We start from the raw sequence: 57,671 nt of genomic DNA on the forward strand, positions 1-57,671 counted from the left end.
GTGCTCTCGACCTGGCGGTTCATCGCACCGCCGAGCGCGTTCTTCGGCTCGATCGCAGTGAATGCCGACGGGCAGCGCATGATCGACGAATCCCGTTACGGCGCGGCACTGGGCCACAAGATCGCGACTAGCCCCGGCAATCGGGCCTGGCTACTGATCGACGCCAAGCTCGCCGCCGAGGCCCGCCGCCAGCTCGGCGGGCAGTCGGTGTGGTTCCAGCGCATGCAGGCCGAACGGCTGATGCGCATGGGCAGCGTGACCGGCCGGACCGTTGAGGAAGTCGCGGCCCGCGCCGGCATCGAACCGGCGGCACTGCGCGAAACCGTGGACGCGCACAACCGTGCCATCGAACAGAACCTGCCCGACCCGATGGGCAAGCCGGACGACCTGCGCCGCGCCCTGCACACGGGTCCCTTTGCGCTGCTGGATATCTCGTTCAAGGCGCGACTCACCTACCCCATGCCCATGCTGACCCTCGGCGGCCTGCTGGTGGACGAGGAGACCGGGGCGGTGCGCACGGAATCCGGCACCACCATCCCCGGCCTGTTCGCCGCCGGTCGCGCGGCCGTCGGCATCTGCTCGAACGGATATGTCAGCGGCCTGTCCCTGGCCGACTGCGTCTACTCCGGCCGCCGCGCGGGCTCGCACGCCGTGGAGTTGGCCGCCACCCACTGACGCGCCGGCCGCCCGGCCGAAAGTTCGCCACGTCGTTCCGGCGCGTTCCCGGCCGGAATCCAACCCGCCCCGGGAGAATCCCGGCCACGAACACACCGGGATGACGAAGGCGGCCCCGGCCCGACAACCCGGCGCCGGGGCGGGTCCCGGGTTCGCGCGGGATACCGCTTACGCTGCGACTATGGCCGATGACCACGTCACGACCGCCGCGCTGGGACCCTCGCCGTGGGGGTCCCGGCTACTGGGCCCGGCCGAGGAACAGGCCTGGATGCAGCGACTGCGGGTACAGACCCTGCTGACCGTCGGGTTGACGGTGGCGAATCTGACCGGCATGGCCGTGGCCACCCTGCTGATCACCTTCGTGCTGCCGGGGCCGCCGCTGCTGACCCGCGCGATGGTGCCGCTCAATTTCATCGCCGCGCCGGTGTATTCGTTCACCGCGCTGGCGGTCGGCTTGTGGTGGGGCTCGGTGGTCGGATTGCGGACGCTGCGCTGGTCGCGGGAACCGGATCGGGTGCCGACCGTCCCCGAGCAGGCGGCGACCGCGGCGCTGCCCCGCAAGCTGGTCTTCTCGCAGGCGCTGCTGTGGCTGGGCGGCCTGCTGGTGCTGACGCCGCTGTATGCCCGGGTGGATGTGTCGTTCGTGCCGAAGCTGGTGCTGGGCATCGTGTTCAGCGCGATCGTGGTGTGCGCCAACAGCTATCTGATCGCGGAGTTCGCGCTGCGCCCCATCACCGCGCGGGTGCTCGAGGCCGCGCCGTCGCGCCCGCGGCGCGGGCTGGGCCTGTTCGGACGGACCGTGGTGGTGTGGGTGCTCGGGACGGGTGTGCCGGTGGCGCTGATCATGTCGGTGGCGGCGCTGGCACTGGCCGGATGGCAGGCCGATCGACAGCGGCTCGGCATCGCGGTGCTCGCGCTCGGTGGAGCGACGTTGGTATTCGGCTTGCTGCTCATGATGTTGACGTTGTCGGCGGCGGTCGCGCCGATCCAGGCCGTGCGCACGGCCATGCGCCGCGTCGAGGAGGGCGACCTGCGGGTGGCCGTGACGGTCTACGACGGAACCGAATTGGGTGAATTGCAAAGCGGTTTCAACCACATGCTGACCGGGCTGCGCGAACGCGACAAGATGCGCGACCTGTTCGGCCGCCACGTCGGCCACGATGTCGCCGAGGTGGCGCTGACCCGCGATCCCGAACTCGGCGGCACCGAAACCGAGGCGGCCGCGCTGTTCATCGACATCATCGGCTCCACCACCATGACCGCCACCCGCCCGGCCGCCGAGGTCGTGGCCATCCTCAATGACTTCTTCACCCTCGTGGTCGACGAGGTGGAACGCTGCGGCGGCTTGATCAACAAGTTCGAGGGCGATGCCGCGCTGGCCGTATTCGGCGCTCCCGCAACGCATTCCGATGCCGCGGGGGCCGCGCTGATGGCGGCCCGCAGCATCCGCCGCCGGCTCGCGTACGCGGCGACCGAGTTCGACGCCGGGATCGGGGTGGCCGCGGGCCGGGTGATCGCGGGCAATGTCGGATCGCATCGCCGGTACGAGTTCACCGTCATCGGCGACGCGGTCAATGAGGCGGCGCGGTTGTGCGAGCTGGCCAAGAACGACGAGATGCGGGTGCTGACCTCCGCGACCACCATCGCCGCCGCGGGCACCCGCGAGCAGATCCATTGGCGGCTGGGCGAATCGGTGACCCTGCGCGGACGGACCCGGCCGACCCGGCTGGCCCGCCCGCGCGTGCCCGACCGGGTCTCGGGCGTGCGCACGCCCCGGTAACTGGAGCGAAGCCAATATCAGCCGTCTGCCCGATTCTGGAGGAAAATACGAATAGGGCCGGGGGCCACGCCGATACGGCTGGACAATCGAACAATCTGCTGCGGGACAGGTATTTCCTGCGCCATTATTCGGGTCGTGGCGCCGACCTGCCCAGGGTCGGAGTCCACGTGTTCCAGGAGGCTTCTCATGCAAATGCGCTTCTCGCGCCCCTCCCGCAAACCCGAAACCGGTGACGCGAACCCACCCCCGCCACGGCATCCCGTCGACGAAATCCCGCCGCCGCCACGGCTGGCGCTGCTCGGACTGCAGCACCTGGCGATCATGTACGCCGGCGCGGTCGCGGTACCGCTGCTGGTCGGCGGGGCGCTGAAGCTCTCGTCCCACACCATCGGACTGCTCGTCAATGCCGACCTGCTGGTGTCCGGCATCATCACCGTCATCCAGGCCGTCGGCATCGGCCGGATCCTCGGTGTCCGGCTGCCCGTAGTCGCGGGCGCCACCTTCACCGTGGTCTCGCCCATGATCCTGATCGCGCAGGAGTTCGGCGGCGGCGAGGCCGGGCTGCCGACCGTATATGGCGCGATCCTGGTATCGGGTGTGTTCGGCCTGATCATCGCGCGGTTCTTCGCCAGTGTGGTGCGGTTCTTCCCGCCACTGGTGTCGGGCTGCGTGATCTGCGTGATCGGATTGTCGCTGATCGGCGCGGATGCCGGGCTGATCGCCGGGGACGATCCGAAAGCGGCCGACTACGGCCAGATTTCGCATATCGCGCTGGCCGGTCTGGTGATCGCGCTGATCGTTGTCATCCACCGCTTCGGGCGCGGACTGATCAGCCAGCTCGCGGTGCTGATCAGCATGGCGATCGGCACCCTGGTGGCGGTGCCCATGCACCTGGTCGACATGTCGAATGTCGGGACCGCCGCGTGGTTCGGCATCTCCAAGCCGTTCACCTTCGGCGCGCCCGAATTCCATGTCGGAGCGATCATCTCGATGTGCGTGGTCATGCTGGTGACCTTCACCGAGTCCACCGCCGATATGGTCGCCGTCGCCGAAATGGTCGACAAGGAACTGGAACCCGCCGATCTGTCCCGCGGCCTGGCCGCCGACGGCCTGTCCGCGGTGCTGGCCGGATTCATGAACTCCTTCCCCGACACCGCCTTTGCCGAGAACGTCGGTCTGGTGGGCTTGACGGGTGTGCGCAGCCGCTGGGTGGTCGCGGCCTGCGGCGGCATGCTGGTGGCGCTGGGTCTGGTGCCCAAGGTCGGCAGCGTGGTCGCGGCGCTGCCGGGTCCGGTGGTCGGCGGCGCGGCCACGGTCATGTTCGCCATGGTGACCGCGGTGGGTTTGCGGGTGCTGCACAAGGTGCAGTTCGACGGGACCAACAACATGCTGATCATCGCGGTCACGTTGTCGGTGGCGCTGCTGCCGGCGGTGGCGCCGAGCATCTACACGAAGTTCCCGACCAACTTCCAGATGATCGCGGCCAGTCCGATCACCTCGGCGGTGATCGTGGTATTCGTGCTGAACCTGGTGTTCAACCACTGGGGTGCGGGTAAGCGCAGCGAGGTCACGGCCGGGACGCACTGACGATTCGCGGCCCAATCGGTCATTGACTGGGGCATGCTGTCTCACTACTTTGAGTGGGACAGCATGTCTCATAGTCATGACGGCAAGGGGGCCGCGCGATGGCCGAATCTTCGACAACCCTGTATCCGCCCAAGTGGGCGCCGACCTTTCTGCGCTGGCACGACACCCGAATCGGGTGGTGGGAATCCTGGCGGCTGGCGCTCGGTGTGATCCCCCGGGTTCGCGACCACACGGTGCTCGACTACGCGGCGGCGCTGCCCGGCGCGGACGATGTGATCGTGGCGCGGGTGCCGTTCGCGCGGTTCGTGGTGGTGCGCAGCCCCGAGCTGGTGCGCCAGGTGCTGGTGACCAATCAGAACAACTACGCCAAGAGCCCCGAGTACGACATGCTCGCTGTGGCGTTCGGGCGCGGACTGGTCACCGACTTCAATGAGGAACAGTGGCAACGCAATCGGCGGCTGGTGCAGCCGATCTTCGCCAAGCGCAATGTGGATGGGTTCGCTCCGGTGATGGTGGCGGCCGCGCAGGACGCGGTGGAGCGCATCCGGACTCTCGCCGAGACCGACGGGGTCGTCGATGTCGGAGCCGAAATGAACCGGCTCACTTTGGATGTCACCTCACGGACCATGTTCGGCACCGATATCACCGGGCCCATGTCCGAGGTGGTGCTGGAACGGCTGCTGCGGTTCTTCGGACGCGGGTTCATGACCAATCTCAGCCATCCGCTGCACAACATCTCGGCCTGGATATTGCAGCGGCGCGGCGGTGTCGATGCCGCCAATTCCCGTGTGCCCCTGAAGATAATGCGTGCCGCCGGATGGCTGATCGAGCCGCGAGCCATGCGGGATCTACGGCACGCCGAGCACGTGGTGGACGGCCTCATCGCCGATCATCGCGCCGGCCGCATCGCTCGCAAGGACAATCTGCTGGCCCTGCTGATCGATGCCGAGGATCCCGAAACCGGCTACCGCTACAGCGATCAGGAGATCCACGACGAGCTCATGACGTTCATCGGAGCCGGAATGGAAACCACCGCAACGGCTCTGGGCTGGGTGTGGCAGCTGCTGGCCGAGCATCCCGAGGCGCGGGAGCGGCTGCGGCAGGAGGTGCGCACGGTACTCGGCGACCGCCCCGCGACGGCCGCCGATCTCGAACAGCTGCCCTGGACCCAGGCCGTGGTCGCCGAGACCATGCGCGTGCTGCCGCCGGTCATCGGATTGGCCAGGACCGCAAAGGATTACGACACGCTGGGCGGCTATCAGATCAAGCCCGGCACCACGGTCGCCGTCATCCTGCACGCCCTGCACCACCATCAGCGGGTCTGGGAACGGCCCGACGAGTTCGATCCGAGCCGGTTCCTGCCCGAGAACCTCGCCCGCGAACAGAAGCGCGCCGCCATCCCGTTCGGCGCCGGCAAACGCATGTGCGTGGCCTCCGGTTTCGCGAGCATGGAGGCCGCCCTGGTGGTGGCGACCTTCGCCCAGCACCTGGAATTCGACGCGGCTTCCCCCGAGCGGGTCCGCCGCCAGATCTCCTTCACCGGCGGCCCCGACGGACCGCTACCCATGCGCCCGCGGTTCCTCCCGCCGGTTCACCCCGTGGACACCGCCGTATAGTCGAATCCCGTGAAACCGCCGCCCCATCTGCGCCCGCACCGCAGACGTTCGGGCGGTCAACGCTGGGACGAGCACAATACGGCCCGCCGCACCGCGATTCTCGAGGCGCTCATCGCCTTGATCGAGGAGAACGACCCCGGCGCGGAAATCTCCACCCAGCAGATCGCCGACCGAGCGGGCCTGGCCCGCTCGGTCGTCTACCGCCAGTTCCAGAACCGCGAGGACCTCGACGCCCGCGCCCGCGAACTCATCTTCGACCACTACCTGGCCGAGCTGGAAGACATCATGGTCCTCGACCCGTCGAAGACGGTCGAGGACATCATCTTCGACATCATGAGCACCGTCGTGCACTGGACCGGCAACCATCCCCACCTCTACCGCTTCGCCCAACTCGGCCCCCTCCCCGGCCACCCCGCCCCCGACACCCTCACCACCTTCCGCCAGCGCGTGGCCGACACCCTCTGGCACCGATTCTTCTCCTGGACAGCGGTTCTCGGCATAGACGTGACCGAATTCCACCCCCTCATCTACGGCCTGGTCGGCATGGTCGAGGGCGTAGTAACCCAATTCGTCACCGCCCCACCCGATTCCACCCGCCCCGACGAATCGACCCTGGCCCGCCTCCTCACCTCCTCCACCTGGCACCTCTTCGACGGCCACGCCCGAGACCTCGGCTACACCTTCGACCGCACCGCCCCCGTGGCCGCCACCCTCGCAACCCTCTTCGCCGCCGCCACCGACCACCCCGACCCCGCCTGATCCGTGAGAATGCACTGATGCACAACTCTTCTCGCGATTTGTGTCCAGGATTGCATTCTCACCGCCGGGGGCTGGTCGAAATGAGGTCGGCGGGTACGTAATAGAGGTCACCGGAGATGGGTGGTGGGGTTGTGATCGCGGCTACTGAGGGTGTGGGTGTTCCTCGTTAGCTTGGGGGCATGGGTACTCGACGTGATATTGGCGGTCGGGGGGATTTGGATGAGCTGTTGCGGCGGTTCTACGGGGAGGCGTTCGCGGATCCGCTGATCGGGCCTTTCTTTACCGAGATCGCGGGGACCGACCTCGAGGTGCACCTGCCCCGGATCGGGGACTTCTGGGAGCGGTCGCTGTTCCGGACCGCGGAGTACAAGCGCAATGCGATGGTCCCGCACAGCAAGTTGCATGCGGCGCGGCCACTCACGGCCGCCGACTTCGGGCGGTGGGTGCAGCTCTGGCATGCGGCGGTGGATGGCCGCTACGCGGGACCGAACGCGGAACGTGCCAAAGCTCAGGGTGAGCGGATTGCGGTGTCGATGTTGAAGCGGATGACCGGGGCCGACGGTTCGGCTGTCTCCGTCGGTCCCGGTTTCGTCCCGCTGGCGGCCGTGCGATTGCGTGCGGCCTGATAAGTCACATCGATTCGGTTGCGGCAGTGAGTATCTCGTCGAGCAGGGTGTCGATGTGTTCGGGTCCGGTGCGGTGGTTGCAGATACATGCGCGCAGTACGGTGTCGCCCTCGTAGTCGACGGTGGCGAGGTAGGCGCGGCCGCGGGACTGCACGACCTCGGCGAGTTCGGCGTGGGACGCCACGCCGAGGACCCGGAAGCAGACGACCGGGAGCGGCCCGCACGCAAGCAACTCCAGGCGCGGATGCGCGGTGATGCGCTGCCGCAGTTCGTCGGCCATCCGGTCGTAGTGCTGGAGGAGTGCGGCGACTCCGTTGCGGCCGAGTTGGTGCAGGGTGGCCCACAGGGCCAGGGCGCGGGTGCCGGGGCGGGTCAGCTCGAAGGTGTATTCCGACATCCACGGCAGGTTTTCGTCGCTGTCGAGGTAGGAGGCGCGGAAACCGAATGCGGAACGCAGCCGCTGTGGGTCGGTGACGAGTGCCGCGCCGCAACCTACGGGGACCGACAGGGTTTTGTGCGGATCGACTGTGAGCGAATCGATCTCGGCGATGCCGCGATAGGCCGGGGCCCAGCGCGGCACCTGGGTGCCGAGTCCGCCCCACGCGCCGTCGGCGTGATGCCACATCCCGTGGGCGCGGCAGACGGCCGTGATCGGCTCGGGAGTGTCGATGGCTCCGGTCGGGGTGCTGCCCAGATTCGACACCACGCAGAACGGCAGCAGCCCCGCGTCGAGGTCGGTGCGTACCGCCTCGTCCAGCGCGGTTACGTCCATGCAGCGGTCGGGGGTGGTGGCGATGACCCGCACCCGCGAGCGGGGAATGCCGATGACCGCGCACGCCTTGGCGACCGACATGTGCGCCTGCGCGCCGCAGTAGGCGACCAGATTGCCGTGTGCCGCATCGTATTCCGGGCCGTCGAGGGCGCCGCGCCGCTCGAGGAACCAGTGCCGGGCCGCCGCCAGGCACAGCAGATTCGCCATGGAGCCGCCGCTGGTCAGCACCCCGCCGGTGGTTTCGGCCATGCCCGCCAGCCCGGCCAGGTCGGCGATCACCCCGCGTTCGAGGTCCATCAACGCGTGCTCACCCATGCCGCAGGTCGCATTGATGGCGGTGGCCAGCAATTCGGCGATCACTCCCGCCGGCGACGGGGGCGAGTTGATCCAGGCGAAGAACGCCGGGTGACCATTGCCGGTCGGATACGGCGCCAACGACTGTTCGGCGAAATCCAGCACCTCGAAAAGATCGCCGCCCTGCTCGGCCAGCCCGCCGGAGCTCAAACGCTGACGTAATGCCGCCGGTAATGGCCTGACCACCGGCCCCTGCTCGAGTCGCTCGAGATACTCCGCCACCCACTGCGCACTCGACACCAGCTCATCCCGGAACGCCCGCGGATGCACCCCCAGCACCGAATCGCGACCCGCCCTAGCCGAAACCTGCCCCTCAATCCCCACCGAAGCCCCTGACACCATCGTCGCGCCACACCCTTGTTCGGAGTTGCCTGCTCAGGACCCCGGAATCGTAATTTCCCCCGCCCGCTTCCACCCCGCACGGCACGAACTTCTCGCGCATCAATTTGATCTTGTCCGCTCGCGGACGGCCCGACCGGTCACACCAATTCGGATGCGATGGTGGGCGATTCGAGAGGTGACGGTTCCGACTGCCGGGCGTAGCGCTGGGCCAACACCGCACAGGTGAAGAGCTGGATCTGGTGGAAGAGCATGAGGGGCAGGACGATCAGGCCGACGGGGTGGCCGGCGAAGAGGACCGAAGCCATCGGGAGGCCCGTGGCCAGGCTCTTCTTCGAGCCGCAGAAGGTGACCACGATTCGGTCCTCGCGGGAGAAGCCCAGTAGGCGGCTGGTTGTCGAGGTGATGGCCAGGACGACTGCCAGGAGGGCGGCGCAGATCAAGGCGGTGGAGATGAGGACTCGGGCGGAGAGGCCGTGCCAGATGCCTTCGGTCACACCGGCACTGAAGGCGGAGTAGACGACCAGGTAGACCGAGCCTCGGTCGACGGTTTTGGTGGCGGCGGGGTGGCCGAGGAGCCAGCCCAGGCGGGGGCGTAGGAGTTGGCCCGCCAGGAACGGGAGGAGGAGTTGGATCACGATGGCGCCGATCGCCGAGGGCGAAACCCGCACGCCCGCAGTGGTACTCATGCAGGCCATCACCAGCAGCGGGGTGGCGAAGACGCCGATCAGGTTGGACAGCGAGGCGCTGACCACGGCGCCGGCGACATTGCCGCGGGCCATGGAGGTGAAGGCGATGGAGGACTGGACGGTCGACGGGACCAGGCAGAGGAACAGGACGCCGGTGTAGAGGTCGGGGGTGAGGACCGAGGGGACCAGCAGCCGCAGGGCCAGGCCGAGCAGCGGGAAGACGATGAAGGTGGCGGACAGAACGGTGACGTGCAGTCGCCAGTGCTTCAGCCCGGCCAGGGCCTCGCGGGGTTCCAGGCGGGCGCCGTAGAGCAGGAACAGTACGGCTATGGCGATCTTGGTGGCCCAATCGAGTACATCAGCCGCCGTGCCGCGCGCGGGGACGACGGCGGCCAGCGCCACGGTGGCGAGGATGCCGAGCATGAACGAGTCGATGCGGAGTTTGGCCAGTAGCTGCACTCATTCGACGGTAGGGTGCTGGACATAGATCGCGATAGGCGTTGGATCCGATATCTCTCATCGCGATGCGTGATAATTAGCTCGTGTTCGAACCCGAGCTGCTACAAACCTTCCTCGCCGTCGAGCGGGCCGGTGGCTTCACCGCCGCGGGCCGCCAGCTGGGCCTGCGCCAGTCCACCGTGAGCGGTCATATCGCCCGCCTCGAACAGGCCGCCGGGCGTGAGCTGTTCCGCCGCGACACCCGCAATCTGGCGCTCACCGCCGACGGCGCGGCCATGATCGGCTTCGCCCGCACCATCCTCGACGCGCAGGCCCAGGCCGAGGCGTACTTCTCCGGCTCCACCCTCACCGGCCTCGTCCGCCTCGGCGCGTCCGACGATGTGATGGCCAGCGAGCTGCCCGACATCCTGGTGGAGTTCCAGCGCTCGCATCCCGGCGTCGATCTCGAGCTCACCGTGGGCCTGAGCGAGAACCTCAAAACCCGCATGACCGCGGGCGAACTGGACCTGGTCTTCGGCAAGCGGCTGCCCGGCGAGCGGCACGGCACGCTGCTGTGGCGGGATCGGCTGGTGTGGGCGGGTCGCAGCGCCACAACGGAATTCGACGACCCTGTGCCCTTGATCACCTACCCGAAGCCGAGCCTGACCCGGCAACTGGCCCTGAGAGCACTCAAGCACGCGGGCCGCACCTGCCGCGTCACCTGCGTCAGCGACAGCCTGCTGGGTCTGCGCGCGGCCGCCCTGGCGGGACTCGGCGTCATCGTCCACGCCGAGGGTGTTCTGCCCGACGGACTGGTATCACTGAACGACCCTCGACTGCCGGAATTGGGCGATCTGGATTTCGTCCTCATGCAGCGCCGCACCCGCCTGTCCGAGCCGGAACAGGCCCTCGCCGATGCCATCACCGCCAATACCCGCCGCCTATCACTCCAGACCACACGGTCGGGCATGTGACGGGAGCGCCGCCGCAGCGTTGTAGGGTGCTGGGCGGGCAGGCTGGAGCCTTACGTGTTCAGCGGTTTGGAGAGCTCGACAGGGTGGTATCGCACAGCTGAGGTGGGTTGCTCTTGATCGGTGCAAGAACGAAAGACCGTGCGGTGGTTGCCGACTCCCGCGTGTCACCGCCGACCACCAGCCGGACGACGTGGTTGGTGCTGGGCTTCGGCGCGGTGATGTCGATGGTCCTGATCTTCCTGACGGTGGATCCGTGGCTGGACGAGGTGGGTTTTCTCGCGGGCGGTTTCGACGTCCACGTCTACCGCGACGGCGCGTGGAAGATCTACAACGGTCATCCGCTCTACACCGAGACCACCCATCGCGGCCTGTCCTACACCTACACGCCGTTCTCCACCCTCATCTTCCTGCCGATCCTCGCGATCCCGTGGGCCGCGGTCACGAATACCTGGCTGGCACTGAACATCTGCGTGCTCTTCGCGTGTGTCCTGTTGTGCTGGCGCGTACTCGGCTACCGGCTCACCTGGCGGCTGGCGGCGATCAGCGTGCTGCTGACCGCCACCTGCATGTTCCTGGAGCCGGTGCGCACCACGCTGTACTACGGCCAGATCAATCTGGTCCTGATGGCCTTGATCCTCTGGGATTTCACGCGCTCGGAGCGCAGCCGGTTACGCGGTATCGGCGTCGGATTGGCCGCCGGTATCAAACTGGTGCCGCTGTATTTCGTGGCGCAGTTCCTGGTGCTGCGGCAGTGGCGGGCGGCGGTGACCGCGTCGGCCACCTTCGTGCTGACCATCCTGATCGCCTGGGCCGCACTGCCGTCGGACTCCAAGCAGTACTGGACCAAGACGTTCTTCCAATCCGACCGGATCGCCCCGGATACCCAGCCCGCCAATCAATCCCTGCGCGGCGCCATCGCCCATCTCTCGGGTCATCAAGTGCCGCAGTGGCTGTGGCTGCTGGTCGCGGTGCCGGTGGCGATCGGCGGCCTGCTGCTGGCCGCCACGCTCTACAACCGCGGCGAGAAACTGCTCACCGTGACGCTCGCGGGCCTGACCTCGTGCATGGTGTCGCCGTTCTCCTGGAACCACCATTGGGTCTGGTTCCTGCCGCTGTTCGTCTATCTGGTGCATCGCGCCGAAACCGAAACGCGCTGGTGGTCGGCCGTGGGACTGCTGTATCTGGCCACCGGGGCCTGGTCCTACCACTGGAACGACACCTGGGTGGTGGTCGGCTGGTTCCTGTTCCCGCCGTCGTGGCCCATTTCGCAGATTCTGTTGAACTGCTACGTGATTGTTTACCTGATCATCATCGGATGCGTGGTGGTACGGCTGCGACGGCAACCGGTTCACGGTACCTTGTAAACCAGGCTCGATTCTCACCCAACCGACCGGTCGGCTATCCGACCGCATCCGTTATGGAAGAGTTCCAGAACCTATATCCGATTCGAGCCTTCAATGGGAATCCCTCTCTCGCATACCTTTCGCGAGCGATAAACCGAGGAGGACGCCATGGCTGAGCCGGTGTGCATCGATTGCTGGCGGCGTGAGAACCTCACGTTCGCGCAGCGCCTGGATCCCGCCTTCATCAAACCGGGGCCGAAGTACCGGTGCGCGACCCATCGCGCCATGTACGAAGCCGATGTCCCGGGTTGGGATCGCACGGATCGGGGCGAGGCCGAAGCCGCCTGATGTCACTGGGTCTCGATGGCGAGACCCATTCGGGCACCGCGCTTCTCACCCCATTCGTAGAGCGCGGTCAGCACCGGTACGAGGCTCCAGCCCTCGTCGGTGAGGTCGTATTCGACCTGGGGCGGGACGGTCGGAAAAGCCGTGCGCCGCACCAGGCCATCGGATTCCAGTTCCCGCAACTGCTGGACGAGCATCTTCTCGCTGGTATCCGGCATGAGCCTGCGCAATTCGCCGTAGCGGCGCACGCCCTCCTTGAGGTGCGCCAGGATCACCGGCTTCCATTTGCCGCCGATCAGTTCCACGGTCACCTCGACCGGGCAGTTGTAGCGCTTCGCGGCCACATTCCCTCCGGGTACTTACCGAAAAGTGCGTTCTTGTAACACTGTAATCATGGGGCTTTCATGAATTCCCATGAAGGTCATTACATTCGATCGTTTCAAGCCCGGCGTCACCCTCGAGACCATCACCCCGTTCCTGCCCGAAGAGGTCGCCAATGTGTGGCGGCTGTGGAAGGCCGGGATCGTGCGGGAGAACTACGCCCGCGCCGACGAGCCCGGGGTGGTCATCGTCTTCGAGGTCGAGAGCGTCGAGGAGGCCAAGCGCTACATCGACGATTTCCCGCTCACCAAGAAGGGATTCCTGGAATGGACCTACGTCCCGGTCACCGCGCCGCTGCCGCTCGAGGCGCTGATGGACGCGTCGGTGGATGTCGCCGAACCCTACGACCGCACCCGCTGAGGACGCCATGCGACAAGCCTACGGCCTGACCATTCCCCAAACCGTCGAGGACGCTTGCGATCCCGGGCGCATGGCGCTGCTGATCTATGACATGCAGGCGGGCATCGTGGGACAGATCCCCGACGGGGACCGGATTGTGAAGTCGTGCCTGCGGCTGCGGGATGCCGCGCGCGCGAACGGCTTCCGGGTGTTCTATACCCGGCACATGTCGATTCCCACGGCCGCCGCGGGGATTTCGCAGCTGCGCACGGCCATGGAGTGGCAGCACGTGGACGATCCGGCGCAGGTGCGGGCTTCGTTTCCACAGGGCTCGCCGCAGTATCAACTGGTTCCCGAGCTGTCCCCCGACCCTGACGAGGTCGTCTTCGACAAGATCACCATGTCGGCCTTCGCAGGCACACCGCTCGATATCGCGCTGCGCGACTTGGGCATCAGCGCCTTCGCGATTGCCGGTATCGCCATGGAGGTGGGCATCGAACCCACCGTTCGCCACGCCACCGATCTCGGCTACCTGCCGATCACGGTGACCGACGCCTGCGGTGCCGGACACTCCGAGGCGGCGGCACGCGCGCACGCCACGCTGGCGTTCGCTGGGGGTTCGCGGACCGTCGATACGGAGACGCTGGTCGAGCTCATGCATCGAAAATAGCGATTGCCCAGCGCCTATCCGGGGATTCTCGGGGTAGTTCCCGATGGCCCTCGGGGCGAATCTTCGACACACTGGTAGCCGTGAATCGGGTATCGCACGAACAGGTCCGCCGCGACCTGCAGGGGGCACGGTGACGACGCTCGCCCGCGGGGAGAATCGCCCCGCACCCGCCGACCGGATGACCGTTACCGTGCGATGCTCGGCCGCCGTCGACGTATCGGCGCTGCTGCTCAATGCCGATGGGCGGGTGCGGTCCGACGGCGACTTCGTGTTCTTCAATCAGCCGGTCGCGCCCGGCGTCGTGTACCGGCACGGGCGCGGGGCCGGGGACATGGTCGATGTTCAGACCTCCGCGCTACCCGCCGATGTGGACAAGGTCGCCATCACCGCGAGCCTGGACGGCAGCGGGCCCGCCACCTTCGCCGGGGTGGGCTCGCTGACCGCCACCATCGGATCCGACGCGGGCACACTGGAGTTCGCCATGGATCGGCTCAGCACCGAGGCGGCGGTGGTGTGCGTCGAGATCTACCGGCGCGGCGACGCCTGGAAGGTGCGCGCGGTCGGGCAGGGCTACGACAACGGACTGGCCGGTCTGGCCTCGGCCTTCGGCGTCAATATCGACGACGACCCGGAGCCCGCCGCCGCACCGCAATCCACGCCGCCGCAGTCCGTCCCGCCGCTCCCACCGTCGCAGTTCGCCCCACCGCCCCCGCCTCCCGGGTCATCGAGAACGGCTGATACCCAGGCTTACTCGCCGCCCCCGCCCGCACCGGGCCACCCAGCGCCGGGTCAGCCCCAACCGTACGGCTCGGGCCAGCCGCAGCCGTTCGGCTCGGGCCAGCCCTACAACCCGGCTCAGTCCGGACAGCCCTATGCGCCGGGCCAGCCTCCGATGCCGGGCCAGCCTTACGCCCCTGGTCAGCCTCAGCCCTACGGCTCGGGCCAGCCGCAACCGCCCGGCCAGCCCTATAACCCGGCTCAGCCCGGCCAGCCTTATGCGCCGGGCCAACCTCCGACGCCGGGTCAGCCGCCCGCGCCCGGGCAGTCCTATCCGCCCGCGGCCCCGATGCCGAATTTCCCCGCACCACAAGGAGTCCCGTCCGTGCAGAGCGAGCTGTTCAACCCGAGCCACGCCGAGGTCAGCGGCGCCGGCATTCAGAAGCAGGGCGGCAAGATGATCCGGGTCTCGGTGAACGGGGAGACCCTGGCGCGGGCCGGATCGATGGTGGCCTATCAGGGCGATCTGCATTTCAAGGCGCTCGGTTCCGGCGGTATCGGCCGCGCGATCCAGCAGCGGCTCACCGGTGAGGGCGTGCCGCTCATGCAGGTGTCCGGGCGCGGTGATCTGTTCCTGGCCAATGCCGCGGCCGATGTGCACACCGTGGATCTGGACGGGACAGATGGTCTGACCATCAATGGAGCAAACGTGCTCGCCTTCGATTCCTCGCTGTCCTACAACATCCAGCGGGTGCAGGGCGCGGCCGGTGTCGCGAGCAATGCGGGCTTCTTCAACTGCGTCTTCACCGGCCGCGGTCGCATCGCCATCACGACGCACGGTCAGCCGGTGGTCCTCAATGTCGACCAGCCGACCTACGCCGATCCGCAGGCCGCGGTCGCATGGTCGTCGAGCCTGCGGACCGGGATCAAGCGCAATGACTCGTTCGGTTTCAGCCGATTGATCGGCCGCAGCACGGGCGAGGGTCTGACGCTGTCGTTCTCGGGTCAGGGTTTCGTCATCGTGCAGCCCTCCGAGCTGCCGCCGGGCGGTTTCATCGGCGGCACCGGCGGCGGCCAGGAGGCCGGGCAGTCCGGCGGCCTGCTGGGCGGCCTGCTCGGCTAGCGCTTGACCGCAGTCACGAATTGCACGGCGCCGGAGGACTTCCGGCCGGTGATCTCGCAGCCCGCCGCGGTCAACAGCTCCGGCACCACGTGATAGCCGAGGCTGCGCGCGCCGCCGATCGCGTAGACCCGGCGGAAGAGCGGGAAGTCGACCACGTCCGGGTGGGCCAGCGCGGTCACCGCGATCCGCCCGCCCGGCGCGGCCACCCGCGCGATCTCGGCCAGCGCACCCTCGGCGTCGGGGAAGAAGTGCAGCGCGAAGAAGCAGGCCACGGCATCGAAGGCCTTGTCCCGGAACGGCAGCCGCCCGGCATCCCCACGCACGAATCCGACCGGTCCGACCGCATTGGTGCGCGCCGCTTCGGCCAGCATCGACGGCGACGCGTCCAGCCCGATGGCCAGCCCCGACTCCCCCGCCGCCCGGCCGAACGCCCGCGTGAACAACCCCGGCCCACACCCGACATCGAGCACCCGAGAGCCCTCGGTGATCCCCAGCGAGTCCACGGCCCGCTGCTTCTCCCGCCGCACCCCGACGGCATTGCTGCCCATGGCGAGCCGGAAGAAATTCCGCCAGATGGGCTCATAGATTCGGGACACGAACGGCACCCGCATGGCCGCCTGCCCGATCCCCTTGGCGGGCGGCGTGTCCGCCCCGAGCACATCGAGATACCCGTCGACAACGGTAGATTCGGGAACGAGCAGCTCCACGATGCGCTGCCGCGTCACCTCGTTCGCGATCATGATGCGCAGCCTACGCACAGTTCCAACCCAGCGAAAGGATTGTCTGGGACAGAAAAACGGTGTTAGGTTCGATCTGCACGTCTCGTTCTGATGGAGGGGTTTTGCGCACTGTCACCCGCGTCCTGCTCATGCTGGTCACGCTCGTTTTCGGCCTGGCCCTCATGCCCGCCCAGGCGATCGCCACCCCCGCCGAACCGAATCTGGACGGCTCCACCTCCCAGCAGCTGGATGACCTCCTGGCCCTGCGGAACTCCCTGTCCGGCCCGCGCACCGACGCCATCGCACAGCTCTCCGCCCGCTTCCTCGGCACCCCGTACGGCGCGAACATGCTCATCGGCTCGGCCTCCCAGCCCGAACAGCTGGTGATCGACTTCCGCCGCGTCGACTGCTTCACCTACCTCGACTACGTGGAGGCGTTGAGCCGCTCCACCAACCGCGGCGAATTCGTGCAGAACCTCATCACGACCCGATACGCCGACGGCCAGGTCGAATTCCCGCGCCGCAAGCACTTCTTCACCGACTGGGCCTACGTCAACCGCGCGGCCGCGAACGACATCACCGCGACCCTCACCCCCGGCGCGGTCACCGTCACCAAGCACCTGAACGCGAAAGCCGATGGCGGCAACTATCTTCCGGGCCTGCCCGTGGTGGACCGCGACATCACCTTCATCCCCAGCGCGGCCGTGGACAACGCGGTCATCTCCCAGCTCCACACCGGCGACTTCCTCGGCGCGTACACCGATCAGGCCGGTCTGGACGTCTCCCACGTGGGCATCTTCATCAACACCCCCAACGGACCCATGTTCCGCAACGCGTCGTCCCTGGCGGCCAACAACCAGGTCGTCGACAGCCCCCTCACCCAGTACCTGAACACGGTGCCGGGCCTGGTGGTGTTGCGCCCCAACTAGTCTCCAAACAGGCTGAACATGGTGTCAGCGGGCGTGTCAGTGCGGTGTCAGTCCGGTATCAGCCGGACCGGTGAAAGTAGTTCTCACACCGACCGAAACACTCACACAGGAGACACACCATGAACGCCTTCCAGACCCCCGCCGCCATCACCGTCGCCCTCGACCTGGCCGTCGCCAACGTCACCGTCATCGCCTCCAACCGCACGGACACCACCGTCGAGGTCAAGCCGACCGATGCGAACAAGAAGGCCGACGTGCAGGCCGTCGAGCAGACCCAGGTTTCCTTCGCCGACAACACGCTGTCGGTGCAGACCCCGAAGGGCTGGCGCACCTCGCTCAAGGGCAAGTCCTCGATCGAGGTCACCGTGCAGGTGCCGTCCGGCTCCCAGGTGAACGGCACCGTAGCCGCCGGCGCGCTGCTGGGCAGCGGCCCGCTCGGCTACTCGAATGTCGAACTCTCGCTGGGCGATATCACCATCGCGCAGCCGCAGGGATCGGTGACCGCGAAGGTCGCCCAGGGCAACATCACCATCGGCGAGGCCGTGCGCGGCCTGCTCGAGCTCGAGACCGCCGTCGGCGCGATCGAGGTCGGCATCCACCCCGGCAGCGCCGCGGTCCTGAAGACCAACACCCCCAACGGCGCGGTCAGCAACCAGCTCGGCCCGGTCGCCCAGACCGGCGACACCGTCGAGGTCCACGCCAAGACCTCGACCGGCAACATCACCCTCCACAACACCACCGCGGTGTAGCGGTTGCGGGAGTCAGCGCGAGCTGGCCGTGGAGGCGATGGATACGACCATGGAGGTCAGCCACGCGAAGGCTTGTCCCAGCGTGGTCATCCAGTCGCCGACATTGAAGGAGCCCATGAGATTCGGCCTTTCGAAGAGGAGAGGTCAGTGCCCAGCGTCGGGACGAATCTCGTCGCCGGTGGCGGTCAGGTCGCAGGACGTGTCGCTGCCGAGATTGGCTCCGGTGGAAATGATCTGGGCGAACACCTTCTTGCAGTTCTGTTCGCCCAGGCCCGAAGTGTTCGCCGCGACGGTGGTGCCGCGCAGGATCAAGGTGCCCAGCGCCGGATCGAAGACATCCGTGAGCTGATACGGCAGGGTGTCGAGGTAGGCGGGGGCGATATTGATGCCCCCGCCGCCATCGGTGGAGGAGTTGCCCGTGACGATCGAATCGATCAGCACGACCTGCCCGATGCCGCGAATGTCGAGCCCACCGCCGCGACCCGCGAATCCGCCTGGGCGGTACCACCTTCCGGGGTTGACCACATGGTTGTCCGTGATCGCGGTGCGGGTGAAGGCACACGTGTTGTCACAGCGGATGCCACCCGCTTCCCCGGAGTAATTCCCGGTGATGATGCTGTCGGTCATCACGAGATCGGCAATGGGGATATTGAAGATGCCGCCGCCGTAGTCCGCGGCATTACCGGTGACGGTCACGTGATCCAGGCGCAGCTTCCCGGAATTGGCGATGCCACCGCCTCCGGTGTCGTAGAAGGGGATTTCGTGCTCGGCGGCATTGCCACCGGTGACCGTCAGCCCGCTGATAGACACATGCGCGGTGGTGACCAGCACTCGGTCTCGATGCCCTGCGTCGACGACCGTCTCCCCCTGTCCCGCACCGACAATCGTGGTGTCGGCGGTGACATCCAGATCACCGGTCGTCGGATCCACCAGCGGCCCTTCGCTATTCAGCAGATTGGGTGGAATGGTCAGCACGTAGCGCCCCGGCGGCACGACGACGGTGCTCCCCGGCCGCACATCGGCCGCCTGGATAGCGGCCCGCAGCGTGCATTCACCGGCGCGAGTCCGACATTCACCCGCGACCGGATCCGCGGCCGGCGCGTCCGCGGTGGTCGTCACTACGAAGGTCGCCGCCGCGACCGGATCGGGTTGTGCCGCAGCGGGACCGGCGAACAGCCCACCGCTCACCGCGGCGGTTCCGAGAATTGCGAGACGCGATATCCACATCGGTGTGCCCCCACGAGAACCGGGAGTAGGTAACTACACCGATCGTTCTAGCAAGGGCGGACGGGCGGCCGGAAGAGAATCGCCGTCCCCTTGTGAACTGCACAAACAGCTTGGCCGGCCGCACAATTCATTACCTCGGCTCAGACCAGATGAACTTCCACCCCCGCGTCGCGGATGGCGGCCAATGCGGCCGGATCGGCATCGCGGTCGATGACCAGGATGCGCAGGGAGTCGATCGGGCAGATGCGGGCCAGCGCGGTGCGATTCAGCTTGTCGGCCGTGGCCACGCCGATGACACGGCGGGCGCGACGGACCATTTCGGCATTGATGCCCGCCTCGTCGAGGTGGCGACATTGGGCTCCGCCCTCGGCGGAGAATGCCTCGGCACCGAGAATCAGGGTGTCCAAACGCAATTCGTTCAGAGACGAGGCTGCCAGCGGGCCGTGGAGTTCATAGGACTCGCGGCGGGCCATGCCGCCCAGGCAGATCGTGCGCAGATGCGGGCGCAGCACGAGTTCGGCCGCGATATTGAGCGCGTTGGTGACGATGGTGAGCTCGTGATCGGCGGACGTGGGCAGATCCGTGCGTCCCGCGATGGCGCGGGCCACGGCCGTGGTGGTCGTCCCGCCGTTCATGGCCACCACCTCGGCCGGATCCACCAGGGCCGCAGCGTGTTCCGCCACCCGCTGCTTGGCCTCGTCACCGCTGCCGCGGTAGCGCGCGGGCAGGTCGTAGGCGACCGCGGTGGCGACGATGCCGCCGTGTGTGCGGGTGGCCAGCCCCTGGTCGGCGAGTGCGGTGAAGTCGCGGCGGATGGTGGCGGGTGACGCGCCCAGCCGCTCCGACGCCTCCTCGACGGTGAGCCGCCCCGTGCCGGCGAGCAGTTCCAGCAGGCGATTCCACCGCTGGGACCGGTCGGTGGGAGCGGTCATTTCACGCTGCCGGCGGTGAGGCCGGCGACCAGGCGCTTCTCGATGAGCGCGAACAGGATGACTACGGGCACGATGCCGACCGTAGAGATGGCGAAGACATATTGCCAAGCCACGTCGTACTGCCCGACGAACTTGGTCAGCGCCACCGACAGCGGCTGGTTCTCCGGCGTGGTGAGAATGACCAGGCTGGCGGCGAATTCGTTCCAGCAGGACACGAAAGCGAACACTGTCGCGGTGACGATGCCCGGCCACACCAGCGGCAGGCTCACCCGGGTCAGGATCTGCCAGCGGTTGAGCCCGTCCAGCTGCGCGGCCTCCTCCACCTCGATCGGCACCCCGGCGAAGAAACTGTGCAGGATCCACACCGCGAACGAGAGATTGAACGCGCCGTTCACCAGGATCATGGCCAGCCAGGTGTCATTGATGCCGAGCGTGAAGAACTCCCGCAGCAGGCCGGTGACCAGCACGGTCGGCTGCAGCATCTGGGTGACCAGCACCAGGCCCAGGAACAGCGCCTTGCCCGGGAAGCGCCGCCGCGCGGTGTAGTACGCGGCCGGGATGGCCACGATCAGCACCAGCAGGGTGCCGAACACCGAGATCACCACGGTACTCACCAGATTGAACGGCAGCGGCGTCTCGGGCGTGTGCCACATGGTCGAGTAGTTGTCCGGACGCCACTGCTCGGGAATGTAGGTCGGCGGGATCCGCAGGATCTCCGAGCGCGGCTTGAGCGAGCCCAGCAGCATCACCAGATACGGCAGCAGGAACAGCGCCGCGAGCACGGCACCGACGGCCGTCAGGCCCCACCGTCGCCGCGAGGTCATCGCGCCTCCTCACCGGCGGGCCGGATGAGCTTCACATAGATCGCGATGATCACCAGGATCAGCACGAAGTTCAGGACGCTCATGGCCGCGGCCGTGGCGACCTGCTGATTCTGCCGAATCAGCTTGAAGGTCAGGGTCGTTGTGGTGTCGGCCGAGAAGCCCGCGATGCTGCCGGTCAGCACCTGCAGGATCGGCAGCGAGTTGAACGAGTTGATGATGTTGATGACCGTCGCCACCGCCATGGCCGGACGCAGTTGCGGCAGCGTCAGATACAGGTACCGCTGCCAGGAGCTGGCGCCGTCCACTTTCCCGGCCTCGTCCATATCCGCCGGAATCGATTGCAGCCCGGCCAGAATCGTGTAGGTCGTGAACGGGATGGACACGAACACCGCCACCCCGATGGCCACCAGGAACGCCGGTCCCGGCTGCTTGGTGAACCCGAATCCCCGGTCCAGCACCCCGATATCGACCAGGAACCGATTGGCGATGCCCACGTCCGGGTCCAGCATGTAGTCGAAGATGGTGGTCGTCATGACCACCGACGCCGCCCACGGCACCAGGATCGCCAGCCGCACGGCCGTCCGTCCCGGGAAGTCCTTGTTCAGGAACTGTGCCAGTCCGGCCGAGAGCACCAGCGTGATCACCACGACCGCGGCCACCCACACCAGCGTGTGCAGCAGGATCGAGGGCAGCTCCTCGATCCGGAAAAGCCTTCGGAAATTGGCGAATCCGGCCGGCCCGCGATCCTGGCCATAGGCGCTCAGATCACGGGTCGAGGTCCAGAACATGTACGCGGCGGGGAAGGCCACCACCGCCGCGATGAGGATGAGCACAGGGCCGATCCACGGCAACGCGCGCAACGTGGCCGTGGATCGATGGGAGGCGACGCCCCTCAACTCGCCGCCTGCTGAATCTTCTGCAGCACCGAGGCGGGATCACTGCCCTGTGCGATGGTCCCCATCTGCTGCCGGATGGCGCCCTGCGCCGCACCCCACTTGGGGTTGTTGCTGGGGTAGAACTTGGCCACCGGCAGGGTCGCCGCGAACGCCTTGGTCACCGGATCGTCGGCCAGCGCGGCCGCGGCGCTATTGGTGATCGGAATGAAGTGCTCGCTGCTCACGAACTTCGAATACACCGTGGCGGAATAGAAGTAGGTGAGGAACTTCTTGATGGCCGGGGCCTTGTTGCCGTCCTTCTTGAACGCCATCAGGTGATCGGCCACGCCGAGGGTGACCGGGTCGCCGGTCTTGGTCGGCGAGGGCGCGGTGGCGTACTTCAGGCCCGGGTTCTTGGTCGCGATCTGGCTGATGGTCGGCGGCAGGCCCTCGATCATGCCGATCTTGCCCTGGATGAAGGCGTTGATGACGTCGAGCCGGTTGGTCGCGCCCGGATTCGGTTCGGTCACACCGGCTTCCGCGATGGCCTTCATGGCCTTCACGCCCTCCAGGTTGGCGGGGGTATCGACGGTGACCTTGTCGCCGTCGGACCAGCCGCCGCCCGCGCCGAAGGTCCAGATGGAGGTCTCGCCCTGGGCTTCCTCGCTGCCGAGCGGCAGCCCGTACCCGGAGACGCCGCCGAGCGCCTGGATCTTCTTGGCGTCCTCGGTGAGGTCGGCCCAGGTCTTGGGCGGTGCGGCGATACCGGCCTTGGCGAACAGGTCGGTGTTGTAGAACAGCGTGCGGGTGGAGGCGAAAAGCGGTAGCGCCCACTGGGTTCCGTTGATGGAGGCGTTCTTGGCGAAGCCCGGCTGGATATCGGTGATGACCGAGGGCTCCACGATGTCGGTCGCGGGGTACAGCTGCCCGTCGGTGGCGAAGGTCGAGTAGGCGTCGATGTTCAGGATGTCGGGCGTGGTGCCCTTGGACTGCAGCTTGGTGCGGACCACATCATTGATCGAGTCCCACGACTCCATCGAGAGTTTGACCTTGATATCCGGATTGGCCTTCTGGAAGTCGGCGATGATGCCGTCCCATTCGGCCTTGGTGCCGTCGCTGTAGGTGGGGGCCAGGAAGGTGAGCGTGTTGGGGTCCGAGTCGTCAGACTTGCTGCCGCCGAAACCGCAGGCGGACACCGTCAGAACCAGGCCGGTCAGCAGCGCGACGGAGGAAAGCGCTCCGGGCAGTGGACGTTTCACGACAAGGGCCTCTCAATCTGCACACCCCGCGACACGAATCGCGGATGATGTAGCGAACGATTCGTATTGTCTGAATCTAACGTGAATGCTGCTCGAATGTGATCGTTTGGACTGTAAAATTGACATGAACGATCACTGGGTTGATCCTGGGTAGGTGCCGCCCGATGCGAATCGAATCTCTGCCCCCGCAACCCATCTGGCTGCCGAAGTGGCCACCCAACCCGAGGATTGGACGCGCGCCGCCGATACCGCCGCCGCCCATCGGAATCTGCTGCCGGTCTCGGGCGAACGGGTGGCGGTGCTCGGTTGTGGCACCTCATTGTTCATGGCCCGGGCCTTCGCGTCTCTTCGAGAGTCGGCGGGGCAGGGGTTGACCGACGCCTGGCCCGCGAGCGCGATGCCGTCCGGGCGCGAGTACGACCGGTACCTGGTGATCTGCCGGTCCGGCACCACGACCGAGGTACTGGACGCCATCTCCGCACTGCCCGAGGCGGTTCCGCGGACGGTGATCAGCTCCAGTCCGGGAACGCCGGCGCTGTCCCTGGCCGATCCGATTCTCATCCCCGAGGTGGATGAGCGGTCGGTGGTTCAAACACGGTTTGCCACAACGACGCTGGCGATCCTCCGCTGGCACCTGGGCGAGGACCTGTCTCCGGCGATCGTGCAGGCCCGCACCGTGCTGGCCGAGACCGACACCGAGGCGCTGGGAAATGTCCGGCAGGCCGAGCAGATCGGTTTCGTGGGAATGGGTTTCGCCGCCGCGCTCGCCGACGAGGCGGCCCTGAAACTGCGTGAGTCCTGCCGCTCCTGGACCGACTCCTATCTGGCCACCGAGTACCGGCACGGCCCGATCAGCCTCGCCGGACCGGGTCGTGCGGTGTGGGCGTTCGGTCCGCTGATCCCGGGCCTCGCCGACGAGATTCGGTCCACCGGAGCACATTTCGAGCATCGCGATATCGACCCCCTGGCCGAGCTGGTCCGAGTGCACCGGCTGTGTCTGTTGCGGGCCGCTGACCTGGGATTGGATCCCGATCGCCCACGCAACCTGAGCCGATCGGTCATATTGGGCTGATGGTGTGCCGTGATAGCTGACGCAGCAACGGATCTGGTGCTCGCCGTGGACGTCGGGGGCGGCACCACGAAGGGCGAGATCACCGACGTCGACGGAGTCGTGCTGTGTGCGGCGACCGTCGAGACGCCCCACGGTGAGGCCGCGTTCGAGGCGATCGAGGCGTTGGGCACGGGGCTGTTGGAGCAGCTGGCGGTGGATCAGCGTGATCGGGTCGTGCGGGCCGCGGTGATCCTGCCCGGGCTGGTCGATCCGGAGCGATCCATCGCCGTGTTCAGCAGCAACCTCGGCTGGCGGAATGTGAAGGTGGGCAGCCGGTTCGCGGATCGGTGGGGCATGCCGGTGCTGATCGATCACGATGTGACCGTCGCCGGGTGGGCGGAGTGGCGCTACGGTGCGGGGCGCGGCGTCGACGACGTGTGCGTTCTCGTCCTGGGGACCGGGATCAGCGGAATCCTTTCCGTGGGTGGGCGATTGGTGCGGGCGCCCGCCGGGGCGGCCGGTGGCGCGCAGGCCGGGGAGTACGGGCATATCCCGGTGCGGTATCGCGATGGGCTGCCTTGCCCGTGCGGCAATACCGGCTGCGTCGAGACCGTCGCCTCGGGTCCGGCCATCGCCCGCGCCTACGCAGCCCGTACCGGACGTGAAATCACCGGTGCCGATGTGGTTTTCGCGGCCATCGCTACCGACCCCGAGGCTCGCACGGTCATCGATGATGCGGTCGACGCCCTGGCCGCGGGACTGCTCGGCGTCATTCACGCCAGCTGCCCGGAACTGATCGTCATCGGCGGCGGGCTGGCCCGTGCGGGCACCGTTCTCACCGAGGCCCTGCATGCCCGCCTCGCCGAGTTGCTGCGAGTGGCTCCCGTCCCCCGGATAGTGCTGGGCGAGTTCGGCATTCGAGCGGGCCTGATCGGCGCGGCCCATCTGGCCAGATCGGGGTCGCTGCGGTGAAGCGCGGGCTCGAGCTACGCGGCCGGGTGGTGACTCGCTCCGGGGTGCTGGAGGACGCCGTGGTCACCGTGCAGGGCGAGCGCGTCGCCTCGGTGCGACTGGCGACCGAATGGGCCACGGCCTACCGGGAATTGCCTCCCGAGTACGCGGGAACGGTGATTCCGGGACTCGTCGACATCCACACGCACGGCGGATTCGGTCATCGGTTCGACACGGAGGATCCGGCGGAGGCTCGCGCCGCCGCGGCCTTCCATCACCGGAACGGCTCGACCAGCGTGCTCGCCAGCATCGTGACGGCCGCGCCCGACGCTATGGTGGCCCAGGTCGGCACCCTACGAAACCTGGTCGCCGACGGCGTGCTCGCCGGAATACACGTCGAAGGCCCGTTTCTCTCCCACATACGTTGTGGCGCACACAATCTCGACTATCTGACAGACCCGGATACCGCCCTCATCGATCGCCTCCTGCGCGCCGCCGGCGGACGGCTGCGGGTGATGACCCTCGCTCCCGAGCGTTCCGGTTTCGACACCGCCGCCAAACAACTCGCCGATGGCGGCGTGGTGGTCGCCGTCGGCCACAGCGATTCGACCTTCGCCCGCTTCCGGTCGGCGCTGAGCCCCGAGGGCTGCGGCACCCTGGTCACGCATCTGGCCAATGGCATGCCGCCGCTGCATCATCGCGAGCCCGGTCCGGTGGCGGCGGCCCTGGTCGCGGCGGCGCACCGGCACGCGTTCGTGGAACTCATCGGTGACGGCGTGCACGTCGATTCCGGTTTCGGCGCATTGGTTTTCGCGGCCGCCCCGGGGCGCGTCGCACTGGTCACCGATGCCATGCAGGCCGCGGGCATGCCGGACGGCGAGTATCGCCTGGGCCCGCAGACGGTCACCGTCACCGAGGGCGTGGCGCGAGCGCCCGGCGGCTCGCTCGCGGGCGGCACCTCGACTCTGCTGCAGGGTCTGCGCTGGGCGATCCGGGAGTGCGGCGTACCCCTGGCGGAGGCCGTCGCCGCGGTCACCGCGACACCCGCCGACGCGGCCGGACTCGACGAGGTCGGCGACCTGCGCCCCGGCATGTACGCCGACGCCGTGGTCCTCGACGACGAACTCACCCTGCGACGCGTACTGAGACGAGGACGGTGGCTGGCGTGATCCTCACCGTGACCATGAATCCCGCCTACGACATGACCTACCGCCTGGAACGCCTCGAACGCGGGCGCGCGCAACGGGTGCTGTCGGTCGAACAACGGCTGGGCGGCAAGGGCATCAATGTCACGCGCATCCTGGGCCAGCTCGGCAGCTCGACCTGCGCCACCGGATTCGCCGACCATCAGTTCGCGGCCGCGGCCGCCGCGGAGTTTCCCGCCGACTTCGTGCCTGCGCTGCCGTGGGTGCGGCGCACGGTGGTGATCAGCGAATCCCGCGACGGCACCGCGACCGGACTGTGGGAGCCCGGCGCGTACGTGCACGAATTGCACGCCGTCGACCGGCTGCGGGATCGCATCGAATTCCTGCTGCCCGACCTGCGTGGCCTGGTCGTCTCCGGTTCGCTGCCCGGCGGAGTCGACGAGACTGTCCCCGCCGAATTGGCGCGCGCCGCCGTCGCGGCGGGTGTCCCGACCGTGTGCGATGTCGACGGTCCCGCGCTGAAGGCCGCGGCCACGGTTCCGGGCATTGTTCTCATGCCCAATCAGGATGAGCTGGAACGCCTCACCGGCATTGTCGCCGAACGCCCCGACGCCGTCGTTGCCGCCGCCATCCCGTTGCTCGAAGCGGGGGTCCGCGCCGTGATCGCCACCCGCGGCGCGGACGGCATGGTGGCCGTGACCGAGTCGGGTGCCTGGTCGGCCACCCTGCCGGAACCCTTGGCGGGCAATCCGACCGGCGCGGGTGACGCGGCCACGGCGGCGGTGATCCGCGCCCTGGCCACCGACCGCGCCCCGGACTGGCCGATGGTGCTGACCGAGGCGGTCGCGACCTCCGCCGCGGCCGTCGTCATCCCCGTCGCGGGCGAGATCGACCTGACCCTGCGCGAACGCCTCACCCCGAGCGTCCGCGTCACCGCGCTCGACGCGCCGGCCCTGGAGTATCGCGAGTGACGCTGTTCCCCATGCCCGAACTCCTCGCCGCCGCCCGTCCCGGCGGGCTGGGGGCGTTCAATGTCATCACGCTGGAGCATGCCGAAGCCATCGCCGCGGCTGCCACGTCCGCGAATCGACCTGCGGTGCTCCAGATTTCGGAGAACACCGTCCACTACCACGGCGGCCTGAAGCCCCTCGCCCGCGCCTGCCTGCAACTGGCCGCCGACAGCCCCACCGCCCTGGCCGTCCATCTGGACCACGCCACCTCCCGCGAATTGATCACGGAGGCAGTGGAACTCGGCATCACCTCGGTCATGTACGACGGCTCGACTCTCGACTACGCGCGCAATGTCGAATCCACCGCGGCCATCACGCGTTGGTGCCATGACCGGGGTGTCCACGTCGAAGCCGAACTCGGCGCGATCGGCGGCAAGGACGGCGCGCACGCGCCGGGCGTCCGCACCGATCCCGACGAGGCGGCCGCGTTCGTCTCCGCGACCGCCGTCGACGCCCTCGCCGTGGCCGTGGGCTCCTCCCACGCCATGCACACCCGCGACGCCCGCCTCGACAACGAGTTGATCGCGCGACTATCGGCGAAACTGCCTGTCCCCCTGGTTCTTCACGGCTCCTCGGGCGTCTCCGACGACGGCCTGCGCTCGGCCGTCCACCACGGCATGGCGAAGATCAATATCGCGACCAGGCTGAATATCGGCCTCACCGAGGCGATCCGAACCGCCCTCGCGAGCCAGCCCGAGCTGTCCGACCCGCGCAAGTATCTCGGCCCGGGACGAGCCGCCATACAACGCGAGGTCGAGCATTTCCTGGAAGTCCTCCGCGGCCATTGAATGGCAAGATCAACTCCGTGAGCGATATCGCGCTGGTGACCGGCGGCAACCGCGGAATCGGCAGGGAGGTCTGCCGACAACTGGCCGAGCGCGGCTTCACCGTGCTCCTGACCGCCCGATCCGAGGATGCCGCGAAGACCGCCGCGGCGGAGATCGGCGCGCTGCCCTTGCAACTGGATGTCACCGACAACGCGAGCGTGCAGGCGGCCGCCGAAGCCGTCCAGCGCCAACACGGCCGCCTGGACGTGCTGATCAACAATGCCGCAATCACTTACGACACCTGGCAGCGCGCCGCGACCGCCGACCTGGCTGTCGTCCACGAGGCCGCCGAAACCAACCTCTACGGCCCCTGGCGCATGGTCCAGGCCTTCCTCCCGCTACTCCGCAAGAGCGCCCACCCCCGCATAGTGAATGTCTCCAGCGAGGCGGCCTCTCTCACCAGCATGGGCGCGGGCACCCCCGCCTACAACACCACCAAGGTCGCCCTCAACGCCCTGACCCGCATGCTCGCCGCCGAACTACGCCCGGACCGCATCCTGGTCAACTCCATCTGCCCCGGCTGGGTGGCCACCGACATGGGCGGCCCCGGCGGACGACCGGTCGCCGAGGGCGCGGCCGGAATCGTCTGGGCCGCAACCCTCCCCGACTCCGGCCCCACCGGCGGCTTCTTCCGCGACGGCCAGCCCCTCCCCTGGTAACGAATTCCCGAGCACCACAGGAGTTTCCATGAAGTACCTCGTTATCGGCGGCACCGGTCGAACCGGCCGACTGGCCGTCGAACTACTACGCGCAGAGGGCCATGAGGCGGTGGTGGGCACCCGTCGTCCGCGAGACGGCCACAGCATCGCGGTCGACCTCGCGAATCAACCGGACCCCCACTTGCTGGATGGGTTCGACGGCGTCATGGTCTCGGTCGAACCACCCGTCGATGACGCGGGAGCCGATGCGGTCATGAACAAAGGCGTTGCCGGGCTGGCCGAATTGGCTGCCGCACAAAAGATCCCGGTCGTTCTCGTCTCTCAGATCTACATCACCCGCGCCTCGGAGCACCCCGACATGGCCGGCATCATCAACGCGCGCGGGGCTGGCGAGAGGGCTCTCCGACACAGCGGAGCGCCGTACGCGATCGTCCGGCCCAGCTGGCTGACCAATTCGGCCGCCAGCGGGGCTCGACTCGAACAAGGAGATCGGGGTGACGGCCAAGTCAGTCGCGAAACCGTGGCCCGGGCCGCGGTGGCGGCGCTTCTTCATTCCGAATCCCATGGCAAGACATTCGAGCTCTACGATGCGCCGAAGGCCGTCGACTGGGGGTCCGCATTCTCCGCATTGATGCCCGACTGAATTCTCGAATTACGTTGTAATACAGGACATTTCGGGTTCCCAGGGGATCTGCGTGGGCGTAGAATTAGCACATGGGTTCGAAAGGAGTGACATTCGAGGGCTGCGGCCTCACCGACATGGTGACCGCGGTACAGGCCTTCGCCGACCGCATCCTGGGCGGCGAGCTGACAGCGTTCTCCGACGAGGAGATCGTGGAGATGATGCAGCAGGTCGAGACCAGCAAACGGCGATTGTCGTCGCTGGATTCGAAACTGATCATCGAGGCGACCGATCGCTCGCTGCCCGAAACCTCCGGTGCCGGAAGCCCGGTGGCGTTCCTGCGTCACACCCTGCACTTGACCCGCCACGACGCCTCCACCCGCATCAAGATCGCTGCGCAGGTCGGGGAATTCCACCAGGCGAACGGACGCCTCGCGCCGCCGGTGCTGGAAGTGACCGCGGAAGCCTATGAGGCAGGCGATATCTCGCGTGATCATGTCCGCAACATCGTCGACGTGATGAACCATCTGCCCGCCGATGTGCCGGTCGAAACCCGTGCGGAGACCGAGCAGATCCTGGTCAACTACTGCTGCGAGGGCTGGCCTGATGACCTGCCCCGCATGGGCCGGGAAATCCTGGCTCGGTTGGATCCGGAAGGGACGGTGGTCAGTGACGCTGATCGTCACCGTCGTCGCGGAATCAAGGTGGGCCGCCCGGGTATTGACGGGATGTCTTGGATCGAGGGGTGGATCACCCCGCAGTTGCGGGCGTTGTTGGATGCGTTCTTCGCCAAGTACGCCCGCCCCGGCATGTGCAACAGCGACGACGCCGACAGCCCGCACGTGTCGGATGCTTTGATCGACTCGAAGGTGTTGGACGCGGCCGCGCGCCGCGACCGCCGTGATGCCGGGCAGCGGGTGCATGATGCGTTCATCGCCCTGTTGCAGCCCGATTTGGATCTGCGCAAGCTCGGCTCCCATCGCGGCATGCCGGTGCAGGTGACGTTGCAGATGAATCTGGCGGATTTGGAGCGGGGTTCGGGTCTGGCGACCACCGCCTCCGGTGTGCAGCTGTCGATCAACGAAGCGTTGAAGATGGCGGGCGGTACTCGTCCGGTGTTGATCGTGAACGATGACAAGGGGATTCCGCTGTACCTGGGTTACGGGCAGCGCATCGCGTCCTGCGGGCAGCGGTGGGGATTGCTGGCGCGTGATCGTGGCTGCACCTTCCCGGGCTGCGATGCTCCGGCGGATATGTGCGCCGCGCACCACGTCACCGACTGGGTCAAGGGCGGGCCGACCGATCTGGACAACCTCGCCTTGGTCTGCGATCACCACCACGCGTTGGTGAACGACAGCGTGAACGGCTGGAAGACGGTGATGTTGGGTAAGGGGTCCGAGCATCGCGGGCGGATCGGGTGGATCGCGCCGAAGGCGTTGGATCCGAGCGGTGTTGCTCGAGTCAACGAGAAACATCACGCGGGGCAGGTGGTCGCCGGTGCGGTGGAGTCCAGTTGCCGGGAGTGGGGTTCAACGGCTGCGTGAGGCCCGGCTGCTCGTCTACGTCTGGTGTGCGCAGGGACGGGGAAGTGTGGTCACCTCGCCTGCCCTACCGGACTTGGGCTGACGCCGGGTTGGGAGCCGCCCCCGCCGATCCCGGCCCACGGACTGCACGGATCACCTTCACGAGACAACAGAACAAGAACCAAAACCCCAAGCACCAGTGATCATTGACAACTCCACAGGGTTTCTCACCCCGTCTTTTCGTCGAGCGGCACATCCTGGAGGGCCTTTGTCCGGTTCCTCCCTAATCCGGCCTCCAAAATGTGCCGCTCGATGACAGCAACCGGGCGAATCGGACACGCTGTGGGCGTCTTTGAGTGTTCTTCCCCGGGCCGCTGCGCGCCCGAGCCTCGAGGAGGCTGGTCCCGCCACCGAGGCGCCCAACCCAGCCCCCTCCCCACCCCTCCTCCTGGCGTCTTTTGTCTTTGTTTCTCTTCTCTCTTTATCTTTTCTTCTTTTATCTCTTGTCTTTCGTCTTCAACCGGACCGGCAGTCGCTTCATCGCATGGATGACCGCATTGGGGTACCAGCGCAACTCGGAGTCATCCACTGCCAGCTCGATCTCCGGGAATCGTTGCAGCAGTTGAGCGAAGGCAATGCGGGCTTCCAGGCGAGCCAACGGGGCACCGACGCAGTAGTGGATACCGTGTCCGAAGCCCAGATGGCCGACACGGTCCGCGGTGAAGTCGAGCCGGTGCGGTTCGGTGAACTGGCGCGGATCACGGTTGCCCGCCGCCAAAGCGACCAACACCAGTTCGCCTTCGGGAATGACGGTGTCGCCCACAGTGATCGGCTCGCTGGTGAATCGCATCGTGGCCATGTCGACCGGGCCGTCGAAGCGGAGGAATTCCTCCACGGCGGCGGGGATCAGGTCGGGGTTCGCGCACAGTTGTTCCAGGCGCGGCCGGTCTCGCAGCAGCGCCAGCATGCCGTTGCCGATCAGATTCACCGTGGTCTCGTGCCCGGCGACCAGCAACAGCAACGCCATCCCGATGAGCTCGCCCTCGTCCAGCCGCGCATCCACGTCGTTGACCAGCGCCGACAGCATGTCCTCGCCTGGCTCGTCACGCTTGTGGCGCAACATCTTCCGCAGGAAGGCCACCATCTCGCCGTGCGCCTTGACCCGGTCCACGTCCGGCTCGAGCGTCCCGACCAGCGCCTTGGTCCACTCCCGGAACGTCCCGCGATCCGCGATGTCGACATCCAGTAGATGGCAGATCACCGTGACCGGCAGCGGCACTGCGAAGGCCTGGAGCAGATCCACCTCGTCCTGCTCGGCCATCGCGTCGAGGAGTTCCCCGGCGGTCCGCTCGATCACCCCGCGCAATGCCGCCACTCGCCGCGCGGTGAAGGCCTGCGACACCGCCTTGCGCAATCGGGTGTGATCCGGCGGATCGGCATTGAGCATGTGCCGCAAGCCATCGTGGGTTCGCGGTCCGTCCCAATTCCCGCCGTACTTGCGCTCGATCACCGCTTCGAGGCGGTCGATGTCCTTGCACAGTCGGGGATCCGCGAGGGCTGCCCGCGCTTCCTCGTAGCCGATGATGACCCACCGGTCCACGCCGTCGCCGAAGTGCACCCGGTGCACCGGTCCCTCGTCGTGCCAAAGCCGGTAGTACGCATGCGGATTGGCGAAGAAATGATCGCCGAGCAGCTCGGTCACCCTTCCGACGGTACGGGAATTCAGCGCTTGGCGGCGGCGCGATCCCGTATGCGGTTGAGGGTCAGGCGCCACATCGCGGTGGCGATGTCGACGGGGAGGCGCGGCGTGGCCGCACGCTTGGTCATGTCCAGGCGGGCCTTGCGCATCACGGTGGCGGAGGCCTTGTCGGGGTGGCCCATATCGAAGGGCGGGTGCGGGTCGTATTCGATACCGAGCTGGGTGATCTGGGCGAACTCCTCGCCCGCGATCTCGCCGACCAGCCACAGCCCGAGATCGATGCCCGCGGAAACGCCCGCGGCGGTGACGGTCTTGCCGCTGCGCACGATGCGGTCGTGCGGACGCGATTCGGCGCCGAAGGCGGCGAGGGCGGGCTGGGCGGCCCAGTGGGTGGTGGCGGGGTGGCCGCGCAGGATGTCGGCGGCGGCCAGGATGAGGGCGCCGCTGCACACCGAGGTCGTCCACTGGGTGTTCGGGTGCACGGCCCGCAGCCATTCGATGAGTTCCTTGTTCGCCATCGCCTCGGCGGTCGAGGCCTCGGAGCCGCCGACCAGCACCAGGTCGGGCGACGGCGTCTCGGCGAAGGTGTGGGTCGCGCCCAGTGCCAGCACGCCGCTGTCGGAGATGATCGGGCCGACTTCATTGGAGACGAATCGCAATTCACTGTCGGGCAGTGTGCGTAGGACCTCGTAGGGGCCGATCGCGTCCAGCACGGTCATGCCGTTGTAGAGGACGATGGCGATCTGGAATGTCATGGGACACTCTCCCTTTCAGAACTTCGTGAACCGTGCGCGATATTCGCCCGGCGGTATTCCCAAGTGACGGTGGAAGATTCGATAGAGAGTCTCGGGGCTGCCGAGGCCGACGGCGGCGGCGACCCGATCCATCGGCTGGTCACCGGTCTCCAGCAGCCGCCGCGCCGCCGCGACCCGGACCTGCTCGACATAGCGGGCGGGCGTGGTGCCGGTCTCGCTCGCGAAGACCCGGGAGAAGTGCCGGGTGCTCATGCCCACCTGGGTCGCCAGTGCGGGCAGGGACAGATCGGATTCCAGGTTTTCCTCCATCCAGACCTGCAGCGCCCGAAGCGAACTGCGCTTCGGCGGGTTGGCGGCCAGCGGAGCGCTGAACTGACTCTGTCCCCCGGGGCGGTGCAGATACACCACCATCCAGCGCGCCACCTCGCGGGCCAGCTCGGGACCGTGATCGGCGGCCACGATGGCCAGCGCCAGATCGATGCCCGCGGTGACGCCGGCCGAGGTCCACATGTGGCCGTCGCGCACGTAGATGCGATCGGGTTCGGTGGTGATGGCCGGGAACTGGCGGGCCAGCAGTTCGCCCCCGGCCCAGTGCGTGGTGGCGCGGCGGCCGTCGAGCAGTCCGGCCTGCGCGAGCAGGAAGGTACCCGAGCAGACCGAGCCCACCCGTGTCGCGTCCACGGCCAGCCGCTGGATGCCGGTCACGAGGCCGTTCTGCTCGGCAGCTGTCCAGACGGTCAGACCACCGACCACCAGCAGCGTGTCGACCGGACCCTCCCAGGAGTCGAGCCCGTGGGTGGCCGTCACCTCGATTCCGCACGCGGACCGCACCGGCCCGGCCGTGGCCGCGGCCACCTCGACCCGGTACCCCGGATCCGCGCCCAAGGCGGCGGCACCGGCGAAGACGTCGGCCGGACCGGCCAGATCCGTCAACTGGAAGCCGTCGAACACGACGATCAGCACCACCCGCATGTCTCCAGCCTGCGGCCCGAGCCGGATGGCGTCAATGACACGACTCTTGCAGATTCGGCCATCGGAGAGGTGGCCGGACGGTAGCGGTAAGCGCGCGCTTGATAGAAAGACCCCGTGGCCCGACATCTTTTCCTCTGCCCCCTGCGCTGGTCCGATATGGACGCCGACGGGCATGTGCACAATGCCGCGCACCTGCGCTACCTGGAGGAATCCCGGATCGACCTGTTCTGGACGCGCGGCTTCGGCGGCTCGAACGTGGTCGCGCAGATGGATATCGACTACCTGACGCCGCTGCGCTATCGGGCCGAGCCGGTGCGGGTGGAGACCTGGGTGACGAAGGTCGGCAACTCCTCGTTCGCGCTGCGGCAGGAGATCCGCGACGAGGACGTGGTCTACTCGCAGGCCGTGTGCACCATGGTCGCCTTCGACCAGGAGACCCAGAAGTCGCGCCCGCTACCCGAGGACCAGCGTGTCCTGCTGAAGGATCTGGAAGCCTGATGCACACCTACGAGATCCAGCTGCGCCGCACCGATATCGACGCGCAGAACCATTTGAACAATGTGGTTTTCGCCCAGTTCCTGGACGAGGCCCGCGCGGATCTGCTCGACGGGCACGAATCCGGCGGAGTGCGTTGGCGAGTGGTGGTCGCGGGTCAGCGGCTGAGCTACCGGGTGCCGCTGATCTACCGCACCGCGCCGGTCACCGTGACCTCCGCGGTGGAGCGCATCGGCACCACCTCGTTCACCCTCGCACACGAGGTGCGTGATCATGAAAACCTGTATCTGTCGGCCACTTCCACCCTGGTCGCCATCGAGGATGGCGCGCCACGCCCGCTCACAGATAGCGAACGGATATATCTGATGACCTTGGCGGCCCCGCGCACGTAGAATTGCTGGCATCGCCTGGTCAGCGTTGCAAGGGGTACATCATGGCCAAGATGACCATTGTCGAGTTGCTCGACGTGTTCAAAGAGATGACGCTGCTGGAGCTTTCGGAGTTCCTCAAGGCGTTCGAGGAAGAGTTCGGTGTCACCGCCGCGGCGCCGGTCGCCGTCCAGACGGTGACCGATGCCGCCCCGGTCGAGACGGCCGACGAGCAGAGCGAGTTCGATCTGATACTGGAATCCTTCGGAGACAAGAAGATTCAGGTCATCAAGGCCATGCGGGAGATCATCCCCGGCCTCGGCCTGAAGGAAGCCAAGGACCTCGTCGAGGCCGCCCCGAAGGCAGTCCTGGAAAAGGTCGACAAGGACGCCGCCGAAGCCGCCCGCATCAAACTCGAGGCCGCCGGAGCCAAAGCAGCTCTACGCTGACCCTCCCGCGCCGCGGCCCTGACCGTTCGACGCCTGCTGCTGCCGGGCCAGCGATTCGCCCGGCAGCAGTGCGGCGTAGATGGTGTCGTGCACCGGTGTCGGCACTCCCGCCGCCCGCCCGAACCGCACCACCGCGCCGTTCTGGTACTCCAGTTCGGAGGGCCGACCGGCGGCGAGGTCACGTTGCATGGAAGACGTTGTGTCGGAACTGAATCCGAGATACACGCCAATTATCTGATCGATGTCGGACTCACCGAGCGCGATGCCGTGCGCCTGCGCCACGGCCACCACCTCACGCATGCCCGCGCGGATCAGTTCGACCGTTTCCGGTTGGGCGCGGGTGACGCCGACCGGCTGTCGTGCCAGCGCGCCCACGCCGCCGTACGAGGCGATGAGCATCAGCTTGCGCCACAGCGTGGCTTGGATATCCGCCGATCGCATGACTCCGATCCCGGCCTCCGACAGCATCGCGGCGACGCTGTCGACCAGATCCGGCGCGAGGGCGGCGGCGGACCGTGGCCGCGTCCCGGGCACAGAGCGATGACCGTCCGCCTCCGAATCCCGCACCAACGCTCCGATTTCCACGGTGGCGTGCGCGCCCAGGCACCGCACGTGCCACGGGCCGACGCGCTGTGCGATCACCACACAGGTGCAGCCGAGAACGTGTCGCGCACCCAGCACCTCGGCCAGGTCGGCACCGGCCTCGACCCCGTTCTGCACCGGCAGCACCGCGGTGCGCGGCCCGACGATGGACCGCAGCATCGGCGCCACCTCGACCACCTGCCATGCCTTCACCGTCACCACGATCAGATCGGCCGGCTCGGCATCGGCCGGGATCGCTGTCACCGCGCGCACCCCGGGCACCGAAATCTCCACTCCCCCATGGTCGAGAATCAGGGGATCGGCCGCGGCCGCGACCGTATCCGCGCGCCCGACTACGGTGACCCCGTGCCCCGCCCGCCTCAACATGGCGGCGAAATACAGACCCATCGCGCCCCCGCCGATAACCGTGACATTCATCGAATGACCCCCTCGCACATCGACTTCCGCACTCCGAAACCGGCCATCCGATCAACGGAATGTTGAAATCGATCATAGAACCGGCCTTGGCAGGGGTCCACCGCTCACGGCCTGAGCACCTCGGCGGACCCTACGCCGTCTTCCCGGCGTGCTTTGGTCTACCCAGTCATCCCGGAATGACGAGGGGAAGTTTCGACCAGGCGGGCAGCCGGTGTGCGGTCACGCTCGGTGCCCGCGCGCCGGCGCTCAGTCCTGGGCTCGTTGGCGCGCGGCGGTTTCCAGGTAAGCGCTCAGTTCGGCTCGGAGGACCTTGTCGAGGGCTTGGTCGAGGCTGTCGCGGACCGAGCGGAGGCCGAGATCGCGCATGTGGTTGAGCATTTCGGTGGTGGCGGCGATCTCAGGGTCGGTGTCGGGGAGCCAGCCGGGGCCGTGGTCGTCGACTATGCGGTCCTTGGCCGCTACCACCATGAGGCGGGCTATGTCCTCGAGGCGGGTGACGACGCCGGAGTAGAGGTCGATCAGTTCCGGGAGGCGGAAGCCGTAATTGTTGAGGGCGGCGAAGGTTTCGACCAGGTCGGGGCGCGTGAGTTCGGCGGTGTCGCCGTGCAGGCGGACCAAGCCGAGTTCCTCGAGGCGGGCCAGTTGGGTGCTGTCGACCTGGTGGTCCTCGCCCTCGCCGAAGAAGGTGTCGATGAGTTCGCGTGGAATCTCCACCGGCTCTTCGGGTTTGCCCCAGGTGGCGGTGACGGCGCTCTGCAGGCCGAGGATTTCGGTGAGGTCCTTGCCGGTTTCCCAGCTGGTGATGAAGTCGGCGATGTGCGCGATGGTGAAGCCGCGCTGCAGCAGCGCGTCGATGATCCGCAGGCGCGCCAGGTGCGTCTCGTCGTAGATGAGGGCCCGCCCGCTGCGCCGGGTCGGCGTGGGGAGCAGGCCCTTCTCCTGGTACGCCCGCACATTGCGGGTGGTGGTGCCGGCGGCCTGGGCGAGATCGTCGATGCGGTACTCCGCCATCCGTGTCGCACCCACCCTTTCCGCCGGCCACCCGAGCATGGAATCAATCACCGCCGGTCACGACATTAGCGCAGGTGGAAGTCGTCCAAGCGCACCGTGGCCAGCTGCCGGGCGTACTGGGTGCCGAAACCGGGGTACATGGTGGCGTTGAAGCCGTCCTCGGTCAGGTACCAGCTGCGGCAGCCGGAGTTCCAGGTGGTGGAGGTCAACCGGCGCTGCAGGCGGCGGTTGTAGCGGTCCTGGCGATCCTGCCGGGGCTCCAGCGCGACGCCACGATCCAGGGCGATCTTGATGGCATCGGTGAGGTACTCGATCTGGGCCTCCATGTACACCAGCGCCGAATTGTGGCCCGGTCCGGAGTTCGGGCCGAAGGTGAGGAACAGGTTGGGATACCCGGCCACCGTCACGCTCTTGAACGCGTAAGCGCCACCGCGCCATTCGTCGGCGAGCACCCGCCCGTCCCGGCCGGTCACCGGAATCGGCGTGCCCTGCTTGGACACCTCGAACCCGGTGGCGAAGACGATGCAGTCGACCTGATGCTCGATCCCCTCCGCGGTGCGGATCCCCCGCGGCGAGATCCCCGCGATGGGCCAGGTGATGAGCTTGCAGTTCTCGCGCTGCAGCGCCGGGTAGTACTCGCTGCTCATCAGCAGCCGCTTGCAGCCCGCCCGGAAATCCGGGGTGAGCTGCCGCCGCAGCCACGGATCGCGCACCTGGGACCGCAAGTGCAGCAGCGCCACCGATTCCACCACTCGCGTCAGCGGCGTATTCCACACCACACCCAGCGCCACCGACTCATGACCCCAGAACCAGGCTTCCCGCGCCAGCGACTGCGTCACCGGCAGCTGCCGGTACACCTGCTTGGTGAGCCCGTTGGTGCGCCGGTTCACCCGCGGCAGCACCCAGCCCGGCGTCCGCTGGAAGACCTTCACCGACGCGGCCTGCTTCACCAGCTCCGGAATGATCTGCACCGCACTGGCTCCGGTGCCGACCACCGCCACCTTCTTGCCGGTGAAGTCGTAGTCGTGATCCCAGCGGGCACTGTGGATCTTGTGCCCCTCGTAGTCGTCGATCCCGTCGATATTCGGGAACCCGGCATTGGCCAGCGGCCCGGAGGCCAGAACGACGTTGCGCGCCCGAACCTTTCGCCGTCCATCGGTGAACGACAGAACCCAGAGCGCGGCCTCTTCGTCGTACACGATCCCGGTGACGTTGTGCCCGAACCGGATATACGGCCGGATCCCGAACTCCTCCACCATGGAGTCGATGTAGCCGAGGATTTCCCCACTGCCGGAATAGGTCTGGGACCAGTTCGGATTCGGCGCGAAACTGTAGGAGTACAGCCGCGACGGAATATCGCATGCCGCACCGGGATAGGTGTTGTCCCGCCAGGTGCCGCCCACCCGATCCCCGCGCTCGAAGATCGCGAAGTCGCCGATCCCCTTCTGCCGCAGTCGAATGGCCGCGCCGATTCCCGCGAATCCGGCTCCGATGATCGCCACGTCCAGTGGCTTGCTCCCGGCGCTCATGCGACCGGCTCGTAGGTGAGTTCCTTGGACCAGCTCGGCTGCGACGGCAGCAGCCGGTCCGGAATCGCCCCGGTCAGCTTGACCATGGCGTCCGCGAACAGGTGATACGGATGCTCGCGGTTGATGACCCACCCCGCGTGCATCTTCACGATCCGGTACATGGGCACCCGGTTGGCGATCGGCGCGCGCTCCCCGACCTGCTTGAACCTCGCCATGGCCGAGTAGAGCTTCTCCTCGTTCACGCCCATCTCGACAATGTTGTCGCGCATCTTGTTCAGCAGCGGCACATAGCTGAGCACCCCGATCATGAGCGACGGCTTGACCCACCCGCCGACCAGATCGATGGCGAGCTTGCGCACGCTCGAATGCCCGAGCAGCTCCATGACCGCGTAATCGGTGGCCAGATGCCGGGATTCGTCATTGTTGATCTTCTTGAAGACCTCCTGCGCGACCGGATCGGGCACCTCGTCGGTGATGAACTTGATCAGCGCGCCGTCCAGCGCCACCTCGAGCATGGGGATGACCGTGCCCAGGAACGACAGCGACATGCCGTCGGAGTACTTGTCCAGGAAGTCGATCACCAGCTTGACATTGATATTGGGCTCGGGGATCTCGTCCCCGTCGAGCATGCCCCAGCGGCGCATGAGCGCCAGTTCGGCATTGGCGTGCCGCTGCTCCTCGGCGTGGAAGTAGCGGTAGATCTCGGCCAGCGTCTGGGTCGGGGCCTTCTTGGCCATGGCCGCGAACCCGCGCGCGCCGACGTTCTCGATCCACATGAGATCGGCCATGAACGGCTTCAGCTTGGCGTGCAATTCCGGGTCGATGAGCTCGGCTCCCGGTGCGTCCCAGTCGATATCGGCCAGCGCCCACTGCTTGGACTTGATTTTTGTCAGCATGTTGTCGAAGTCGAAGGACATGTCAGACTCCTGTCTTCTGGATGGTCTTGTCGGGCGTCGTCGAGTCCTCTTGCGGCAGGACGCGATTCAGGACGCCGAGGGCTTGGGTGTAGAGCGCGGGGAAATGCCGCTTGAGATGCCAGACCACCCGCGCGTCCAGCTGCGGCAGCACGTACAGCCCGCCCCGGTCGTGTGCGTCGAGGGTCATGCGGGCCACGCGTTCGGGCGAGAACCCGGACAGCCGCATGAGCCCGTCCGCCAGCCGCGAGGATCCGGACGTGATCCGCCCGTCCGCAACGACATTGGTCTTCACGAAGGTCGGGCACAGCGCCGTGACGGCCACCCCGCTGCCCGCCAGCTCGGCCGCCATGGTCTCCGACAGCGACACCACCGCGGCCTTGGACACGTTGTAGGCGGCCATCCCGGGCGCGGCTGCGAATCCGGCCGCCGAGGCCACATTGATGATCCCGCCCCGCCCGGCGGCCCGCAGTCGCGGCGCGAAGATCTCGCACCCGTAGACCACGCCCCACAGGTTGATGCCCAGTGCCCATTCCCAGTCCTGGAATCCGATGTCTCCCACCGGCTTCCCGCCGATGCCCACACCGGCGTTATTGATCACCAGCGTCGGCGCACCGCCGAACAGCAGTTCCGCGTGCAGGGCGAGGCTCTCGACATCCTCACGCCGGGACACATCGCAGAAGATCGCATGCGCCGTGCGCCCGTACCGCTGCTCGATCATCCGCACGGTCTCGTCGGCGCGGTCCTTGTCGATATCCGCGCACACCACTTCGCCGCCGCGCGCGGCGATTTCGAGCGCGAAGGCCCGCCCGATCCCGCTGCCCGCACCGGTCACCACGGCCTTGGCGGCATGCGAGCGGCGCTTGCCGCCCAACGCGAAGACCAGTTCATCGATCGGCCACATTTCAGCTCACCCGCTCTCGAACCGGCGAGTCCGACTGCGCCAGTGTGGAAGTCACGAATCGCGCGGTCCGCCGCAGGGCGGCGGCCGCCTCGGGGACCAGCAGCGGCAACGCCTGGAAGACGTGGATGCGCCCCGGCCACAGCTCCAGCTCGCACGAAACCCCGGCCGCCGCGGCCATATCCCGCAGATGCCGGGCATCGTCGGCGAGCATCTCCCCCGCGCTGGCCTGCACGAACAGCGGCGGCAGCGTGACATTCGCCGGAATCCGCAACCGCAGCCGTGGCGAATCCTCGGGTTCCGCGGCGGTATACAGCTCGATGAGCCGCCGCCCGACCCACGCCGGGGCCATCGGATCCGGCAGGACGCGGTCGCGCCGCTCGGCCAGCGTCAGCGTGGGATCCATGAGCGGCGAGAACATGAACGCCCCGGCGGGCTGCGTCACCCCGTTGATCGCGTTCTGCAGCAACAGATCCAGCGTCAGATGGCATCCCGCCGAATCCCCGCCGATCACCAGATCCTTTGCCCGGTAACCGTGTTCGAGCAGCCACCGGTATCCCGCGGCCGCATCCTCGGCGGCCGCCGGGAACGGATGCTCGGGTGCGAGCCGGTAGTCGACCACGAAGACCGGCAGCCCGGTCGCCTTCGACAGCCGCGAGGCCAGTCCCCGATGCGTGCGCGCCGAGCACACCACGTACCCGCTGCCGTGCAGGTAGTAGATGGCCCGATCGCCGTGCCGCACCCCGGCCGCGCGCACCCATTCGCCGCGCACCCCGCCCGATCGCACCGGCATGACCGAGGTCCCCGGCAGTGTCGGCCCGAAGGCCGCCATGATTCCGGCGATGAGCCCGCGACCGGCCTCGATCCCGATCCGATTGTTCGGCAACAACCCATTGACCTGCCGCAATCCCACCACCGACGCCGCGGCCGCGATTCGCGTGCGCGCCGCGGCCCGGGTGGGAACCGACTCGGACGGGAAGGTCGCCATTGACCTTGTCTTCATGCCCCCAGCATCGCCAGCGAATGTGCCAGTTGTCAATGGCACAGTTGTAACAACCTAGAAAGGCTTCATTCCGAATCGGGTGAGCCGGGTCACATGGAATGGGTCATGACCTGGTATTTTTCGGGCCATGACGGTCGATTGGGTGTCGACGGGTGGTGAGCCGGGGAGTGCGCGGACGAAACCGCTGGCCTGGTTGCGGGCTCCGGTGGAACCCGCCGCGGACAACGGATTCTTCGGGCCGGGATCGGTGACCTGGAAGGTCTGGGGATATCCGACCGGGTTGTCGGTGGGATTCCAGCGGGCGGTGGTGATCGAGGAGCTGGATCCGTTCCTGGTCGCCTCGGTCCAGCACACCGGAAAGGTGTACAGCCAGGCCAGAACTCGCTACGACCACACCCTCGCCTACTTCTCGACGGTGCTGTTCGGCGACACCGAGACCGCGACCAAGGCGTCGGCAGTGCTCATGAAGATCCATGCCAAGACCGGCGTGGGCACCGAGCCGGTGTCGGGCTTGACCTACGACGCCAACGATCCCGACTCACAGCTGTGGATCCATCTCACCGCGTGGCATTCGATCCTCTACGTCTACGAGCAGTTCGGGCCCGGCCCGCTCTCCGACGCCGAGGAACACCAGTTCTGGAACGAGTGCGCGATCGCGGCGGAACTGCAGACCTGCGATCCGGCCAAGGTGCCGCGCACCCGCGAGGGCATTCGCGCCTACTTCGAGGACATCCGGCCGCGATTGGCGGCCAGCGAGGTCACCCAGCAGATGATGGATCACCTGCTCAATGCGCGGGTCATGTATCCGCCGCTGCTGGGCAAGCTGGGCCCGTTCGCCTGGGTGGCCAACAAGTTCCTGCGCATGGCCACCATCGCGACGCTGCCGCACTGGCAGCGGGACCTGGCCGCCATCCGTCAGTCCCGGCTGTCGGATCTGGCGGTGCGGCTACTGGCCAAACCGGTCTTCTGGATCCTCTCCAAGAGCGGACGACTCCAATTGACCTTGCTCGCTTGGCTTTCGCCGTCGACGGCCCCAATCGCCGCGCCGTTCCTGCGCGGGGTGCCGGCGCGGGAGAATCGCACCCTCACGCCGGCGGAGGCGTTCAGCCGATGGAACGTGAAGACCCCGGCCGAGCTGTACGCCGGGTTGCATCGGCCCGCGGAATAGGGTCGGCCTGGGCCCGGGAGCGCCGCGGCGCATCGCCGAGCACCGACAGAACGGTGAGTGGATTACGGGAGAAGTTGATGAAAGCCATGACAGCCCTCCTTCAGTGGTCGGGCCGGCTCACCGTGCTACAGAACAGCTGCTCCGCAACGGTGGTCCGGGGAAAATGAGAGGTCGTGAATCGGTCTCGGACACGGACAGTCGCCGTGGTTCATTCGTCCCTCACCTCCTCGCATCGCCATGACACCGATTACAAGCGCCGCGGTCGAGCGGCGCAGATCGGCCATTATTACCCAGAATCGACCGACCAGTCAAATTCTGTTCACTTTCCGTTCACCTTGATGCGCTTGTGAGCGAGGCGCGCAGACCCACCGCGGCGGCCAGGCGGCGGTGGGATTCGAGGCGGGCGGCGCGGTCGTAGGTGCTGGTGTGGACCAGGAATTCGTCAGCGTCGGTGCGGCGGACGAGGCGGTCGAGTTCGGTGCGGACCTCGGCCTCGGTGCCGTGGATATGACCGCGCAGGGCGTCGGTGAACAGCTCGCGCTGACGGTCGGTCATCGGTTCACGCTCGATCACCTCGGGCGGGAGCAGGGGCGGGAATTCGCCGCGGGTGCGGGACCAGGCGGACGACCAGGCCTCGGGGAGCAGCAGCCGATGGGCCAGCTCGGCGGTGTCGGCGATGACCACCGAACCCGATACGACGACATAGGGAGTCTCCCCGCCGGGACCCGGACGGAACTCGGCGCGGTACCGCTCGATCGACTCGACCATGGCGTCCTCCCCCGCAGCGGCCGCGATGACCAGCGGCAGGCCGAACCGCGCGGCACGTTCCGCGCCCGAGCCGATGGCGAGCAGGAACGCGGGCACGCGCAATCCCTCGGCGGGCCAGGCGTGGACGCCCTGCCGTCCGTCGGTGAAATAGTCCAGCAGCTCGGTCAATTGGGCGTCGAAGTCCTCGGCGTCGCGCTTGTCGTGGCCGAGGGCGCGGCGCACGCCGCCGGTGAAGCCGACCGAGCGGCCCAGGCCCATATCGATGCGGCCCGGGTACAGCGATTCCAGGACGCCGAACTGTTCGGCCACGACCAGCGGCTGATGATTGGGCAGCATGACGCCGCCGGTGCCGACCCGGATGCGAGAGGTGCCGGCCGCGATGGCGGCGGCCAGCACGGTCGGGGCGGAGCCGGCGACGCCGGGCACGCTGTGGTGCTCGGAGACCCAGAAGCGGTGATAGCCCCACTCCTCGGCCAGGCGGGCGAATTCGACGGTCTCGCGCAGCGCCTCCGGGTGCGGCTGGCCCTGACGGACCCGGGAGCGGTCCAGGATCGAGAAGGGAATCGCCTGCAATGCCGGAGTCATGCACAATGCCAACGCCGGTGCCGGGGTTTGATTCCGGGCGGGCGATTCAGGTCACAGGGGCGGGCAGGAAGCCGATGTCGATGTAGTAGTCGATATAGCGGGCGAGAATCGCGCAATCGACTCCGGGACAGGCGGATTCGGGGTCACCGGGGGTCACGCCGGTCACCTCGGCGGAATAGTTGATGCTGAGCGCGGCCGCGCGGATCAGCAGGTCGTCGGCTCCGGGCCGTTCGGCCGCGCGCAGCAGGGCCGCGGCGAAGTCCTGCGGGTCGGCAAGGTCGAGGCGGTAGCTGCGGCGCAGGATCTCGTCCCGGATGGATTTCAGGGAGACCGTCCGGCGGGGCAGCAGGGCGCGTGAACCGGAGTGGCCGGTGCCGCCGACCACGGCCGCGGCCACCTGGTCGACGGGCAGCATGGCGACCTCGCCGTCGGGGAGGTCGGGGGCCAGGCCCAGGACCAGCATGGCGCGCAGCATGGTCCACCAGGCGTCGTCGGTGCCGGCCGCGCCCGTAACGGAGTCGCCGGTGATCAGGCCGGGGCGGTGGATGCGGACGGGGACGCCGCGGTCGGCGGCGGACCGGACCAGTTGTTCGCCAACCCATTTCGTGAGGACGTAGCCGGGCAGGTGGTCCAGCGGCGGGCCGTCGGGGACCGAGGCGGTCGAGATGTAGTGGATCGGGGTGAGGGGGCCGGTGGTGGCCAGGCGCAGGACTTCCCCGGTGCCGGTGACATTCGCGGCGCGCATGCGGGCGTAGGGCTCGAGATGGTTGACCTGCGCGCCGTTGTGGTAGATCGCGTCGATGCGCTCGGCGAGCTCGGCGAAGCGCTCGGGGGTGAGGCCGAGGGCGGGACGGGCGAGATCGCCTGGGACGGGGACGATTCGGTTGTCGTACTCGGCGAGGTCGAGGCGGTACCGGGTGGCGGTGTCGGCAATGCGCTGCCGGGCGGCGGATTCGTCGGCGGCCCGGGTCAGGCAGTAGACAGTGGCGGAGGTGCGCTCGAGCAGTTCGCGCAGGAGGAAGATGCCGAGGAAACCCGTTGCGCCGGTGAGGAGTACGGCGGTGGTTCGGCCCGTGCGCCGTGCGCGTCCGGCGGCAGTGATCTCCGGGTCCAGGACCGCATCGGCCAGCGGGCCGGGTCCCGCGCTCGCGGTGGTCGACTCCGACCGGAGCGCGGCGGCCAGGTCCGCCACCTGGGAGTGGTCGAACAGATGACGCAACGGCACCTCGATGGCGAGGCGGTCCGCCAGGGCGGCTCGAACCCGGATGGCGGACAGGGAGTTTCCGCCCAGCGCGAAGAAGTCGTCCTCGCGGCCGATCCGGTCGATGCCGAGTTCCGAGCCGAAGACGTCGGCGATGATCTGTTCGTCCGGAGTCGCCGGGGCGTGGTATTCACGCACCGGGAGTTCGGGATCGGGCAGTGCGGCGCGGTCGAGCTTGCCCGTCGAGCCCAGCGGGAAGGTGTCGAGCAGCGTCAGGTGACCGGGAACCATGTAGCTCGGCAGGCGCTTTCGGGCCGTGTCGAGGATTTCGGTGAGATCCGGAGCGGCGCCCGCGACCGCACGCACATAGCCGACCAGGCGCTCGCGCCGAACCTCGACGACCGCTTCCGCGACGGCCGGATGAGCGCGCAGCGCGGCCTCCACCTCACCGGGTTCGATGCGCTGGCCGCGCAGCTTGAGCTGGAAGTCGGTGCGGCCCAGGTATTCCAATCCCCCGTCGCGCAGCCGCCGCACCAGATCGCCGGTGCGGTACATGCGCGCACCGGCCGGGCCGAAGGGGTCGGCGAGGAAGCGGTCCGCCGTGCGGGCGGGTTGACCCAGGTAGCCGCGGGCCAGTTGCGCGCCCGCGACGTACAGCTCACCGGGTGTGCCGGGCGGCACCGGGTGCAGGCGGGCATCGAGGACGTAGGCGCGGGAATTCCCGTGCGGCGCACCGATGGACACCGGATTGTCGCCGAGGTCGGTGACCTCGGTGCCGGTGACGGAGATGGTCGCCTCGGTGGGTCCGTACAGGTTGTGCAGGCGGGCCGGGCTCGCGGCGGTGAAGCGCGCGATCAGCTCGGACGGCAGCGCCTCGCCGCCGACCCATACGACTCGCAGTGCGGAGAGGGCCTGGGCCGGAGCGTGTTCCAGGAGTGCGCGCAGCAGGGACGGCACCGCGAGGAAGCAGGTCACCCGGTGGCGGGCGATGGCATCGGCCAGGTAGTCCGGGTCGGTGCGTCCGGCGGACGTGGGGATCACCAGGTGTCCGCCCACGGCGAGCGGGATGGTGTAGCCGATGAGGGAGGCGTCGAAGCTGGTGGGCACCAGCTGGAGATAGGTATCGCGCTCGGTCAGTTCGTATTCGGCGGTGAGGAAGGCGATGTGATTGGCGATGGCCGCGTGCGGGATGCCGACGGCCTTGGGGCGCCCGGTGGAACCGGACGTGAAGATCACGTAGGCGAGATCCTGGTCGCGAAGCGGGCGGAGACGGTCGCCATCCTCTATCGGATCCGGCGAGAATGCGTGCAGCTCATCGGAATTCACCAGTTCTGCGGTGACCACGCAGACCGGTTCGGCGGTGTCCATCAGATCCGCTACGCGGTCGGCGGGCAGGCCGGGATCGATCGGCACGTACGCGCCACCGGCCTGCACGATGGCGTAGAGACCGATCGCCAGATCGGGGCCGGGCGGGAGGGTGAGGCCGACCATAGTGCCGGGCGCGACACCCATGCTGATCAGCTTGCGCGCCAGTCGATTCGATCGATCCGAGAGCTCCCGGTAGGTCAGGGACGATCCCTCGCCGGTGACCGCTGTCGCGTCCGGGTTTCGCCGCACCTGGTCACGGAAGGCGTCGAAGAGGAAACGTTGCGGCACGGCCTGATTCGGCCCGCTGGTCGGGAATTCCGCCAGCTCGGCCGCACCCGTGAGGGGTAGATCGCCGACCGGACGCGCCGGATCTCCGGCGACGGCGGCCAGCAGCGCACCCAATCGCCGTCCGAAGGTCTCGATCGTCGCCTCGTCGAACAGGTCGGTGGCATACCGCCACGAACAGTTCAGTCCCGCGGGCTCTTCCGCGTCGGTACGCGGGACGACGGTCAATTGCAGATCCATGGGCGAGACGGATTCACCCAGGTCGATCGCCGACACGGTCAGGTCGGGTAGTCGGAACTGCCGTTCGCCGAAATCCTGGAAGGACAGCGCGACCTGGAACAGCGGGTGATGGGCCTGGGTTCGGAGCGGGTCGAGGTCGGCCACCAGCCGTTCGAAGGGCAGCTCGGCGTGGGCGAAGGCTCCGAGATCGGTTTCCCGGACTCGGCTCAGCAGCCCGGTGACGCTCTCCGCGGTGTCGACGCGGGTGCGCAGAACGAGGGTGTTGACGAACATGCCGACGAGATCATCGAGTTCGGGCTCGCCGCGACCGGCCACGGGTGCGCCGACGGCGATGTCGTCGGTCGCCGCGAGCCGGGCCAGCAGGACGGCCAGCGCCGCGTGCACCACCATGAACAGCGAGACGCCCTGTGCGCGAGCCAGTTCCTCGAGCGCCCGGTGCACGTCGGCGTCCACCTGGAAATGCCGGGCGGCACCGCGATGCGAGGCCACCGGCGGGCGTGGGCGGTCCGTATGGAGTTCCAGCAGCGACGGCAGACCGGCCAGCGCCGCACGCCAATACCGCAGCTGTGTCGACACCAGAGATTCGGAATCGTTTGTCGCGCCGATCAATTCATGCTGCCACAGGGCGTAGTCGGCGTATTGCACCGGCAGCGGCGTCCAGTCGGGTGCCGTCCCCCGCGTCCGGGCGCGATAGGCGATCATGAGGTCGCGGGTCAGCGGCATCATGGAGAAACCGTCCGCGGCCAGGTGGTGGATCACGACACCGAGTACGAAGTCGCCCTCGGCGATGCGGTACAGCCGGATCCGCAGCGGGATCTCGGCGGTCACCTCGAATCCCTTGCCCGCCAGAGCGATCAGCTCCGAACGCAGCCCTTCCTCCGCCAGTTCCATCGGTGTCAGGTCCAGTGACACCTCGGCGACAGGCCGGATGTCCTGGTAGCCACCGCCCTCATGCTCGGGATAGACCGTGCGCAGGATCTCGTGCCGTTCGAGGAGATCGCGCACGGCGAGACCGAAGGCGGCCACATCCAATTCGCCGGTCAGCCGCAGCGCGAACGGAATGTTGTAGGCCGCCGACCGCGGGTCCAGGCGGGCCAGGAACCACATGCGCTGCTGGGCCGGTGCGAGCGGCGGCCGTTCCCCGCGCTCGGGCCGCGCGACCAGCGGTAGCCGGCGCATCGAATCCGTCGTGGCCGCGAGCTGGTCCACGGCGGCGGCGAGCGCGGCCACCGTGGGGTGCTCGAACACCAGCAGCGCGGGCACCCGCAGGTCGAGCGCGACCCGGAGGCGGCCCGCCAAACGCGTTGCCAGCAGCGAGTTTCCGCCGATCTCGAAGAAGTCGTCGTCGCGGCCGACGCGGCCGGTGAGGAGTTCGGTGAAGGCGGCGGCCACCGTCCGCTCGGTGGCGGTCGCGGGCGGCCGGTACCGGCGCGGACCGAATTCCGAGGCGGGCAATGCGGCCCGATCCAGCTTGCCGACCGGCGTCATGGGAATGCGGTCGAGCACCGTGATGGCGGCCGGCACCGCATGGCGCGGAAGTTGCTGGCGCGCATGCTCGATCAGGGCGGCGGTATCGATGACGGCACCGGGCGCGGGCAGCACATAGGAGACCGGGGCATCGACACCGCTGGGTAGTCGATGCACGACAGTCGTTGCGAAGGACACGGATTCGTGCGCGGCCAGCACCGCGTCGATCTCGCCGAGCTCCACCCGGAATCCCCGGATCTGTACCTGGGTGTCGCTGCGGGCCAGGTACTGCAGGACGGGCACACTGTCCCCGCCCCAGATCCATCGCACCACGTCACCGGTGCGATAGACGCGCTCCCCCTTGCCATTCGGGTGCGCGATGAACCGCGCGGCGGTCAGCCCGGCCTGCCCGTGATAGCCGCGCGCCAGTCCCGGACCGGCCAGATACAGCTCACCGGCCACCGACATGGACACCGGGCGCAGCCGGGCATCGAGCACCATTGCCGCCACCCCGGGGATGGGTCCGCCGATGGTGACGGTCTCGGCGGGCGTCAGCGCGTGGCTGATGGTCGCGGCGACAGTCGTTTCCGTGGGTCCGTAGAGATTGAAGAAGGAGCGTCCCGGCGACCATCGGGCAACAAGATCGGGCGGGCACTCCTCACCGCCCGCGACCACCACCCGGAGGTCGGGCAGATCCGCGGTGTCCAGACCCGCCAGCGCGGCCGGGGTGATGAAGGCGTGCGTCACCCGCTCGGCGCGCAGCAGCTCGGTGAGTTCGCCGCCGCCGTAGCAGTCGGCGGGGGCGATGACCATGGTGGCGGCCGACCCGACGGCCAGCAGCAGTTCGAGCACGGCCGCGTCGAAGCTCGGGGACGCGAAGTGCAGGGTGCGGGCGTCCGCGGTGATGCCGAAGCGGCGGGTCTGTTCGCGGCAGAGCCCGGCCAGACCGGTGTGGGTGACCGCGACACCCTTGGGGCGGCCGGTCGAGCCGGAGGTGTAGATCACGTACGCGATGTCCTCGCCGTACAGGCGACGGGTGCGCTCGGTGAAGTGCACGGGTTCGGGTGAGGCGTCGGCCATCGCCTCGGCGCAGTCGGGGGCATCGAGTTCGAGCCAGTCGAGGACGTCACCCAGGCCCTCACGGGTGGCGGCGAGGGTCAGACCGCAGACCGCGCCGGCGTCGGCCAGCATGTAGGCGACCCGGTCCGCCGGGTAGCGCGGGTCGACGGGCACGAATGCCGCACCGGATTTGGCGACCGCCCAGACCGCGACCACGGCCTCGATCGAGCGCGGCAACGCCAGCACCACCCGGTCACCAGGTCCGAGACCACGACCGATGAGGACCCGGGCCAGGCGGGTGGAGCGCTCGTCGAGTTCGGCGTAGGTCACGGCCCGCGCACCGGAACGCAGGGCGATTCCGGTGGGATTGCACTCCGCCGCCGCGGTCAGCAGTCGCGGCAGGGTCGCTGTTCTCGTGCGGCCGCGCGGCTGTCGTACCCGGCGTGCCGCAGAAACTTCGGCGGTCACCGGTTTCCTATCTTCGGCCTCGATTCACGTTCCTCACACGAGCGAAACGATTACCCGGTCCGAAGCGGGTAGGCAACATGCCGCTCATGTCCCCCGCAGGGAGGCTACCAGTGCAAATGTCAAGCAAACTTGAAAGGTTTGACTCAGGCCCCGCGGCTGGCGCACGCGATCCGGGACTGGCCGCCCCCGGACGCCAGCTCCGGAATCGGGGCCTCGAGATATTCGTGGATCAGCTCGGACAGCGTCCATTGTTCGACCGTGTCGAAGCCGATCACACGCAGCAGTTCGGCGAACTCGTCGGGTTCGAGATAACTCAGAAAGGGCTCGTTGATCGCGGCAATTCGTTCGGCGCGCTTGCGCAGTGTTTCGCGTTCCTCGGAAGTGGTTCCGGGACAGAGGTAATCGGCGACCACCCGCACCGGTTGCGCCTGGCCCGCGATGAATCGCAGTGTCTCCGTGATGGCGTCGCGGGTCAGATACATGATCACGCCCAGCCACACGAAGACGGCCGGTTCGTCGCGACGGAACCCGGCGTGGGCCAAACCCGCTGCCAGCGTGTCGGTTTCGAAATCGACGGGGACGAAGGTGACCGAATCGGGAATCTCGATTCCGGCGGCCGCCAGCATTTCCCGCTTCCATTCCTGGGTATCGGGATGATCGACCTCGAACACGGTCACCCCGGCATAGGGATTCCGATATCCGAAGGTGTCCAGCCCCGCCCCGAGAATCACCACCTGCCGCGTCCCCTCGGCCACGGCCCGGGCCACGACCTCCTCCGCGAACCGGGCCCGCGCGGCCAGAAAATACCGCCGCCCCCGCCGCCGCGGATCGTTGCCGCCCGGCTGATCCAGTGTCGCGGTGTCGAGATCCTCGATCCGATCCGCCGTCACCCCGAGAATCGGCGCGGCCAGCGGATCGGTGAATATTCGCGGCTCTCCCGAAAGCTGGTGATACGCACGCGCGTACGCGGTCGCCAAAGCAGTCCGACTGGCTCGCCCGGTCTCCATTCCGCCAGCCTAATTCCGTGCCCGGCCCTAGGAGTATGAGAAACAACTCAGCCCATTTCCGCCCGGCCGATGGGTACGGTCTGTGCGTGATCAAGGCGTTGCTGTTCGACGTCCAGGGGACGGCGACCGATTTCCATTCCACCATCCGGCGCGCGGCCGAGGCCATCGCCGGACCGCTCGCGCCCGGGCACGACTGGTCCGAATTCGTGAACCGGTGGCGGGCCGCGTATTTCACCGAGACCTCACAGCGGCCCGAGCAAGGGCCGTGGGTGAGCGTGGCGTCGGTCTATCGCGGGACGCTGGATCCGCTGCTCGATGCCGACGGGATCGACCTGAAGCCGGAAGAGCGAGACGAACTCACGCGGGCCTGGACACGACTGGAACCGTGGCCCGACACCGTGGCGGGATTGACGCGATTGCGGGAGCGCTTCACGCTGGCCACCCTGTCGAACGCCGATGTCAGTGCCGTGGTGGAGATTTCACGGCGCGGCGACCTGCCCTGGCACGCGATTTTCGCCGCGGAGATGGTGGGCGTGTTCAAGCCGGATCCGCGGACCTATCACCTCGCGGCGCGCTATCTGGGTTTCGAGCCCGGCGAGATCATGATGGTGGCCAGCCACAAGTACGACATTCGCGCCGCGAAAGCGCTGGGATTTCGGACGGCGTTCATCGCCCGGCCACTGGAATACGGCGACCCGGCACTGGCCGATGCCGAGTTCTCCGACGAGTTCGATATCAATGCAGTGGATTTCCTGGATCTTGCCGATCAGCTCGGGTGCTGAGCGGCACCGAGGCTCCTACAGTGGCAGGGGGACGTTTTCGATACGGGAGGGTCGGCCTTGTCCACATCGCTAGTCAAGGGTCAGAACGGGGCATTGAACGCCGCGGAGGTGGTGGTCTCCGTTCGGGTGGCGGCGGCCGCCGAATTGTCGGCGCTGCTGGTGACCGAGCAGGGGAAGGTGCGCTCGGACGCGGATTTCGTGTTCTACAACCAACCTTCGGGGCCGGGGGTGCGGCTGCGGAACGGGGTGTCGGGGCAGCCCGCGGAACTGGTGGTGTCGCTGGCGCAGGTGCCGGCGGAGATCGCGCAGATCCGTGCGGTGATCACACTCGACGGAACCGGTGCGACATTCGGGCGGATCGCGCCGCCGGTCGCGGTGGTCGCGGATCAGGGCGGGAACGCGCTGTACGAGTACAAGATCGAGGATCTGCAGAGCGAATCGATCGTCATCGCGGTGGAGTTGTATCGGCGGTTCGGGAATTGGAAGGTCCGCGCGGTCGGGCAGGGCTATGCGGGCGGGTTCGCGGCACTGGTCACCGATCACGGGGTCACGGTCGATGATGCGCCGCGGCCTGTACGCACGCAGACCCCTCCCCCTCCGCCGCCTCCACCCACGGCCTATCCCGCGCCGGTCGAGCCGACCTACGTGACGCCGAGTTCGCCGTATCCGACTCAGCCCCCACCGCCGTCGCCGTATCCCACTGCGCCACCGCCGAATTCGGGCTACGCCACCCAGCCGCCCGTCGCGCCCGCTCCCCAGACTCCGCACGAGGGTGAGCTGTCACGCGGACGTCCGGTCAACCTCTCCAAGGGCCAGCGCGTCACGCTGCGCAAGGAAGGCGGGGTGGCGCTCACCCGGATCCGCATGGGGCTGGGCTGGGCTCCGGCCAGTAAGAGCGGGCTTTTCGGGCGGCGCGCGGTCAATATCGATCTGGATGCCTGGGTGGCGATGTTCGCGGACCGGCACCTGGTGGACGTCGCCTACTACGGGCAGCTGACCTCGAAGGACGGCTCGATCCAGCATTCGGGCGACAATCTCGTCGGTGGCGGCGGGGCCGGCGACGACGAGCAGATCACGGTGGACCTGACTCGTATTCCGCGCCAGGTCAATACGCTGCTGTTCATCGTCACCTCGTATCAGGGGCAGACCTTCGCGCAGGTCAACAATGCCTACTGCCGGTTGGTGGACGACACCACGCAGGCCGAGCTGGCCCGCTACGCGCTCGCGGGCGGGATGCCGTTCACGGCGATCGCCATGGCGAAGGTGTTCCGCTCCGGCGGGGAGTGGCGGCTCGAGGCCATCGGGGAGGGATTCCAGGCAAAGCATCCCGGTGAGGCGGTGCCGCAGCTGGGGCGGTTCATTACATTGGACTGAGCATCACCGTGGAGTGAGCCGGACTCAGAGGAACTGGCCGACCTGCGCCGCCGCCTCGACCGGATGTCCGGCCTGGATCGGGTGGCCGAGCGCCTGCACCTTCCAGATGCCGTCCTCGCGATGCACTTTCGCCACCACCATGCCAGTGTGCGGACCGCCCGCGCTCAGATTCGAGCGGGTCAGCTCCGAGCTGGTGGTGCCGTCGATCAAGCGCCAGAACGCATTGCGCACGCGCTCGAAGGTGTGCCCGGCGTAGGAGGTGATCACGAAGACGATGGCGGTCACGTGCGGCCCGACGCGGGTGAGGTCGACGGTGATGACCTCGTCGTCGCCCTTGCCCTCACCGGTGAGGTTGTCGCCGGAATGCCGGATGGCCCCGTCCTTGGTGACCAGCTGCCCGTAGTAGGCGGCGTCCACGAGATCGTTCCCGGCGTACACCAGCGCCGAGGCGTCCAGATCGATCTCAACCGGCTTGGAACCCCATTTGTGCTGCACATGAACGGGATCCCAGCCCAGCGCCATCTTCACGAAGGTGAGATCCGTGCCCTGGCGCCGCAGCGCCACGGTGTCGCCCGCGCGCAGCACCGGCGCGATGGCGGGCGCGGTCGGGCGTACCGGCTGGTTCGAATTGCTGATGGAGACCCCGTGATCGGCGAGCAGCGCCGGGAATCCGCGCGGATGCCCGAATCCGACCGCGCGGGCGTACCACCCGTCGCTGCCCCGGTCCAGGTCCACGGCCGCCACTGTGTTCTCATTGCCGAGGCCATCGATCACGTACTCGTACAACGGATTTCCGCGATCGTCGGCGATCGCGATATGCGGTGCCGGGTAGTCCCCGAGCCGCCCGTTGCGATCGTCGAGGGCAACCACGATGCGAATGTGCGCCACCCCCTGCGGCACCGACCGCAGACTCACGGCAACGGCGTTCTGCCCGGGCACCAGGTGCACGCCGGGCCCGGCGGGTTGGTTGTAGAAGATCAGATCGGCGTCGTCGCGCACCGCACCGCGGTCGGTGAGCAACAGCGCGGCGAGATCGATGCCCGCGCTGAAGTGCACCGTCACGGTGATATCCGCGACGCCCAGTTCACCGGTCTGCCCTTGGGTGAGAAGTGCGGCCACGCTCCCACTCTATGGGAATGCCGGATCACCCGGATGAAACGAAGCCATATCGCTTTCGCGCACGCGCACTTCAGAATGCGTGCCCGCTCCGGAGTGGGCGGAATGCGAACACCGCCCACAGTGCCAGGCCCAGAGCCGTTGCGGCCGCGCCGATCTCGCACACCCGAGTCCAACCGCCCGCTTGGTAGGCAATGCCGGCCGTCACCGAGCCGGTCACGCCACCCAGGAAGTAGGTCACCATGTAGGCGGTGGTGAGCCTGCTGCGGGCGGCCGGGTCGAGGGAGTAGATGGCGCTCTGGTTCGTCAGATGCGAACCCTGGACGCCGAAATCGAACACCACCAGCGCGATGATCAGCGCGAACACCGAGTGCCCGCCCCAGGCCAGCAGCGCCCAGCTCGCCAGCAGCACCAGCCAGGTCAGCGTGGTCATGCGACGCAGGTGGCCGCGGTCGGCCAGGCGCCCCACCACCGGCGCGCCGAGCGCACCCGCCACACCCGCCAGGCCGAACGCGCCGATGACGAATTCGGAATAGTGGTAACCACTCCCGTGCGATCCGGCCAGCAGGAAGGCCAGCGAGGTCCACACCACCGAGAACGACGCCATGCTGAGAAAGCCCAATGTCATCCGGTGCCGTAGCACGGGATGCCGCCGGATCAGCGTCAGCACCGAAACCAGCACCTCCGGGTAGCGTTCCCCGGTCGCGGCGGGCGGCGTATCGGGGGCGAGCACGTACACGCTGATGGCCATCACCACCTGCATGGCCGCCGCGACGAACAGCACCGTGCGCCAGCCGCCCAGCTGCGCCACCGCGCCGGACATGACCCGCGACAACAGGATTCCGAGCAGCAGGCCACTCATGACGGTGCCCACCACCTGTCCGCGCCGCGCCGGATCGGCCAGCGCCGAGGCCCACGGCACCACCACCTGCGCCGCCGACGAGGTGACGCCGGTCGCGACCGCGCCGACGGCCAGCACCGCGAAATTCGGAGCCAGTCCCGAAACCAGCAGCGCCAGCACCGAAGTCAGCAGCAGCGCCGGGACCATGCGGTGGCGCCGCAGGAAGTCGCCGAGCGGGACCAGCAGGGCCAGGCCGCAGAGATAGCCGATCTGCGCGGCGCTCACCAGCAGCGCGGCGGTGGCCGTCGAGATGCGCAGATCGCCCGCGACATCGTGCAGCAGCGGTTGCAAGTAGTAGTTCCCGGCCACGGACGAGCCGGCCGTGGCGGCGAAGACGAGGACGGTGCTCCGGCCGAGCCGGGGTGTGGACGAGCCCGCCGCCGCATCGGCCTGCTCGGCCGGGGTCTCGGGGCCGTCCGGCTCCAGCTCGGCGCGCCCGGTGTTCTGCACGGGCTCGGTAGTCGAATGTGTCACCACTCGATGGTCTGCCTCGCGATGGATCAATGGAAGCGATGCTTTTTGATACCGCCATCTATGAAATCGATGGCGAGGCGTAGCCTCGGGGCATGGAGTTGCGGCAGATCGAATGCTTCCTGGCCTGCTGTGATCAGCATTCCTTCACCGCCGCCGCGCGTTCGCTGAATCTCGTGCAATCCGCGGTCTCGACCAGCGTCGCCAAGCTCGAGCACGAACTGGGTGTCCGGTTGTTCGACCGCACACCCCGCGCGCTGGAGCTGACCGAGGCGGGCGCGGCCATGGTCGGCCCGGCCCGGGCGCTGCTGCGCGCCCGCCTCGACATCGTCGACGCGATCGCCGCGGCGCGGGGCCAGATCAGCGGCGAGGTGGTGATCGGCAATCTGATGAACATCCACAATCTCGGCCTGGCGGAGGCCATCGCCACCCTGCACCGACGCTTTCCGGGCGTGAGACTGCAAATGCGCCAGAGCATCTCGGGCATGGCGGGCAATCTGGCCGGGCTGCTCGACAATTCCCTCGAGCTGGCGCTGGTGGCCGGGTTGAGCGACGAATTCCCGGGCATCACCACGCATCTCATCAACGAGGAGACCCTGGTGCTGTGCACCGCGCCCGGACATCCGCTGGCGGGCAGGCCGTTTCGCACCGAGGATCTGCGCGATGCTCGCTTCATCGACTTTCCGCCCGGCTGGGGCATTCGCGGTATCGTCGACGACCTGTTCCCGGCCCGCCGCCCGGTCATCGAGGTCGCCGACCAGGACTTCGCGGTCGAATTGGCCGCCAAGGACTTCGGCGTGGCCCTGGTTCCGCTCTCGGTCGCCCGGCTCTCCCCCGGCGTGCCCTATTCCGACTTCGCGCCGCGCCCGCTCCCGTGGAAGTTGAGCGTCGGTCACGCCGCCGGGCGCACGCCGTCCAATGCGGCTCGGACCGTCATCGAGGTCCTCACCGCCGGCGGGGTCAGGACTCCGCGATCGCGGGCGGACCGAGGACGGTGAGCGGCGGTAGGTCGGCGGTGTAGCGCTCGATCTCGACCAGGGACAGCTGGCCGGTGCAGCCTTGGCTCAGGCGGGAGGTGCCGCGGTCCTTGGTTACCGCGTTGGGGTTTCCGTGGCGGCAGAAGGTGGGGTCGGTGGGGTCGGGGTCGTACCAGGCTCCGGTGGAGAGTTGGGCTACGCCGGGGCGGACGGCGTCGGTGATGGACAGGCCGGCCAGGCAGCTGCCTCGGTCGTTGAAGATGCGGACGATGTCGCCCTCTGTCAGGCCGCGGGCGGTGGCTTCGTCGGGGTGTAGCCGGACCGGTTCTCGGCCTTGGATTTTCGTGGATTGACTGTGTGCGCCGACGTCGAGCTGGCTGTGCAGCTTGGTGCGGGGCTGGTTGGCCACCAGTTGCAGGGGGAATTGGGCCGCGAGGGGGCTGCCGAGCCATTCGTCGGGTTCGAGCCAGACCGGGTGACCGGGGCAGT

The 57,671-nt window shown here is 67.8% G+C and carries 53 protein-coding genes (1 of these 53 running past the window's edge); 29 read left to right on the forward strand and 24 right to left on the reverse strand.

Going from position 1 to position 57,671, the window contains the following annotated elements; all coding sequences use genetic code 11:
* From ON43_RS30805 to ON43_RS30830, 6 genes are all read left to right on the forward strand, one after another.
* On the forward strand, nucleotides 1-675 hold a 675-nt coding region (locus ON43_RS30805; RefSeq protein ID WP_040813195.1), incomplete at its 5' end, for an FAD-binding protein.
* 181 nt (nucleotides 676-856) lie between these two features.
* On the forward strand, nucleotides 857-2,455 hold the full coding sequence (locus tag ON43_RS30810; protein WP_051179468.1) for an adenylate/guanylate cyclase domain-containing protein: 1,599 nt from the start codon (nucleotides 857-859) through the stop codon (nucleotides 2,453-2,455).
* A 186-nt stretch (nucleotides 2,456-2,641) separates the two neighbouring features.
* Entirely contained in the window at nucleotides 2,642-4,042 is a 1,401-nt protein-coding gene (locus ON43_RS30815) for a nucleobase:cation symporter-2 family protein (RefSeq protein WP_218003420.1), read from the forward strand.
* Between the two features lie 98 nt (nucleotides 4,043-4,140).
* A complete protein-coding gene (locus ON43_RS30820; RefSeq protein ID WP_040813196.1) occupies nucleotides 4,141-5,658 on the forward strand; it encodes a cytochrome P450 in 1,518 nt (505 codons plus the stop codon).
* A 9-nt stretch (nucleotides 5,659-5,667) separates the two neighbouring features.
* Entirely contained in the window at nucleotides 5,668-6,417 is a 750-nt protein-coding gene (locus ON43_RS30825) for a TetR/AcrR family transcriptional regulator (RefSeq protein WP_040813197.1), read from the forward strand.
* 179 nt (nucleotides 6,418-6,596) lie between these two features.
* Entirely contained in the window at nucleotides 6,597-7,043 is a 447-nt protein-coding gene (locus ON43_RS30830; RefSeq protein ID WP_040813198.1) for a group III truncated hemoglobin, read from the forward strand.
* A gap of 4 nt (nucleotides 7,044-7,047) precedes the next feature.
* Here ON43_RS30830 and ON43_RS30835 read toward each other — a convergent pair whose 3' ends face one another.
* Both ON43_RS30835 and ON43_RS30840 read right to left on the reverse strand, forming a co-directional pair.
* On the reverse strand, nucleotides 7,048-8,409 hold the full coding sequence (locus tag ON43_RS30835; protein WP_218003422.1) for a pyridoxal phosphate-dependent decarboxylase family protein: 1,362 nt from the start codon (nucleotides 8,407-8,409) through the stop codon (nucleotides 7,048-7,050).
* A gap of 239 nt (nucleotides 8,410-8,648) precedes the next feature.
* The gene (locus ON43_RS30840) at nucleotides 8,649-9,656 is read right to left on the reverse strand and encodes a bile acid:sodium symporter family protein (RefSeq protein WP_040813199.1); all 1,008 of its coding nucleotides are present in this window, start codon (nucleotides 9,654-9,656) and stop codon (nucleotides 8,649-8,651) included.
* An 83-nt stretch (nucleotides 9,657-9,739) separates the two neighbouring features.
* On the opposite strand from ON43_RS30840, the gene ON43_RS30845 reads away from it, so the two are divergent.
* The 3 genes from ON43_RS30845 (at nucleotide 9,740) to ON43_RS30855 (ending at nucleotide 12,300) form a co-directional block, all read left to right on the forward strand.
* Complete coding sequence (locus tag ON43_RS30845) at nucleotides 9,740-10,609, forward strand: LysR family transcriptional regulator (RefSeq protein ID WP_040813200.1); 870 nt, start codon at nucleotides 9,740-9,742, stop codon at nucleotides 10,607-10,609.
* Nucleotides 10,610-10,752: 143 nt separating this feature from the next.
* The gene (locus tag ON43_RS30850; RefSeq protein WP_245568822.1) at nucleotides 10,753-11,973 is read left to right on the forward strand and encodes a glycosyltransferase 87 family protein; all 1,221 of its coding nucleotides are present in this window, start codon (nucleotides 10,753-10,755) and stop codon (nucleotides 11,971-11,973) included.
* Nucleotides 11,974-12,120: 147 nt separating this feature from the next.
* Nucleotides 12,121-12,300, forward strand: a complete 180-nt coding sequence (locus ON43_RS30855) for a hypothetical protein (protein WP_040813201.1) — start codon at nucleotides 12,121-12,123, stop codon at nucleotides 12,298-12,300.
* A gap of 2 nt (nucleotides 12,301-12,302) precedes the next feature.
* On the opposite strand, the gene ON43_RS30860 is transcribed toward ON43_RS30855, so the two are convergent.
* A complete protein-coding gene (locus ON43_RS30860; RefSeq protein WP_040813202.1) occupies nucleotides 12,303-12,641 on the reverse strand; it encodes a winged helix-turn-helix transcriptional regulator in 339 nt (112 codons plus the stop codon).
* Nucleotides 12,642-12,711: 70 nt separating this feature from the next.
* Here ON43_RS30860 and ON43_RS30865 point away from each other — a divergent pair, with 70 nt between their 5' ends.
* From ON43_RS30865 to ON43_RS30875, 3 genes are all read left to right on the forward strand, one after another.
* On the forward strand, nucleotides 12,712-13,038 hold the full coding sequence (locus ON43_RS30865; protein ID WP_040813203.1) for a hypothetical protein: 327 nt from the start codon (nucleotides 12,712-12,714) through the stop codon (nucleotides 13,036-13,038).
* 7 nt (nucleotides 13,039-13,045) lie between these two features.
* Nucleotides 13,046-13,687 (forward strand): cysteine hydrolase family protein, encoded by a 642-nt coding sequence (locus ON43_RS30870; RefSeq protein WP_040813204.1) that lies wholly within the window; start codon nucleotides 13,046-13,048, stop codon nucleotides 13,685-13,687.
* Nucleotides 13,688-13,817: 130 nt separating this feature from the next.
* Entirely contained in the window at nucleotides 13,818-15,527 is a 1,710-nt protein-coding gene (locus ON43_RS30875) for an AIM24 family protein (protein ID WP_040813205.1), read from the forward strand.
* Here the strand turns inward: ON43_RS30875 and ON43_RS30880 are convergent.
* Nucleotides 15,524-16,267: a class I SAM-dependent methyltransferase gene (locus ON43_RS30880; RefSeq protein WP_051179469.1), complete on the reverse strand. Its 744-nt coding sequence runs from the start codon at nucleotides 16,265-16,267 to the stop codon at nucleotides 15,524-15,526. The two genes, ON43_RS30875 and ON43_RS30880, sit on opposite strands and share 4 nt — an antisense overlap.
* A gap of 101 nt (nucleotides 16,268-16,368) precedes the next feature.
* Here ON43_RS30880 and ON43_RS30885 point away from each other — a divergent pair, with 101 nt between their 5' ends.
* Nucleotides 16,369-17,175 carry a DUF1460 domain-containing protein gene (locus tag ON43_RS30885; protein ID WP_245568823.1) on the forward strand — a complete coding sequence of 269 codons (807 nt, stop codon included), beginning with the start codon at nucleotides 16,369-16,371 and terminating at the stop codon, nucleotides 17,173-17,175.
* Nucleotides 17,176-17,294: 119 nt separating this feature from the next.
* A complete protein-coding gene (locus ON43_RS30890) occupies nucleotides 17,295-17,924 on the forward strand; it encodes a DUF4097 family beta strand repeat-containing protein (protein ID WP_040813206.1) in 630 nt (209 codons plus the stop codon).
* Nucleotides 17,925-18,068: 144 nt separating this feature from the next.
* On the opposite strand, the gene ON43_RS30895 is transcribed toward ON43_RS30890, so the two are convergent.
* From ON43_RS30895 to ON43_RS30915, 5 genes are all read right to left on the reverse strand, one after another.
* Entirely contained in the window at nucleotides 18,069-19,112 is a 1,044-nt protein-coding gene (locus ON43_RS30895; RefSeq protein WP_157514246.1) for a CSLREA domain-containing protein, read from the reverse strand.
* A gap of 179 nt (nucleotides 19,113-19,291) precedes the next feature.
* Nucleotides 19,292-20,083: a DeoR/GlpR family DNA-binding transcription regulator gene (locus tag ON43_RS30900; protein ID WP_040813207.1), complete on the reverse strand. Its 792-nt coding sequence runs from the start codon at nucleotides 20,081-20,083 to the stop codon at nucleotides 19,292-19,294.
* Complete coding sequence (locus ON43_RS30905) at nucleotides 20,080-20,907, reverse strand: carbohydrate ABC transporter permease (RefSeq protein WP_051179471.1); 828 nt, start codon at nucleotides 20,905-20,907, stop codon at nucleotides 20,080-20,082. The genes ON43_RS30900 and ON43_RS30905 overlap by 4 nt, the downstream gene beginning before the upstream one ends.
* The gene (locus ON43_RS30910) at nucleotides 20,904-21,740 is read right to left on the reverse strand and encodes a carbohydrate ABC transporter permease (RefSeq protein WP_245568824.1); all 837 of its coding nucleotides are present in this window, start codon (nucleotides 21,738-21,740) and stop codon (nucleotides 20,904-20,906) included. The genes ON43_RS30905 and ON43_RS30910 overlap by 4 nt, the downstream gene beginning before the upstream one ends.
* Nucleotides 21,741-21,799: 59 nt before the next feature.
* Complete coding sequence (locus ON43_RS30915; RefSeq protein WP_040813209.1) at nucleotides 21,800-23,041, reverse strand: extracellular solute-binding protein; 1,242 nt, start codon at nucleotides 23,039-23,041, stop codon at nucleotides 21,800-21,802.
* A gap of 208 nt (nucleotides 23,042-23,249) precedes the next feature.
* Between ON43_RS30915 and ON43_RS30920 the strand changes: the two genes are divergently transcribed.
* The 8 genes from ON43_RS30920 (at nucleotide 23,250) to ON43_RS30955 (ending at nucleotide 30,850) form a co-directional block, all read left to right on the forward strand.
* Complete coding sequence (locus ON43_RS30920) at nucleotides 23,250-24,113, forward strand: SIS domain-containing protein (protein WP_245568825.1); 864 nt, start codon at nucleotides 23,250-23,252, stop codon at nucleotides 24,111-24,113.
* Between the two features lie 9 nt (nucleotides 24,114-24,122).
* Nucleotides 24,123-25,064, forward strand: a complete 942-nt coding sequence (locus ON43_RS30925; RefSeq protein WP_245568826.1) for an ROK family protein — start codon at nucleotides 24,123-24,125, stop codon at nucleotides 25,062-25,064.
* Nucleotides 25,061-26,212, forward strand: a complete 1,152-nt coding sequence (locus tag ON43_RS30930; protein ID WP_040813210.1) for an N-acetylglucosamine-6-phosphate deacetylase — start codon at nucleotides 25,061-25,063, stop codon at nucleotides 26,210-26,212. Before ON43_RS30925 ends, ON43_RS30930 begins: the two co-directional genes overlap by 4 nt.
* Nucleotides 26,209-27,159 carry a hexose kinase gene (locus ON43_RS30935; RefSeq protein ID WP_245568827.1) on the forward strand — a complete coding sequence of 317 codons (951 nt, stop codon included), beginning with the start codon at nucleotides 26,209-26,211 and terminating at the stop codon, nucleotides 27,157-27,159. Before ON43_RS30930 ends, ON43_RS30935 begins: the two co-directional genes overlap by 4 nt.
* A gap of 11 nt (nucleotides 27,160-27,170) precedes the next feature.
* Entirely contained in the window at nucleotides 27,171-27,986 is an 816-nt protein-coding gene (locus ON43_RS30940) for a class II fructose-bisphosphate aldolase (RefSeq protein ID WP_083913865.1), read from the forward strand.
* A 17-nt stretch (nucleotides 27,987-28,003) separates the two neighbouring features.
* Nucleotides 28,004-28,684, forward strand: a complete 681-nt coding sequence (locus ON43_RS30945; protein WP_218003423.1) for an SDR family oxidoreductase — start codon at nucleotides 28,004-28,006, stop codon at nucleotides 28,682-28,684.
* 28 nt (nucleotides 28,685-28,712) lie between these two features.
* Entirely contained in the window at nucleotides 28,713-29,327 is a 615-nt protein-coding gene (locus ON43_RS30950; protein WP_051179473.1) for an SDR family oxidoreductase, read from the forward strand.
* A 71-nt stretch (nucleotides 29,328-29,398) separates the two neighbouring features.
* On the forward strand, nucleotides 29,399-30,850 hold the full coding sequence (locus tag ON43_RS30955) for an HNH endonuclease signature motif containing protein (protein WP_063712660.1): 1,452 nt from the start codon (nucleotides 29,399-29,401) through the stop codon (nucleotides 30,848-30,850).
* Between the two features lie 475 nt (nucleotides 30,851-31,325).
* On the opposite strand, the gene ON43_RS30960 is transcribed toward ON43_RS30955, so the two are convergent.
* The 3 genes from ON43_RS30960 to ON43_RS30970 are packed head-to-tail and all read right to left on the reverse strand — an operon-like array spanning nucleotide 31,326 to nucleotide 34,255.
* Nucleotides 31,326-32,531, reverse strand: coding sequence for a cytochrome P450 family protein (locus ON43_RS30960; RefSeq protein WP_040813213.1), 1,206 nt, complete (start codon nucleotides 32,529-32,531; stop codon nucleotides 31,326-31,328).
* Between the two features lie 20 nt (nucleotides 32,532-32,551).
* Entirely contained in the window at nucleotides 32,552-33,283 is a 732-nt protein-coding gene (locus ON43_RS30965) for a DJ-1/PfpI family protein (RefSeq protein ID WP_040813214.1), read from the reverse strand.
* A gap of 15 nt (nucleotides 33,284-33,298) precedes the next feature.
* The gene (locus ON43_RS30970) at nucleotides 33,299-34,255 is read right to left on the reverse strand and encodes a GlxA family transcriptional regulator (protein WP_040813215.1); all 957 of its coding nucleotides are present in this window, start codon (nucleotides 34,253-34,255) and stop codon (nucleotides 33,299-33,301) included.
* A 114-nt stretch (nucleotides 34,256-34,369) separates the two neighbouring features.
* On the opposite strand from ON43_RS30970, the gene ON43_RS30975 reads away from it, so the two are divergent.
* Genes ON43_RS30975 through rplL form a run of 3 tightly spaced genes read left to right on the forward strand, consistent with a single transcriptional unit; the run spans nucleotide 34,370 to nucleotide 35,567 of the window.
* Nucleotides 34,370-34,753 (forward strand): acyl-CoA thioesterase, encoded by a 384-nt coding sequence (locus ON43_RS30975; RefSeq protein WP_040813216.1) that lies wholly within the window; start codon nucleotides 34,370-34,372, stop codon nucleotides 34,751-34,753.
* Nucleotides 34,753-35,142 carry an acyl-CoA thioesterase gene (locus ON43_RS30980; RefSeq protein WP_040813217.1) on the forward strand — a complete coding sequence of 130 codons (390 nt, stop codon included), beginning with the start codon at nucleotides 34,753-34,755 and terminating at the stop codon, nucleotides 35,140-35,142. The genes ON43_RS30975 and ON43_RS30980 overlap by 1 nt, the downstream gene beginning before the upstream one ends.
* Nucleotides 35,143-35,183: 41 nt before the next feature.
* Complete coding sequence (gene rplL / locus ON43_RS30985) at nucleotides 35,184-35,567, forward strand: 50S ribosomal protein L7/L12 (RefSeq protein WP_040813218.1); 384 nt, start codon at nucleotides 35,184-35,186, stop codon at nucleotides 35,565-35,567.
* Here the strand turns inward: rplL and ON43_RS30990 are convergent.
* The 6 genes from ON43_RS30990 to ON43_RS31015 all read right to left on the reverse strand — a co-directional run bounded on the left by ON43_RS30990 (nucleotide 35,559) and on the right by ON43_RS31015 (nucleotide 41,945).
* Nucleotides 35,559-36,587 (reverse strand): ketopantoate reductase family protein, encoded by a 1,029-nt coding sequence (locus ON43_RS30990; RefSeq protein ID WP_040813219.1) that lies wholly within the window; start codon nucleotides 36,585-36,587, stop codon nucleotides 35,559-35,561. The two genes, rplL and ON43_RS30990, sit on opposite strands and share 9 nt — an antisense overlap.
* A gap of 246 nt (nucleotides 36,588-36,833) precedes the next feature.
* The gene (locus ON43_RS30995; RefSeq protein ID WP_040813220.1) at nucleotides 36,834-37,598 is read right to left on the reverse strand and encodes a MerR family transcriptional regulator; all 765 of its coding nucleotides are present in this window, start codon (nucleotides 37,596-37,598) and stop codon (nucleotides 36,834-36,836) included.
* A gap of 65 nt (nucleotides 37,599-37,663) precedes the next feature.
* The gene (locus ON43_RS31000) at nucleotides 37,664-39,127 is read right to left on the reverse strand and encodes a flavin-containing monooxygenase (protein ID WP_083913855.1); all 1,464 of its coding nucleotides are present in this window, start codon (nucleotides 39,125-39,127) and stop codon (nucleotides 37,664-37,666) included.
* Entirely contained in the window at nucleotides 39,124-40,044 is a 921-nt protein-coding gene (locus ON43_RS31005) for a ferritin family protein (protein ID WP_040813221.1), read from the reverse strand. The genes ON43_RS31000 and ON43_RS31005 overlap by 4 nt, the downstream gene beginning before the upstream one ends.
* 1 nt (nucleotide 40,045) lies before the next feature.
* Nucleotides 40,046-40,945 (reverse strand): SDR family NAD(P)-dependent oxidoreductase, encoded by a 900-nt coding sequence (locus ON43_RS31010; protein ID WP_051179476.1) that lies wholly within the window; start codon nucleotides 40,943-40,945, stop codon nucleotides 40,046-40,048.
* A 1-nt stretch (nucleotide 40,946) separates the two neighbouring features.
* Entirely contained in the window at nucleotides 40,947-41,945 is a 999-nt protein-coding gene (locus ON43_RS31015; RefSeq protein ID WP_040813222.1) for an alpha/beta hydrolase fold domain-containing protein, read from the reverse strand.
* A 127-nt stretch (nucleotides 41,946-42,072) separates the two neighbouring features.
* Between ON43_RS31015 and ON43_RS31020 the strand changes: the two genes are divergently transcribed.
* Nucleotides 42,073-43,113 carry an oxygenase MpaB family protein gene (locus ON43_RS31020; RefSeq protein ID WP_063712661.1) on the forward strand — a complete coding sequence of 347 codons (1,041 nt, stop codon included), beginning with the start codon at nucleotides 42,073-42,075 and terminating at the stop codon, nucleotides 43,111-43,113.
* 330 nt (nucleotides 43,114-43,443) lie between these two features.
* On the opposite strand, the gene ON43_RS31025 is transcribed toward ON43_RS31020, so the two are convergent.
* The 3 genes from ON43_RS31025 to ON43_RS31035 form a co-directional block, all read right to left on the reverse strand.
* Nucleotides 43,444-44,466, reverse strand: a complete 1,023-nt coding sequence (locus ON43_RS31025) for an LLM class flavin-dependent oxidoreductase (protein ID WP_040813223.1) — start codon at nucleotides 44,464-44,466, stop codon at nucleotides 43,444-43,446.
* 46 nt (nucleotides 44,467-44,512) lie between these two features.
* Nucleotides 44,513-50,554 (reverse strand): non-ribosomal peptide synthetase, encoded by a 6,042-nt coding sequence (locus ON43_RS31030; protein ID WP_051179478.1) that lies wholly within the window; start codon nucleotides 50,552-50,554, stop codon nucleotides 44,513-44,515.
* Between the two features lie 143 nt (nucleotides 50,555-50,697).
* Nucleotides 50,698-51,561: a class I SAM-dependent methyltransferase gene (locus ON43_RS31035; protein WP_051179479.1), complete on the reverse strand. Its 864-nt coding sequence runs from the start codon at nucleotides 51,559-51,561 to the stop codon at nucleotides 50,698-50,700.
* A 35-nt stretch (nucleotides 51,562-51,596) separates the two neighbouring features.
* Between ON43_RS31035 and ON43_RS31040 the strand changes: the two genes are divergently transcribed.
* Together ON43_RS31040 and ON43_RS31045 are read left to right on the forward strand one after the other, a co-directional pair.
* Nucleotides 51,597-52,343 carry a haloacid dehalogenase type II gene (locus tag ON43_RS31040; protein ID WP_051179480.1) on the forward strand — a complete coding sequence of 249 codons (747 nt, stop codon included), beginning with the start codon at nucleotides 51,597-51,599 and terminating at the stop codon, nucleotides 52,341-52,343.
* A gap of 57 nt (nucleotides 52,344-52,400) precedes the next feature.
* The gene (locus tag ON43_RS31045; protein ID WP_040813224.1) at nucleotides 52,401-53,717 is read left to right on the forward strand and encodes a TerD family protein; all 1,317 of its coding nucleotides are present in this window, start codon (nucleotides 52,401-52,403) and stop codon (nucleotides 53,715-53,717) included.
* A 24-nt stretch (nucleotides 53,718-53,741) separates the two neighbouring features.
* Here the strand turns inward: ON43_RS31045 and ON43_RS31050 are convergent, their stop codons facing one another.
* The gene (locus ON43_RS31050) at nucleotides 53,742-54,836 is read right to left on the reverse strand and encodes a TerD family protein (RefSeq protein ID WP_040813225.1); all 1,095 of its coding nucleotides are present in this window, start codon (nucleotides 54,834-54,836) and stop codon (nucleotides 53,742-53,744) included.
* Nucleotides 54,837-54,906: 70 nt separating this feature from the next.
* Nucleotides 54,907-56,208: an MFS transporter gene (locus ON43_RS31055; RefSeq protein WP_245568828.1), complete on the reverse strand. Its 1,302-nt coding sequence runs from the start codon at nucleotides 56,206-56,208 to the stop codon at nucleotides 54,907-54,909.
* A 92-nt stretch (nucleotides 56,209-56,300) separates the two neighbouring features.
* On the opposite strand from ON43_RS31055, the gene ON43_RS31060 reads away from it, so the two are divergent.
* Nucleotides 56,301-57,203, forward strand: a complete 903-nt coding sequence (locus ON43_RS31060; protein WP_051179481.1) for a LysR family transcriptional regulator — start codon at nucleotides 56,301-56,303, stop codon at nucleotides 57,201-57,203.
* Here ON43_RS31060 and ON43_RS31065 read toward each other — a convergent pair.
* Nucleotides 57,166-57,671: the 3' end of a molybdopterin guanine dinucleotide-containing S/N-oxide reductase gene (locus ON43_RS31065; protein ID WP_040813226.1), read on the reverse strand. It continues 1,783 nt past the right edge of the window; only the last 506 of its 2,289 coding nucleotides appear in the window; its start codon lies beyond the right edge, outside the window — the gene reads right to left on this strand; the stop codon is at nucleotides 57,166-57,168. The two genes, ON43_RS31060 and ON43_RS31065, sit on opposite strands and share 38 nt — an antisense overlap.

This window comes from Nocardia concava NBRC 100430, assembly GCF_000308815.1.
GTDB classification, from domain to species: Bacteria; Actinomycetota; Actinomycetes; order Mycobacteriales; family Mycobacteriaceae; genus Nocardia; species Nocardia concava.

Bases quoted from the DNA above. Each gene is read 5' to 3' on its own strand.
- ON43_RS30900 (WP_040813207.1), bottom strand. From the start codon at position 20,083: ATGACCGCTCCCACCGACCGGTCCCAGCGGTGGAATCGCCTGCTGGAA.
- ON43_RS30830 (WP_040813198.1), top strand. From the start codon at position 6,597: ATGGGTACTCGACGTGATATTGGCGGTCGGGGGGATTTGGATGAGCTG.
- ON43_RS30880 (WP_051179469.1), bottom strand. From the start codon at position 16,267: ATGATCGCGAACGAGGTGACGCGGCAGCGCATCGTGGAGCTGCTCGTT.
- ON43_RS31015 (WP_040813222.1), bottom strand. From the start codon at position 41,945: ATGAAGACAAGGTCAATGGCGACCTTCCCGTCCGAGTCGGTTCCCACC.
- ON43_RS30965 (WP_040813214.1), bottom strand. From the start codon at position 33,283: ATGACATTCCAGATCGCCATCGTCCTCTACAACGGCATGACCGTGCTG.
- ON43_RS31010 (WP_051179476.1), bottom strand. From the start codon at position 40,945: ATGTGGCCGATCGATGAACTGGTCTTCGCGTTGGGCGGCAAGCGCCGC.
- ON43_RS31035 (WP_051179479.1), bottom strand. From the start codon at position 51,561: ATGGAGACCGGGCGAGCCAGTCGGACTGCTTTGGCGACCGCGTACGCG.
- ON43_RS30865 (WP_040813203.1), top strand. From the start codon at position 12,712: ATGAAGGTCATTACATTCGATCGTTTCAAGCCCGGCGTCACCCTCGAG.
- ON43_RS30820 (WP_040813196.1), top strand. From the start codon at position 4,141: ATGGCCGAATCTTCGACAACCCTGTATCCGCCCAAGTGGGCGCCGACC.
- ON43_RS30955 (WP_063712660.1), top strand. From the start codon at position 29,399: ATGGGTTCGAAAGGAGTGACATTCGAGGGCTGCGGCCTCACCGACATG.
- ON43_RS30950 (WP_051179473.1), top strand. From the start codon at position 28,713: ATGAAGTACCTCGTTATCGGCGGCACCGGTCGAACCGGCCGACTGGCC.
- ON43_RS30810 (WP_051179468.1), top strand. From the start codon at position 857: ATGGCCGATGACCACGTCACGACCGCCGCGCTGGGACCCTCGCCGTGG.
- ON43_RS30870 (WP_040813204.1), top strand. From the start codon at position 13,046: ATGCGACAAGCCTACGGCCTGACCATTCCCCAAACCGTCGAGGACGCT.
- ON43_RS31000 (WP_083913855.1), bottom strand. From the start codon at position 39,127: ATGAGCGCCGGGAGCAAGCCACTGGACGTGGCGATCATCGGAGCCGGA.
- ON43_RS31025 (WP_040813223.1), bottom strand. From the start codon at position 44,466: ATGACTCCGGCATTGCAGGCGATTCCCTTCTCGATCCTGGACCGCTCC.
- ON43_RS30855 (WP_040813201.1), top strand. From the start codon at position 12,121: ATGGCTGAGCCGGTGTGCATCGATTGCTGGCGGCGTGAGAACCTCACG.
- ON43_RS30970 (WP_040813215.1), bottom strand. From the start codon at position 34,255: ATGCGGGTGGTGCTGATCGTCGTGTTCGACGGCTTCCAGTTGACGGAT.
- ON43_RS30890 (WP_040813206.1), top strand. From the start codon at position 17,295: ATGAACGCCTTCCAGACCCCCGCCGCCATCACCGTCGCCCTCGACCTG.
- ON43_RS30815 (WP_218003420.1), top strand. From the start codon at position 2,642: ATGCAAATGCGCTTCTCGCGCCCCTCCCGCAAACCCGAAACCGGTGAC.
- ON43_RS30990 (WP_040813219.1), bottom strand. From the start codon at position 36,587: ATGAATGTCACGGTTATCGGCGGGGGCGCGATGGGTCTGTATTTCGCC.
- ON43_RS31005 (WP_040813221.1), bottom strand. From the start codon at position 40,044: ATGTCCTTCGACTTCGACAACATGCTGACAAAAATCAAGTCCAAGCAG.
- ON43_RS31040 (WP_051179480.1), top strand. From the start codon at position 51,597: ATGAGAAACAACTCAGCCCATTTCCGCCCGGCCGATGGGTACGGTCTG.
- ON43_RS30905 (WP_051179471.1), bottom strand. From the start codon at position 20,907: ATGACCTCGCGGCGACGGTGGGGCCTGACGGCCGTCGGTGCCGTGCTC.
- ON43_RS30995 (WP_040813220.1), bottom strand. From the start codon at position 37,598: ATGGCGGAGTACCGCATCGACGATCTCGCCCAGGCCGCCGGCACCACC.
- ON43_RS30980 (WP_040813217.1), top strand. From the start codon at position 34,753: ATGCACACCTACGAGATCCAGCTGCGCCGCACCGATATCGACGCGCAG.
- ON43_RS31020 (WP_063712661.1), top strand. From the start codon at position 42,073: ATGACGGTCGATTGGGTGTCGACGGGTGGTGAGCCGGGGAGTGCGCGG.
- ON43_RS30940 (WP_083913865.1), top strand. From the start codon at position 27,171: ATGCCCGAACTCCTCGCCGCCGCCCGTCCCGGCGGGCTGGGGGCGTTC.
- ON43_RS31060 (WP_051179481.1), top strand. From the start codon at position 56,301: ATGGAGTTGCGGCAGATCGAATGCTTCCTGGCCTGCTGTGATCAGCAT.
- rplL (WP_040813218.1), top strand. From the start codon at position 35,184: ATGGCCAAGATGACCATTGTCGAGTTGCTCGACGTGTTCAAAGAGATG.